This is a genomic window from Pseudoalteromonas sp. (assembly GCF_036960685.1).
GTDB lineage: Bacteria > Pseudomonadota > Gammaproteobacteria > Enterobacterales > Alteromonadaceae > Pseudoalteromonas.
Window position 1 is genome coordinate 1 of record NZ_JBALXK010000005.1, and the last position, 57,671, is coordinate 57,671.

Genomic DNA, 57,671 nt, shown 5'->3' on the forward strand with positions numbered 1-57,671 from the left:
ATCAATCGCAATTACTAATAGTTGCGCAGTTTCTGCACCTGCTGCTTCGAGTAGCTCTTTACGGGCGGCATCACCATAATGCACTGTGTTACCAAAGCGGCGCAGTAAATCAATTTGACTCGGACTGTGATCAAGCACACTGATATCATAACCTTGGGTACTTAATAAGCGCCCTATAATTTGCCCAAAGCGACCGTAGCCTGCGATGATCACATGTTTTGCAGGGCTGATTTGCTCAGGTTTATCAAAATCTGGTTTGGTTGTTGTGTTGCTACGTTTTTGTAGGATGTCGTAAAACATTAATAGTAATGGCGCGATCAACATGGAAATAGCCACCACCAAAGTGGTTAAACTGCTTTGTTCAGGGGTTAAAATTTGCAATGTATTAGTCATGCTTAGTAATACAAATGCAAACTCACCACCTTGTGCAAGTGCTAAGGTAAACAGTAGCTGGTGACTGTGATGGATTTTAAAAATACGTGCCAGAGCATATAGCACGGCTGCTTTTACTAAAATCAGCGCAACAACAAGTAGCGCGACGATAGCAAATTGGTTAAATAACAAGGCAAAATCAATCGATGCGCCCACTGCCACAAAAAACAAGCCAAGCAACAATCCTTTAAATGGCTCTATATCGGCTTCAAGTTCATGACGAAATTCACTTTCTGCCAGTACCACGCCAGCTAAAAAAGTCCCTAGTGCAGGTGATAGGCCAACGCTTTGCATGATCAGCGCAATCGCAACCACTAAAAATAACGCAAACACAGTGAATATTTCGCGCATGCGCGTTTCAGCAATGTATCTAAATAACGGCGCAGAAATGTATTTACCAGCAAGTATGATGGCTGCGATCACCGTCACTGATGCGGTCACTTGAGCCCACACAGGCCAATCTGCTGTGACTGAGTGATTCATACTGGTGACGTTTAATTGAGGCTCAAATGCAAGTAATGGCAGTAAAGCTAAAATAGGAATAACCGCAATATCTTGAAATAACAATACCGAGAATGCGTTTTGTCCTGCTTCATTCTTCAGCCAACCTTTTTCTTCAAGGCTTTGCAATACAATGGCGGTTGAAGACAGTGCCAGCATTAAGCCAATTGCTAAGGCGCTTTGCCAGTGCATAGCCAGTAGCCAATAACAAACAGCAAAGATCACCGTTGCGGTAAGGGTTACTTGTAGGCCGCCAAGTCCTAAAATCGAGTGACGTAACTTCCATAAGCGAGCCGGTTGTAATTCTAAACCCACTAAAAACAGCATCATCACTACACCAAATTCCGCAAAGTGCATTACTGAGGTTTGATCGCCCACTAAACCAAGTATAAATGGGCCGATTAGTATTCCTGCTAATAAATAGCCAAGTACAGAGCCTAAGCCAAGGCGCTTTGCTATAGGTACTGCAACAATTGCTGCGGCTAAATAAATTAATGCGATCTCTAACATGCTGGTCCTTTGCTAATATTGGCTAACTTATTATGCCTTAAAATACAGTTTACTATAGCGGAATAAATTCTTTGTCGTCACCAGGAATTCTTGGGAAGCGTTGTGCTTGCCAGTCTTGTTTTGCTTGTTCTAAGCGCTCTTTGGTGTAGGCAACAAAGTTCCAATGTAAGTAAGGAACTTTAGTGAACTTGTCACCGCCGAGCAAAATAAACCGTGCGTCTGTGGCAAAGTGAATATCTGTATCTTGGCTATCAAATAAAATAAAGTCACCCGCTTGGTAAGCGTGTTGGCCCACGGTAACGCTGCCGTAAATAATATATAATGCGGTTTCTTGTTGTGGGTTAGGCGATTTTATTCGGCTATTGGCGCTGCCAACTACATCAATATAAAACATCGGTGAATAGGTTTTAACTGGGGAGCTTAATCCGTAAGCTTCACCAACGATTAAGCGCATCATGATACCTTCATGAATTATATGAGGTAGTTGCTGTTTTTTTACATGACTAAATGAAGGCTCAATCTCGGCCATACCCTCAGGTAGCGCAACCCAACATTGTAAGCCATCTATATGGTGTGGATTCGCCCTTACTTCAAAGCTTTCACGCTCTGAATGGACAATCCCTTTTCCAGCCGTCATCCAATTCACATCACCTGGGTGAATTTCTAAATTATTACCCAGTGAGTCACGATGTAAGATACTGCCGCTAAACAAATAGGTGAGTGTCGATAAACCTATGTGCGGATGAGGGCGAACATTGATCCCTTGACCAATCGGAAAATCATTTGGCCCCATATGATCAAAAAATATAAATGGGCCAACCATCTTTTTATCAAAGTGTGGCAGTACGCGCTTTACAGCTAAGCCGCCAATATCATGGGTGGTCGGTTTGAGAACTTTAGCCATTATTTTATCCCTTATGTTGAGCAAAAATGTGAGCCCAGCGTTTTTACTGTGCTCTTAAGGTGCTATAGGTTATTGCTTACGGTTTAACAATAGGTGATCAATGCTGAACTTGCCTGCCCCAAGGCTTGCTAGCGCTAAAAAACCACCGGCCATAGCTATATTTTTATAAAACATTAAAAACTGCATTTGATCATCAAGTTGAAAGTGAAATAACAAGGCACTAACAATACTAAAAGCAGCAAAGGCAATAGCGGTTAGCTGCGTTAATAACCCTAGTACTATTAATAAACCACCAATTAGCTCAAACGCGATAACCAGTGGCAGTAAAAATTCAGGTAGGCCTGCGGATGCCATGTACTGGGCAGTGGCATCAAAATACTGTATTTTACTAAAACTCGTTAAGATAAATAAGGCTGCCAAGCCCACACGCGCTAATAAGCTGCTAACATTAGTGAGTGCTGGGTTATTTGAAATAAGCGTTAAAATATTCATACTATAAATTCCTATTGTTGATTAACTATGCAGTGTTGCTGCGATGAGTTAAGTTTAAGTTCATTTTAAAAGGATGAATATTAGTTATTTTATTGTATATCATTCCATTTAATAGAATGTACTTTGTAAGGGACTAAAATGAACAATAAGTTGTTTTATAAAATCATACAGATCACGGTATTTACTCTGGCTGTAATGGCGCAACCGGTTAAAGCTGAGCAACATCAAGTGGTGTTTGATCCGCAGTCGAGTACTCAGCGCGTGGAGTTTGAGCAGCAGATCACAGGGAATGAATTTAACGATTACTTAGTGAGCGGTAATGCAGGGGATATTCTCAATGTAACTCTTACACCTTCAAACTTAAGCAATAATTTTAATATTTTACCCGCAGGTAGTAACGAAGCCGTGTTTATTGGCTCAATTGAAGGACATTATGTAAAGCATCAACTTGCCAAAGATGGTGATTACATTGTGCGAGTGTATTTAATGCGTAATGCGGCTCGGCGCAATGAAACAAGTAGCTACAAGCTGACCATTATGAAACATGTGGATGACAATTTACCCGTAAAAACCATGCACCCAAGCTGGGATAGTGATGGTGATGGGGTAAACGATTGTGAGAATGATGGCAGTTGTGACCACACTATAGATTACAGCAAAGCGCGGCCACAAAAGAATCAGTAATTAGTCTAGCTTTACCGGGCCATTGATATTGTCGATGCTCAAATCACCTGAGCCATCGTCAATAATGGTTAAGCCTTTTGCGTGATTAACCCGAATACTGCCAGAGCCATCCTCAATAGTGACTAGGCCATTTACATGTTCAACATAAATATCACCTGATTCATCTTCAATGTTGATGTAACTGCCTAACTGTTCAGCAGAGATACTGCCCGAGTTATCGTCAATATCTACGCTGCCAGTGATATTGGTAAGGGTTATATCACCGGAGTCATCTTCAATAGTCATATTGCCAGCAACGTTACGTGCAGTAATACTGCCAGAGTCATCACTGATCTCGACATTGCCAGTAATATTTTGCAGGTCTATATCGCCTGAATCGTCATCAATCGTGACGTGATGACCTTGATCAATACGAATGCTGCCTGAGTCATCATCGATATTAATATTACCTTGCACACCAGCAATATTGATATCACCGGAATCATCATCAATATCTAAATTAAATGAACTTGGCACAGTAATAATTAAATCAATACTAGGTGAATTGCCTTGGTACACCACCATACCTGATGGGTTATAGTTTTTGGCGACTAATATTGCTTTATCGCCTTTTTGTTCAAGAGTTAGCGTATAAGGGTCATCATTTTTTGCTGAATAAATCGTTGCATCTACAGTGATTTCAGTCGCAGTGTTTGAGCCAATGACTTTAAGCGAGCCGGCTTCAGCCTCAATATCGAGTTGTTGTAATTGTGCGGCTGATATTGAGCGTTGCTGCTGTTGCTGCATATTGGCTGATGAGGTTGAGACATGCACAATACAGCCACTGAGTAGTAGTAAGCTGGTGGCAATAGGCAGTGATTTAGTTAGTAAAGACAGAGATTTATTTGTCATTTTAGCGCACTCGTTTTTAGTTAGACATTCCATATACGCTAGTAATAGCAAAAACGAAGCCAAAATTTAAGTGTTTGTTTTATATTTAGTTTTATTGTGTTGATAAAATTTACTGACTATAAAGTAGTGTATCGCGCTAACGAGTAGTGAAAATGAAAGTGGTTAGCAAGCGCTAACCACTCGGTTATAAGTTAATTACTCTGGCGCTACATCTAAGGTAGTAAATAACGAATAACGTACGCTATCGATACCTTTTTCAGATGAATCTTCGCTCACGCTTGCTTCAATCAGGTATAAACCTGGGTGTTGCCATGTATTAGTGAAAAAGCCGTCTTTATCTGTGGTAACTTTTACTTCATTACGTTCGTTGCGATAACGAGTGTCACCTTTTAAAATAGCAAGTTCTACGTTTGCTGCAGGTTTGCCATCTTTTAATAATTGAAAACGCGCCTCTTCACCAACAAATAAATCATTAGGGTGAGTTGGGCCACTGATCTCTAAGCCTTGACCAAGAAGTGCAGGCTTAGACGTACCATTACGACTTACGAATGTATCAACTGTAGAGAATGATTTTGTGGTTTTAATATCAGTTGCGCCAACAGGGATATCTTTGCTGTCTTTAGGGCCAAATACGCGGCCACGTTCGCCTTTGGCATCTTTATAAAAAGTCATGATGCGTGGCTCGCGCTTCATTGCTATGTGGTAAGTACCTTCACTTGCTAATTTTACTGCCGCTGAATTTTTACGTTGTAAAAAGTAGGCACGGATTTGGTCGCTAACTGGTTTGCCGTCTGGGCCGATTGCCATGATCAGGTTATCATCATACTCAGCGCCTTTTTCTTTTGGGCGATAAGCTTTATCTGGGGCAAAAATTTCGTTAGAAATACTGGCGTCGATCATCACATAATGTGCTTTATCACCAGATAACGAAGTATGTGATGGTACTAACCATTGTGCATGTGCGTTTGCGTAACTTGATGCAAGTGCAGAGAAGGTAAGCGCGCCAACTAATGCGCCTTTAAGTAAATTGATTTTCATAATCTTTCCTTATTTAAATAATGTATAAGCATTTTTACTTGCTAGTTATTTAATGCTGTTATTTAGCCTTGATAGTGACGAAGCTTTGTGAAAACTCTTTTGTACCTTCGATGGTAATTTTACCGTCTTTGCTTAAATCAAGTTCTACGCGGGTATAATCACGGCCACCTTCTTCACGTACGACTTCTAAATTCAGTAGGTATTTACCCGCTGTAACGGCGTTACCTTCTAAGTCTTTACCGTCCCAGTTAATTGTATAATTGCCTGGGCGCTTGGTGGCACCTGTTACACCATCAAAATTAGCATCGCTTTTACCAGCTTTACGCCACCATTGGCGCAAATCTTTAAACCATTCAGCTTTTTCAACCCACAATGCAACGGTGGTGACGTGTTTACGCTCAGGGGTTTCTAGCCACACAGCGACATACGGGCGGTGATAAGGCTGTACGTCTAAATCAGGTAGAGTAAGTTCAATTTCAAGCTCTGCAGCATGTGCGTGAGTTTGAAATAAAGCCACTGTAAATAAAACAACAGCACTAATTAAAATGTTCATTTTTAGCATTAAGATACTCCTTTAAGTTGCGGTACCCAGCATAAATAAATGACTGCCGGTGTCGCGACCCCAAGCACTGTTAGCCATATTCCTACTAAGCGTTTTTTTCTATTTTGAAATAAAATAATCATTCCAGTGATTGCAAACAAAATCATTAAAACTGCTGAAATATCAATCACCCAGCTCCATGCTTCACCAGTATGGCGACCTTTATGTAGATCACCAATTAGGCTGAGCAGCCCGCCGGTTTGGTATTCGAGGTTTAATTCACCGCTGATAAAATCAAGCTCAGCAAAAGCAAAGCCGGCAGGCAGTGGGTAGTCGAGCATAACTAGCGCGTCTTCTTTCTCCCAATCAATACTTTTGACTTTGTTTAAGCCGTATTCATTTGCTAGGTAGGCTTCTATTTGCGGGTATAAAGAGGGGAGCGTATCTAGGTTTTCTGTAGCTTGCGCTATTAGCTTTGTAGGTAACAACGCAGTTATCTGGCCATCATTTTTATCGCCCTCAAGCCAATCTACATGGTTAAGAACAATGCCACTAACACAAAATAGGATCAGTAAAAACAGCAAGGCTGTTGATAGGTAAATATGTAACGCACGGCTGGTGCTATATAAAGTTCGTTTATTTATTAACGGCATAAATAATTGGTTGTTTACAATAATTACTACATGGTAATCATTTGCATTAGCTATAACAACTTTATTTACGAACTTTACACTTCTATATGCTTTGAAGGGCGAGAAAGTAAATAAACCATTACCGCTATTTCTATACTCGCAACCATTACTAAAATCCACCAAGGCGGTGAAGACAGTGATAACAAAATAAAGCCAAATAACATTCCCGTACCTGCAAACCATTTGGCTTTTACTGGCACTACTTTATGTTCCTGCCAATGGCGCAAAGTTGCGCCATAGCGAGGGTGATTAAGTAACCAAGCCGTGAGCTTTGGCGACGAGCGAGTAAAGCACGCTAATGCCAAAATGAAAAAAATAGTGGTGGGCATTACCGGTAACACAATGCCAATAATACCCAGTCCAACCAAGGCTAATCCTAACAGTTGGTACCCAACATTTTTATACGTGACTAAAGTTACCTTTAAATTCATGAATAGACTTGTGCCTGATAAAGTTGAAAACGGCTAAATGCTTGGCGAGCACCATCGATCAATGCTTGCTCTTGAGCTTGTGTAAGTTCAATGGTGTCAATCAATTGTACTAAATGACGCCATGCACTGCCACGTCCAGCACCTGGGCCTGCTAAATAGCGCGCAGCAAACTCACCAGTATAGTGTAGACGAGCTTGCACTTGTTTTCCTAACATAGCGGCTCCTACTTTTGAGCCTTCAACAACATATAGCCAGCCCAGTGCGGTGGCTAAGTCAGTATTATTGTCAATCAGTGGAGTAAGAGAGCTACTTGGCAGCGGTTGCTCTAAATCAGCAAAATCTTGCTCTAATAAACCTAGGCGACGACGTGACACTAAGTCATCAATATGTTTGCTCAATTCACTGTGTTCATACAATGCAGCAACGTCTTTTAGGAAATAATATTGCAGTGATAAAAATTGTACATAGTTATCTACGTTAGCAAATGGGTCTTTTGCCATAATGCTTTTGTCGATATTGTCGTGTAAATCGGCAGTGCCTTGACGAAGTTTTAATGCCCGAGACGGGGCGCTTACTGCTGCTGTCATGTTTTTTCCTTAACGGTATTTGACGGTATTAAAGGTGTTTATTCGTTACATAGAAGTGCAATTAGGCGGCGAATCTGCCGCCTACATTCGTTATAATTTGATCTCAAGACCAAGCGTAATGGTGCGCCCAGGCTCTGGCATGGCGACCACTGAGCCAGACGACACTATGTAGCGATCGGTTAGGTTAGTGATCGTGCTATAGCCACTGATGCTGTCGTTAAATTGATAGTCGATATAAAAATCAAGCTGGTAACTGGCTGGGATCCAAGTAATCGCTTTGGTGCCTGTGCCACTCAAAAAGCCAGCAGGGTGATATTTTTCAGAATGGCCTTTATAAATTAAACCGGTATCTAATGTGTCGTTGAGAAATGTAGTGCCTAGTGCGACAACTAGATTACGTTTTGGCGGAATTCGCAGCGGCGTAAGGCTGCCAGAAAAGCCTTGGTTATTGCACTGCTCAACGCCTTCAATATCAGCAAACTCACTAGAGCACATTTCAATATTGGTATAATTGGTATAAGAAACAGAGCTATAAAATAAATCACCCTGATAATCTAATGCCAGCTCAACCCCCGGTAGTTTAAAACTATCGTAGTTTGTAAAAGTGTATTTTGAAATTTCCCAAGGTTGTGCATTTGGATCTTTATTTGGCAGGCTAGCCGTTGCCAGCATGTCGTCAATTTGGGTGTTAAAGTAAGTTGCTGATAGTGTTAATTTATCGCCACTAATTAATAGGTTATCAAAGTTACTGGTGATACCAGTCTCAAATGAGTGAGTTTTTTCTGGTGACACAGGATAATACGGTGAATATGAAAAAACTTCGTTTGATACGGTTGATTCATATAAATTTGGCATTCTGTAAGCGCGGCTAAATTTGGCTTTTAGGGTGGTGTTGCTGAGCACTTGGTAATAAAGCTGTGCCGTTATATCAGTTTTGGCAGCAAAGTCTTGGGTTAAGCCGGTTTGGTTATCTGTGTTTTTTGAATCATGGTGGTTAAGATTCAGTGATAGCTCGACTGGGTCTAGATCAAGATGTGTATTGACGAATATACTACGCACTGTTTGTTTACCATCGCGAGAAGTCGTTAGATCTCCGTAAAAGTTCTCTACCGATCCTGGCTTTGGCTTTAAAACTTCGTCTTGCCAAGACGCACCGTACATTAAGGTTGTTGGAACAGCCGCTACGCTGAAAGACGAGGTATTGTATACACCTAGACCTTGGCGCTGGTTGCTGAATTCGTGGAAATATTGCAGGGCATTAGGGCCAAAATTACTACCTAATGCATTGTATTGCTCTAATTTTGCATTGGTTGCCCAGGCATTAATTTTTAAATCAACTAATGTGTTATTGGTTGGTAAATAACGATATAGGGCACTGGCACTGTTTACCAGTGCAGAGCCTGGTTGCCATTGTGGCATGGTTTCAATTCCAGCGGGAACATAACCATACTCGCCATCTGGCTGCATCCAGAAGTCACCTTCTCTTTGTTTGTGCCAATATGAGGCTAGCATTTCCCCAGCTTGTTGCTGATGGTGGCGAGTGTTTAGTTCTATTTCATTTTCATCATCAAAGTTATAGCGCACTTTTGCGAGATAAGACTCACTTTCGAAGCTAGTATTAACTACTTCGCCACCTTGATTTACTGGTGGTAAACCTACTCCGCCCCATTCATATTCTTCAACAAAGTTTTCATAACCATTGCTGCCCGCAAAATAGTTACCAATTTTTTTCTTGCTAAAAGCAATCACTGTTTTGAGGTTGTCGGTTTGGTATGCACCAGCGAGCATGATGCCGCCATTATCGAAATCACTACTGCTATTATGGTTTCGCACTTGATAATACTGTTGTTGGTTTGCATCATCGCTGACAGTTGGCATATGATTATTGTTATAAGTTTTTAGTTTTATTAATGCCCCTGCATTTTCACCTGCTTTGAGAATGTCATTAGTGTTTAAAGTGGTGATGTTTACCGTACCACCGATAGCGCCAGCATTGAATAAGCTGCCCTTTACTGATGAACCCTTTTCGACTGCGACTGTGCTTATTAGATCTGAGTCGATATAAGTACGATCTGATGTACCCATGTAACCACGGTTGGTATGGGTTGATTGTAAGCTTCCATCAATAAATACCGGCACACGACCTTCGCCTTGCACTCCTCGGATGCCGATATCAAGGGCTCCGGCTTCATTGCGTAGGTTATTAGCTTCAATACTGGTATGGGTTGAAAAAATATCAGAATTAGAACTGCCTTTACTGCGCTCTAATTGTTCGCGGTTGAGGTTTATTTGATCGCCTTTGACCACAATGACTTCGATATCTTGTTGCTTGTCACGGTTTGTAGAGCGAGGTTCTGACTTCGCTGCTGGGCTCACTGCTGCAACTTTACTCTTAGCTGCTTTGAGGATAATTGTATTGCCCACGATTTCAGCTGTTATCGCTGTGCCTTGCAAAGTTTGCATTAATGCATCATGGACTGTCTTTTGTCCATACAAAGCAGGTGCTTGTAAGTTCTCAAGTAAGCTGGCATCAGCAATTAAACTCATATTCGCTTGTTCTGCTAGTTGGTTAAGTGCTTGACTAAGTGGTTGCTGAGCAATATTAAAAGTGACTATAGTGGCTGGTGTTTGAGCCGCTAAAGGCTGACTGAGTACCAAGCCTAAAGCGAGAGTAACAGTGGTTAGCTTTGAGCTGTGTCGCGAAGAGATGAGCATTGCAATTGTTCCATATAAAGCAAATTGGTTTATATGAAAACGAATGAAAATGAGAATCCCTCAATAAATTTTTAAGTTTTTTTGCCCTTTATTAACTTTTACTTATAACTATATGATTATTATTGTTTTTAATTTTTATGGGTAACACATGAGGTAACAAATCTAAAAAGTTATCGAGTTCTGACGCAGAAAAAGTACCCGACAGCATAAGGTTGCTAACACTTTGATCGGTAAATTCAAAATCAGCATCATGATATCGATTAAACTCAGCACATACTTCGTTGAGAGGGACATTATTAAATACTAAACGGCCATTACGCCAGGCATCCACCAGTTGCGGGTTCATACTTTGCACATCGACCCCTTGATCATTGAGCACCGCTTGTTGGCCTTGTACAAGTTCAATAAGGTGTTGTGCATGACGAGTACTTTGTACTTTCACGCGGCCATGCTCCACACTGATCCGGGTACTATTACTTTTGCTATCAACGCTAAAACGAGTACCCAGCACGGTAATATTGGCTCTGTGAGTATTGACTATAAAGGGTCGCTGCGGGTTTTTGGCAACATCAAATAAAGCACGGCCTTGCTTTAAATGACTAACTCTTTGCTTAGCATCAAATTGCAATATCAGTTGTGTTTGTGCATCTAAACTGAGCTTGCTGCCATCAGGTAGGACAAAATCAAGTTGCTCTGCACGGGCTGATTGATATTGGGCATTAAAGTTTGCGTTGCTGGTGCTTGGCCAAAATTGATAACTGGTGAGGCTGATCATCAATATCGCAACACAGGCGGCGATAGCCCAGACTTTACGAAAATGAAAGTGATTGCTGGGACTGCTAATTGCTGCTGTTTGTGCGTCGTCAAATTGTGCCAGCAGTTGATCAACTTGCTGACTTTGTTGATAAACAGCGTGGTGTTCAGGGCTTTCGTTTAACCAGTGGAGAAATGCTTGCTGTTGTTGTTCATTCAAGCCAGTTCGTTGTAGCTCTAGCCATTGGTTTGCTTGCTGTTGAATTTGCTCTGCTGTTTGATGACGGGTCATTGTTATTATTCTCGCAGTTATTTTTTTAATGCATCACGACATGCAAGCATGGCCGTCGCTAAATGTTTTTCAACCATACTCACTGAAATACCCATTTGTTCAGCTACTTGCTGGTAGCTTAGGTTTTTAAATTTATACAGCACAAAGGCTTGTTTGGTTTTCAGGGGTAGTTGATCAATGCAAGTATAAAGTAAATCGAGCTGTTGTTGACTAGCTAATTTTGCTTCAGGCTCATAATCGCACGGCGCAACAAGTTCGCTTTCAACGGGGTCTGCGAATTTTTGGTTGCGACGATAATGGTCAATCACAATGTTTTTTGCCGTGGTAAAAAATAGCGCCCGCTGATGATTTTCATCAAAGCTTGCTCGGCTAATATGCCCACTGAGTAAGCGAGTATAAGCTTCTTGAACTATGTTCTCTGCTTTATTACGACAGCCCACAGAGCGAGAAATAAAGCTTAAAACCTCAGCGTAATATCGTTCCAATGCGCACCCATATGTTTCTAAAAAGGAGTCGGATGCTAACAGTTTATTTTAGTAATGACAATTATTATCGTTTACAGGGTGAGTTATTAGCACTTTGTCTTTGCTGTCTTGTGTAAGGTAGGTCAAAATATCACCCAGCCGCGAGGCTGGGTGATAGAGTCTTTAATAGTAATATCCAACGTTGATGTTGAAGCGACGCTCTGTTTCATTGCTATCGCCTGCAACAGAGCCACCAACAAAGGCTTGGTTACGCGCATGTACTAAATCAAAGTAAGTAAACAAACCGCCTGCAGCAACCGATACACCAGTCACATTCATCCAAGTATCTGCTGTGTCATCAGATTTGTTATAAATAGTGCTGTAATCATTGTAAAACTGTAGGTTACTTACTGGACCCCATTCAACCGGTAAGCTATATGCAACGTTAAAGCTACTGGTTGTTGCATCGGCTGCAACGGAGTCATAAAACGCGTATGCGCCAACTGCGATACGGTTGGTGTCATCAATGTTGTAGTCATATTCGCCGTGTTGTAGCTGAATATTCCAGTTATTGATATTACTGTTTACATGCAATGCCCATGCGTTGTAACTGCCAGCGTGGTCTTGACCGTCATGTAAGCCACCCGCTAGGCCAGATAAACCCACTTCAGTGGTCATGCCTTCGCCGTGTTCAAAGTAATAAGCGTAGCGACCTGTAAAGGTATTATACTCACCAAGTTCTCTGGTTGGCTCAGCATAAATACCTTCGTCTGCGGTGCGACTACCAACAATATCGTATGAATAACGGTGGCTGCGATCTTCTACATAACCATCAACGCCACCGAGTTCATCATTTTTGAAAAAGCCTAAGTCAAGCTGCCAATTATCAGCGACTTTGCGCTTAAACATTACACCTAAGTCATGATCGTCTTCTAGGCCGATGTAATAGTTAGTGCTAAAAAAGTAGTTATGTGAGTTATAAGGGTCATTACCAAACGGGACTTTTGTGATACCAACTTGCACTTGCCAGTCTTCAGCAAATTGATAGCCAGCCCATGCCGATTTTATCGCGGTCATGTAATCAAAAATACGGATTTCGCCACCAATTAATACACCGCCAATGTCGCCTGAAACATTTAAACGGAAGATATCAAAGTCAAAGTCACCACCGCGGTTTTTATTGCCGTCATCATAGGAGGTATGGCTGTAGTTGGTACGAATTGCGCCACCAAACTTTACCCCTGATAGGGCTGTTTCTGTATTATCTTGCGCTTGCTTTGCAATGGTTTTATTTTGCTCTTCAAGCTGTTGGTTAACTTTTGCTTGTTTGGCTTTTTCGGCTGCAAGTTGCTGTTGCAACTGCTGCATTTGTTGTTGGAGTTGGTTAAGTTGAGCTTGCATAACATCAATGTCTGATGCATATGAGGCGCTGGTAGTTGCGCCTAGCATAGTCGCGAAAGCTAACTTTGATAGTTTAAGCATGATAAATCGCTATTCTAAGTATGAGTATCTATAGGATAGACTAATTGTACCTTTAACCCAAGTTAACCAGACCTGTGTTATAGGGTAATAATTTGTTTAATATAATATTTATGGCAGGCTACTCTGCGACTTTTCCTTCAGCAGCCCGAGTGAGTAGGCCAACTTCGAGCAAGGGAGCGGCGTCGATACTTTGTGCGTCCATCATAGTCGCAATACGCTGCATTGATGATAGTAGTTGGCTTTGCTCCCACTCTTCCAGCGCTGTGAACTGCTCAATAAAGTGCTCCTGCAGTGGTTGCGGGGCATGTTGCAATATCTCTTTGCCGCTATCTGTGAGGTACAAACTCACCCGGCGTTTATCTAGTTGGCTACGCACACGGGTAACTAAGTTACGGTTTTCTAGCCGATCTAAAATATTGGTGACGGTTGCAGGGCTTAAGTTTACATTTTGTGCGATACGACTTGCGGTAATGCCGTCAGTTTGGGCAACTTCGGTCATAATTAGTAGCTGTGGGCCGGTGAGGCCGGAAGTTTTATTTAATTGCTTTGAATGCAGGTCGATCGCGCGGATCACTTTACGTAGAGAAACTAATAACTCGTCATATTTTTTCATTTTTATCTCATTAGCTGCAGACTACAGTCAAAGCGTGATCACAATCTATAAATATTACACATCTAATAAGTAGAGTTCAAACAGATGAATGTAATTAGCTACGTATTATTGCCTTTACAGTGTTGTTTGGTTGTTTTTTATTTATTTGAGTTGAAATTAATCTTTCTTAAATCATTACTATTTAATTAAAAGTTGTTGCCATTTATTTTACTTACAGGTGGTGACATAGTGAAAAATTATAAATTTGCTATAAAAACTCACTAAATAATATTTACTAACAGGCGAGGTATTGGGTAAGGTGGGCTAGGCTTTTCATTATTATGGGACTTATTATGAAGTTATCTCCATCTGTAAGCATCGAACAAACAGACACAGGCTTAGAATATATTAATGTTGCAAGCGAGTTTTGCAGCGCTAAAATTTTCCTGCAGGGCGCGCAACTCACTGAATTTACGCCTATCGGTAAAAAACCTTTAATTTGGGTATCAAGCGAGGAAGATTACCAAGAAGGTAAAAGCGTGCGTGGCGGTATACCAATTTGTTGGCCTTGGTTTGGAGTTAATGCAAATCCAGATTGGCCTATTCATGGTGTTGCGCGCACTAGCTTGTGGCGTGCTGATGAAGTGTCAGAGCAAGATGATCAGGTAAAAGTTAGTTTAACTTTGCCGATGGCTCAAGTGGATGAAACTTATTGGCCGCATAAATCAAAACTAAAAGTAGAGTTTGTGCTCACAACTAAACTGGAAGTGCGTTTAACAACAACAAATTTAAGTAATCAAACTATAACGTTTACGCAAGCACTACATACCTATTTTCCAACCCCTGCAATTGCAGAAACTCAAGTTGATGGCCTACAAGGGTCAAAATATATTGAATTTGGTGAAGGACCCTTTGATCAAAATGAGTTAGTTGGCTTTGCTCGTGAAACGGATATGGTTTATACCCAAGCCGCAGATACGCAGCGTATAATTACACCAGATGGCATTATTGAGGTGGGTCGTGAAAACTCAAGCTCGTGTGTGCTTTGGAATCCATGGATTGATAAGTCAAAACGCTTATCTAATTTTGCAGATGACGAATATCATACAATGCTGTGCTTGGAAGCGGCGAATGTGATGGATGACAGTGCCGTTGTAGCGCCAGGTGAAAGCCACACCTTAACAACCACCATTCGTTGGGTTTAATAAATCGGTTATAGCGGCATTACAAATCTAAGCCAACGTATCAATACCTTGGCTTTTAAGGAATCAAAGTGTTCGAAAACCAGCAACTAGACGTTTTACCCCAACACCAACAAATCATTTTTAAACCGCTTGCTGCAAAGGCTTTACTGCACGCACAGCTTAATTGGCTGTTATTTTATATTCCATTGATGGCGGTGCTCGCGGCAATTTGCTTTTTTAATAAAGGCTTTGCAGATTTTGCGCAAACACCTTTATTGATTGCTCTACCAATTATTTTAGTTATCTCCTTACTCTATAATATTGTCAGCATTCGACTCAAAGGGGTTGCGATGCGAGAGCATGATATTGCTTATCGTAAAGGGGTCATTTGGCAACAAGTCACAATCTTACCGTTTTCACGGGTACAGCATACTGAAATACATCGGGGTCCTTTAGAGCGAAAAATGGGCTTAGCAAGTTTGCGTTTGTATAGTGCCGGTGGCATGAGTGCCGATCTTAATATTGGTGGCTTAAGCCATGATGATTGTAAAGATATTCGTCAGTTTATTCAAAAATACACTGAACGAGCACAAGCCGTAAATAATGCAAGCACTCAAACCGATGGGCAGCAATTAGATAGCGATGAGCCGTTAAATGGATAAGCTAAACTGGCAACGAGTCTCGCCGTGGGCGTTAGTTTATTTTATTGTGCATTTTGCTTTTCGCTTTGTGAAAGACGGCGTATTTAACCTGCTACCGATTATGATTGTGTTTGTCACTCAGGTTGAAAATAAGTTGTTCTGGGGGCAAATAGCGGTGGCTGTCGCGGCTGTTGCGCTATTAATTTATTCGTTTGCTTATTACCTGAACTTTCGTTTTTGCATTACTGATGAACATGACATTTTGCTCAATAAAGGGGTGTTTAAAAAGGAGCGTTTAACGCTTAACTTTTTAAGAGTGCAGAACGTTAATATTGCTGAACCATTTTATTTTAAACCGTTAAGCTTAGTTAATTGTATTTTTGATGCGGCGGGCAGCACCAGCCAAGAAGCAGTATTACCAGGCGTAACAACACAGTATGCAGAGCAGCTTCGCGAACAGGTATTAGCCTATAAAGCAACTCAGCAACAACAAGTTCATACAAACCAACAGATTGATGATTTAGCAACGACTGAGCCGCAACAGTGTTTAACGCTGAGTAATAAAGAGGTGGCAAAGTTTGGCTTGATGTCGAATATGGCTATTTTGGCATTGGCCGCGCTTGTGCCTTTTATGAACGTGATGTTTGATTTTCTAGAAAAAGCAGTGGTCAATCGTTTAGAGTCTTTCTATCAGCAAGAAGTCGGCATGTTGGTTGATGCGGCGGCACTCGCTATTTTCTCAATATTTGTGCTCGTTGTGTTGATTGCGGTTTTTTTATCGGTATTGATGTCGTTAATTCGTTTTTATAATTATCAGCTTTATTTTCAGGCTGGAAAATTTAAACGCATTGCAGGGCTGTTAGAGCGCCATCAGTTGTCAGTGAGTTTAGATAAAGTGCAATCGATAACCATTAAACAAAATTTAATTGCACGTTTATTAAAGCGTTACACAGTGCAGTGTTTTCAGGCCTCAAGTGGCGGCTTTGTTGGTGCGAAAAGCAAGCAAAGTTTAGTTATGCCCGTATTGGATACTGAGCAGGTTAATCAAGTGTGCCAATGGCTATATCCTTGGCTTGACCTGAAAACTCTGAACTTTAAAGGGGTTGAAAAAGCATTGCTAATTAAAAATTGGCTTTTTTATGCCTTGTTACCAAGCTTAGTTTTTGCAGTACTGTGCGTGGTTGGCAATAAGTTAACCCCCCTGTATGCGCTACTGAGTTTACTGTTATTAAGTGGCTTAGTGTATTTATCGTATAGTCGCTATGGTTTTTACTTTTACCAGCATGAAGGCCGTTTTTACGGTGTTTTTCGCAGTGGCATGGTTAGCGTGCAATATCGTGTATTTGAACTCTATAAAGCTCAAAGCACTCGCAGTATTAGTACTTACTTTATGCGTAAAGGTGGCTTGAAGAGCTTGTCTATACAACTTGCTTCGGGCACGGTTTATCTTCCTTATCTTAAAGCAGAGCAAGCCGATGAGGTTATCGACTTTACTTTGTACCAAGCTGAATTCGATCAACGCAGCTGGATGTAATTCTTCTCATTAATAACCTAAAGCTGGCATTGTTTTGCTGATGCCAGCTTGAGCACTCACGTTTTCTTACATTTTTGCACTCTCTTTTTCAGCTAAGTTATGGCAATAATAGTGATATGAGTATTAATAATAAAATCAGGGATCATGATGAAAAAGACCTTACTCGCTACAGCGCTGTTATTATCCGCACATGCAAAAGCCACGGTTCAGTGGCAAACCATACATACTGAGCATTTTAATGTGCATTACAGCCAAGAAAACGCTGATTGGGCGCGATCTGCTGCCAATGAACTAGAAATAGTACGCAGTAGAGTGCTTGAACAACAAAATAGTGCTTTAGATGAAACGGTGGATGTGGTGGTGTTTGACCCACTTAATGCAGCCAATGGTTTTGCTTTACCTGTCTCTAATAAGCCGCTAATGGCGCTTTTTACTACGCCCCCACAGTCAGATACGGTGGTATCTAATAATAGCGGTTGGCAGCAACTACTTGTCCTGCATGAATATATTCATCTAGTGCATTTGGCGCAGCCAACTCGCAGCAAATGGCGTCAAGAGCTCAGAAGTATTTGGGATTTATACGATATAACACACAGCGAGATGCCTCGTTGGGCGGCTGAAGGCTACGCGACACTACTCGAATCAAAAATGACTGGTCGCGGGCGATTATTTGATAATTACAGCGAAGCAATTCTAACTGAGTTTGCTCAACAAGGGGCATTACCCAGCTATGGCCAATTAAACAGCAGCGATGGTGGTTATTTGGCCGGGTCTATGGCGTATTTAATGGGTGCTCGGTTTTTAGCTTGGTTAGAAAAAAACTATTCAGAGCAAACCCTTGATGCAGTTTGGACGCGCATGCAAGGGGTTAAGCAACGCGATTTTGATGAAGCTTTTGCTGGCGTGTTTGGTGATCCTGCAAGTAAGCTCTACAGACGCTTTATTGCTGAGTACACCTATCAAGCTATGAGCAAAGAGCAAGGTGAGCAGTCACTGACTAGTGAGCTTTGGTTGGCGTTAAATTTATATGCGAGTAACCCTGTTTTATCACCAAATAACGAACAACTAGCCGTGGTAGAACGGGATAAAGACGGCAAAACGCAGCTATCTTTGTATAGCACTGAAGATAACCTCAATGCAGCTGAAGAGTTTCAAAAAACACAGCAAGAGCTACTAGCCGATGATCCTAAAGATATTGCTGATAAGCCACCAGAAGTATTTAAACGTAAGCAAAAAACGTTACTAAACCAGATTAACAATGCGGGTATCCAAAACCCACAATGGCTCAATGATGATGTGCTGTATTTTTCAGCTTATAGTAGAGTTGACCACATCGATACTCAGCGCATGTCTGACATATTTAGCTGGCATACGAAAACCGGTGAAGTTACCCAACTTACAGAATCAGCTGGACTAAGACGCTTTACGATCACTGATAACGGGCAAACACTATATGCTGAGCAAGTGAAAGGGGGCTACTCTGAATTGGTACGCGTTGACTTGCAAACAGGGCAAAGCCAGCCATTATTTGAGAAAAACTTAGCTACAGTTTATGACTACCCAATTATTAGCCCTGATCAGCAGCAACTTGCGTTTCTTAAAACTGAATTTAATCAGAACTGGCAGTTGTATATACAAGATCTAAATGGCCAAAAATCAATAGCCGTCCCAATGCCTAAGGGATACCAGTATTTGTCACAGCCAAGTTGGAGTGTGGATGGCAAGCAGCTTTATTTTGTTGCCGGCCTTACGGGGGCAACTGACATCTATCGTTATGATTTAACGACGCAACGTCTTTATAAGCTAACTCAAGGTCAGCAAGCGGTAGCGAACCCTTTGCCATTCAAAACAGGCGAATTACTGTATTTTTCAATCAGTAGTGATGGCCCTGATATTATGAAATTGCAAATGAATGACAATGAAGAAGTGACAGAGTTTGCGACTACGAGCATTGCGCCATTATTGCTAGTTAATCAGTACACTTTACCGCAAGCAAAAGTGTATCAACAGCCTATAGGGGAGCAAACGAGCTATGATATATGGCAACAAAAAGCCACGTTTGCACTAGGTGAACAGTATTACTCAGCTTCAGCTGCTTTGCTGAGCGCGAGCATCAAAGGCAGTGATTTACTTAAACAGCTTGATTGGCAGTTAGGTTACAGCATTGATTTACATGACACCGCGTTAAAAGGCATTTATGCCCAAGCGCACTATAGCGCACTGGCCGTTAAATTTGACAGTCAGTTGTTCTCTTATGATTTAGATGCGAGTAAGCAATATCAGCGTAGCTTGTTAAATGAACAGTCAGTACAAGGTGGCTACCTTGCTGCAAGTTTACCACTACGCTTTGGGGAGTTTAGAATTCAACCAGAGCTGGCCTATAACTACTCAGATATCGATAATATAATTAGTAATCAGGGGGATAGCTCACAGTGGCTAAGAGTTGGCTTAAAGCAGTTGTGGAATTACGACAGACAAGACTATGCAATAGGTCAAGCTGTTGATCTGCGCTGGTATAATGGCGATAGTAATGAACAAAACTGGCAAGGATATGACGTTGCTGCCCAATTATTTGGTAAAGCGTGGGCGATACCTATGTATGCAAATTATAGTCAGCAATATCGAGATGATATCGACTTGATATTAGGTGGTTTTAGCTCTTCGTTATTATCAAAGAATGTTCGTAGTGATTATGTATTTGCTCCTGAGTTACCGTTTTATAGTGCCGTTGGCAAGCGTTACCAAGGTTACGGTGGCGGTATTAGCTGGGAAGAAGGTATGCCATGGTTTTATTACCAACAGCACCAAATTGACCAACACGTTTATGGGCAAAGCTATGGTATTAAGTGGCAAGGAGCATTTAGCTTTGGTTTAGGCCCGGCGGGATTAAATGATTTGAAGCTTGATTTTGGCTTAGTCAGAGTCGAGGGCGATAGCTTTGATGATGAACTAAGAGGTTGGCTCGGATTTTATTATTCGCTGTAAGCTCTACCGCCTTGAGTGCTTTCGTTCAAGGCGGTTATTTACTTTCAATAGAAGCCAGTTTTGCAGCATAAATATTACGTTGCTGCTGGTCTCTTTCAAGCTTCATCGCTTGGTTTAGGAGTTTCTGAGCATCATTTAAATTACCTTGTTGATAACGAATTTTAGCAAGTGCGACATAAGGTTCGGCTAAATAAGGAGCTTTTTCCATAGCTTCGTTGATATGTCTTTTTGCATTCATTAAACGACCTTTGAGTGCTTCGCTTTCACCTAAAGCTATTAGTTCATAAGGATCTTTTTCCTGTGCCGTTAATAATGAGCTGAGCTGCTCGACTAGCATTTCGTTACCAACATCTTCAGCAAGTACTTTGTAATTACTTAATAAGTTTAAACTTTGCAGTTGTTGATCAAGTGCTGTTTGATAAATCCGTTGACTGGTTATTTGATCATTGACACGGCGATGCAATATTGCTGCGAGATTAAACAGTTCAGCATCGTTGGGAGTATATTGGTTAGCTTTTATTAATAAGCTATATACTTGATTATAATCATTTTCGAGTAAAGCATCTGCGGCTAAATTACTATAATATTTAGCCATTAGATCATCATAAGTGGCACTACCTACATAAAAACTGCCTCGTGAAGGAAAGTAGTCAATCAGTACACCTGGTTTGATCGAAGTAATTTGACCTGCTTCTTCAATAAACGGGCGGTATAACTTAGTGCGAAAATGATTAGCAATAAATACCAGGTTACCTTCTTTAGCGTAAACAGGCTCGCTAGTCATTTCTTGAAAGCCAGTTTCAAGGTCAATTAAGTTCGCATAAGCTTGAGTTAGTATGGCTAGGCTAATGCAATTACCATGAGCTAGCTCAATAGTTTGCTGCGCTGTGAGGGTATCGCCGTGGTAACTAAAATTTCTCAAGCTGCGTTCAATGTAGTTATAAACAATAATATCGTCGGTTACATCATGTTGTCGCTGAGCATTTACATAAGCTAAAAAAGCATCGGTTTCGCTGTGAGACAGTTTAAAAACTGCTTGTTCAGTTGGAACCGGTTGCAGCTCAAAAAGTGGATGATTGAGCAAACTCGTGAGCGAGACTGTTTTAGGTTCTGACGGCTCTGTACTTTTGCAAGCCGTTAATAAAAGTATTAATAATAAAGAAAAATAAAGTTTCATAGTCACCTCATTGTTGTAATTAAAGTACGTTGGGGTGATTATTTAATCAAGCATTTAATTCGGTATTTGTATGTCTTTGTTGGCCGTTTTAAATCAGAGTCAAATATTCCACTTCCTTCGGTTTAATTTTGAGCGATGATTTCGCAGTCAATTCACTACAATGTATGGCAACTGTAAGCTTAACTTGCCGCTGTGAAGGTGAGTTAATTTTATGCTATTGGTTGCTTGTTTGAGTTAGATCTTTACAATGCCGCGCCTTACATAAAGCATATAAAAACAGTGGTTTACATTGGGTTTTTGTTTTGCTTATAAGTTGCTAACTTATTAATGATTTACTAACGAGCGAGGTTTACTTTGGCGCATTACCTGCCTATTTTATCGTCATTTATTTTGGTGTTTAGTTTTTTACCGCTACTCAATAAAATTAGAAAAAACCGCAGTGTATCGGGTTTGTCATTACTGATGATGAGCTTTGGTGTGGCGCAAAGTGTCTACTTTATTACCTTTAATTTGTACTTTGAGCGCTTTTATATGGTGTTGCCCTTTGTGGTAACCGGGTGTTTAAGTGGCTTAATTTTATATTATTTTGCTCGATATAATGCGAAAAAAAGAGAGCGAATTCAGTTAGCTGCCATGTTAGGTTTTTCGTTGCTACCTTTTTTACTATTGCTGAACCCTCAATTAGAAACCGCACAGGTCCTCACTTGGTTTACTTTTGTGGGTCTGATCATGAGTTCTGTGCGTGTGATGCCACAAACCTATAAAACAATACGCAGTGGTGACATTAGTAACCTGAGTGCCCGGTATTTTAGCTTGCAGTTTATTGCCGGTGTGTGTGGATTATTAGCAGAGCTTGCTATGGCTGTACCTAGTACATCGCACATTCTAACGTTTGTGATGATCTTACTGACTAATGCAGCGCAACTTGGTTGCATACAGTATTATAAAATACGCCCAGCGATGGTTTAATTTACCCGAATAAAAAACAATCAATTTAAAAGTTATTGGTTTTATGGCAAATTACTCTATCAGAATAAAAGGGATAGAGTATGAACTGGAATCAACTCGGCTATTTATGCCGATTATTTTTGCCATCAAGTAATCTTACATCAGCGCAGAAAACCCAATTAAGTAGTGCTAGGCATTTACGTATTTATAAGTGTGGGCAGCCCGACAGCTCACTTGCTACACAATTATCGGCACAGCTTATAGACAGCAATTCAGAGTATGAGCAGCAAAGGCTGGCGTTATGCTACGAGCAATTACCCAGTGTAATTTGCTCTGGTGGCTTTACATACAAAGGTAAATTAAGTTACTTAGCGGCTGTTTTTGCCATTTTTATTGTGATTAATGTTATTTATCAGCTGTACGTCATGCCGACCTTTTCAGCTGTATTTAGTGACTATCACGTGCAGCTGAATAGCTCGTTTAGTTACATAACGCAGTTTTGGTACGTATTTGTATTGTTACTAGGGTGCCTTTTTACAATAACTTGGCTTAGTGGCATACGGTTAAATCAAATAAGCAATGTGCTAAAAGCTGATAGTTCACCCAGTCTGTTTGATTTTATTATTCCTCAAAAAATTAAACAGCAGTACCTTACCCTCATTGCCATACTTGAGTTTCCAATTAAAGGTTCGAAAGAAAATTCAGGTATTTCCGAACTTGATCACTTACAACATTGCCAGCTACACGGTTTAGATATAAGTAAAGAGTTTGCCTTTTTAGCAAAGCAAAAAGCTTTAGAATTAAAGCAAGATGCCAAAGCACACCTTAATAAACTAATTAGTATTTTTACTATCGCGATGGTTATTGTTATTGCACTATTTTTAAAAGACGCTTACCAACCAATTTTTGCACTTGGAGAAATATTATGAGACACAAAGGATTTACCCTCATAGAGCTGATGGTTGTTATCGCTATGATAGGCATTTTAGCCTCTGTAGCACTGCCGCAATATAGTAAATATATACAACGTAGTGAGCTTGTAGAGCCACTAGCCATGGCTGCAACGATACGTGAAGATGTCACCGCTTTTTATGTAGAGCAAGGGCGCTTTCCTAAAGATAATGAACAAGCAAGTGTGCCGCAGCAGCAGTTTTTAATTGCTAACCGTGTAACGGGAATCGAAGTTGAAAATGGTGCAATTCATATTAGTTTAGGCAATAAAGCATCGGCCCCATTACAAAACACCATACTGACTTTTCGGCCCGCGGTGGTTATTGATAGCCCAACTAGTCCCATTACTTGGTTGTGCGGGTATGATCAGCCAGTAAAAGGTATGCAAGCGGTGGGTGATAATAAAACCAACGTACCAAAAGATCTTTTACCGTCATCATGTATAAATCGATCTTTTTAAAGTTTGCAGTGTTACCAATTGAAAATTAAGGAAAGTCATGCAATTAGCCATCCATCAAATAGACGCCTTCACTAATGAGTTATTTAAAGGTAACTATGCAGCGGTAATCGACTTAGACACTTGGCTTGATGATGAGCTGATGCTAAAAATTGGCGCAGAAAATAACGTCTCCGAAACCGCGTTTACTTGTCGTCAAGCTGATGGTAGTTTTGCTATCCGTTGGTTTTCGCCGTTAATGGAAATCGATTTTTGTGGGCATGCTACGCTGGCAGCTGCTTTTGTATTGTGTGAACAGCATAATTTATCACATATTCGCTTTCAGGCCGCTGCGGTTGGAGAGTTAGTTATAAATAAGAATTGTGATGGCAGTTTTGCTATGACTTTTCCAAAGCAAGCCCCTGAGACTTGCCAAGAAGTACCCAGTGAACTATTGTCCGGCTTGTCTATACAACCAGTTAAGGTGTTGAAAAACAGGCAAGCATACTTTGCTATTTACAATAATGAGCAAGATGTTCTAAACCTTAAAACAGACTCCGCAATACTTAAAACCTTGTTTCCACTCGATGTTGTAGCAACTGCGCCAAGCGCAGAATATGATTTTATCTCGCGTTATTTTTGGCCTGCCAATGGCGGTGATGAAGACTTTGTCACGGGGTCAATTCACACAGGCTTATCCCCTTATTGGGCAGATCAGCTAGGTAAGCAATCTTTAACAGCTTATCAAGCTTCAAGCCGCGGCGGGCATATACACTGTGAGGTTGCAGAATACACGGTAACCTTAACAGGTCATGCTGTGCGGTATATGAAAGGCACTATTTATTTGTAAGTTTTGCTTTATTACAAACCACTTTGCGCAAGTTTAATAGTGACTTTCGTTATTGAAAATAAGCGTAGCCGTACTTTGGTTCCTCATTGTGTAAAGTCATTGCACAGCAAAGGTGGCATATTAACTTTAAATGTTTGTCTAAACTCTGCATTAAAGCTGTAAAAAATATGTAGGCTTTGTAACAGTTGCTTACAAATGTCACGTTAATGTTTCATCCCGCTCTGTTATTATGGCCCTAGTAGAAATTTAAGGGGATGATTTATGCGAACAAGTATTTTGAAATGGACACTGCCTTTTGTCGTGCTGGGCCTAGGGATCGCAGGCTTTGTTGGGATAAATGCAATTGCTCAAGAACCAGAAAAAAAAGACATCGTAGATACGCGACCGGTAGTTAAAGTTGAGCCTGTCGCAGCAAATGATCATCAAGTTGTGATCAATAGTTACGGTGAGGTTAGGCCATTAGAGAGCACGTATTTATCAGCACAAGTGTCGGGTGAAGTGGTTAGTTGGCATCCAAACTTTGTAGCGGGTGGTATTGTTGCTCGCGGCGAAACATTATTCAGTATTGAAAAAGATAACTATCAAGCCGCTTTATTACAAGCTGAAGCTGAACTTGCACAAGCTCAAGCGCAACTCATCGAAGAGCAAGCGCAAGCGCAAGTTGCAGCAGATGAAGTAAAACGCTTCCCAGGCAAAGAGCGCACAGCCTTGTTTTTACGCGAACCGCAAGTCCTGAGTGCACAAGCATCGGTTAAATCAGCACAAGCACGATTAAAGCGTGCGCAACGTGATTTAGATAATTGCGAAGTCACTGCACCTTATGATGCGTTAGTTGTGAGCCGTGAAATTGGTGTTGGCCAATATATTAATATGGGTACTCAAGTTGCGGAACTAAATAATATAGAAACCGCAGAAGTGGTCATTCCTATTGCTGGTTTTGACAGTGTGTTTTTACCTGAGCGGGTAAAGGGTATTACTGCCACCGTGATAAAAACCGGTTTGCACGGTTTTACCCGTGAGGCGGTAATTGACCGTGACTTAGGAGTGGTTGATAACGCCACACGTATGAGTAGCTTGGTCGTGCGTATTGATGATCCTTACGGTTTGGTTAATAAACAGCATGCGATTAAGTACGGCAGTTATGTACAAGTAAGCTTTGCTGGCACAATGCTGCAAAATATTTACCGTTTACCGCAAGAGCTAGTCAATAACCAAATGGTATGGATAGTAAATGACGAGCAGCAGCTTGAACCACGTAAAGTAAAAGTGATCCGTGAAGAAGGCGAGTACTTTTACATTAGTGACGGTTTAGAGGCGGATGATCAACTCGTGCTTACTTTACCTGAGTATCCACAAAAGGGTATGGCAGTGAAAATTGCCGGTGTTCAGGATGTAAAAAAGTTGATGCACTTGATAGTGCCACCACTGAAAAACTATAAAAGGTAGACTGCGTTATGACTAACACTGAACTGCCAAAGAGTGAAAAACAAACCGGCTTAATCGCTTATTTTGCCAATAACTCGGTCGCGGCAAATTTAATGATGGTGTTCATTATTGTAATGGGGATCATTAGTTTTTTTACCATTCAACGACAGATGTTTCCGAACATTGAAATTAACTATATTACGATCAATGCCAATTACCCTGGGGCATCACCACAAGAAATGGAAGAAAGTATCTTAATTAAGATAGAGGAATCTTTAAAAGATATTACTGAAATTAAAAAAGGCACCTATCGCGCATTTCGTAATGGTGGCAGCGCTCAGTTAGAAATTAATACTGATGCTGAACTTACCGATGTGCTGGATAAAATTAAATTGCGGGTTGATGGCATTGCGACCTTTCCGGCAGGCATGGAACCGGTCACCATAAGCCAAATTGAGTTTCGCCAAGATGTAATAGGCATGACATTAGTTGCTGACTTACCACTTAATGAGCTCAAACCCATTGCTAATCGTATTGAAGATGAGTTGTTACAGCTTTCAAATGTATCCTTAGTGGTCAATGATGTACCTCTTGATGAAATTGCCATTGAGATCGAACCCGATACACTGCGCCGTTATAACCTAACTTTGACCGACGTGGCTGCTGCTGTGCGTAAATACTCAGCTAACTTCTCAGCCGGGCAATTAAAAACCGATGCCGGCGTTATATCGGTTCGGGTTGAAAATCAACTGTATTCAGGTGAGGAATTTCGCCAAATACCGGTAAAAATAGGTGCTAATGGCGCTAAAGTTTTACTGCAAGATATTGCAGTGATAAAAGATCAGTTCACTGAAGGTGAGCGTTACTTTAAGTTTAATGGTGAAAATGCCGTTTATTTATCAGTCAAAGCAACGGAAGAGCAAAGCATTATTCCGGTTGCAGATTCAGTAAAAGCGTTTATCGATCAAAAAAATAAAGAGCTCCCACCGGGTGTGCGTCTTGAGCCATTAATGGATATGACTTATTACCTGAATGCGCGTTTAGATATGATGGTAAATAACCTGATCCAAGGTGCTATTTTAGTCGCGATTATGTTGTCATTATTCTTACGCTTTAAGTTAGCGCTATGGGTAATGGTTGGTTTGCCGTTGTGTTTTTTAGGTGCCATGATGATGATGCCGTTATTTGGTGTCACCATCAATATCTTGTCATTATTTGCCTTTATCATGGTGCTAGGGATTGTGGTGGATGATGCTATTGTCATCGGGGAAAGCGCCTACACTGAAATAGAGAAAAAAGGCGGTGGTGTAGTGAATGTTGTTAACGGCGCTAAAAAAGTCGCAACTCCTGCTACCTTTGGTGTATTAACAACTGTGGCGGTATTTGCACCATTTACCTTATCTTCTGGTCCTGAGAGTGCATTTTTTTACGGTATCGCAGTTGTCGTGATGTTGTGTTTAGTATTCAGCCTAATCGAATCAAAACTTATTCTTCCAGCACATATTGCCCATACTAATTTCCCGCCAATTAAACCGGATAGCTGGCGAGCTCGCTTTAACAAGCGCTTTTTTGGTTTTGTAAATGGCCCATATCGACGCTTTGTTGTACGGTGTGTTGAATGGCGTTGGGCGGTATTCTTCTCTTTTGTTGCGCTGCTAATTATTACCTTTGCGTTAATTTCATCAAATCAAGTACGTACAGGGTTTATGCCTAAAATCCCACATGATTACCCGCAAATTAATTTAGAGATGAATGACAATGTCTCTGATATGCAAACAATAGAGGCAATCCGTGAAATTGAAGCCATGGTTGTCGCTGTGGATAAGGATACTGAGCGCGAGTATGGCCAAAAGTTGGTTCGAGATGTGCTCGTGTTTAACCAAGGTCGTACAGAAGCTCAACTACTGGCGCCGTTAGTTGAAGAAGATTTACGCCCTTATAATGCGTTTGAGCTTTCTCGTCGTTGGCGTGAGAAGATGCCAGTTATTGCCGGTGTTAAATCATTAACAATTATAGATGATGTAAATAGTCAAGGCGGCGGTGATGGTGAGTTTGGCTACTTGCTCTATGGCTCGGACATCGACACGTTAAATGATGCTGGACGCCGTTTTATTCAATTACTGCAGCAGCAAGAAGGCTTATTTGATATTAGCTCTACCATTGATCCGGCGAGCAAAGAAGTGCAAATGAGCTTAAAACCAGTCGCTTATGACTTAGGTTTAGACTTAGCCTCAATTGCTAATCAAGTTGGCGCCAGTTTTTACGGTGGTGAAGCGCAGCGCGTAATTCGTCGCGGTGAGGAAGTACGCGTAATGGTGCGTTACCCGAAACTAACCCGTGAAGCGTTTTCATCGCTCAAGCATGCAGTTGTTACCACACCGCAAGGTAAAGAAGTCTTACTAGGTGATGTGGTTGAACTGACTGAAAAACCGGGTATTAGCTATATTCGCCGCGAAGGTGGTTACCGTACGGTTTATGTTTATGGCAATATTGACGAAGAACTCATTGAACCAAACGAAGTAATAAACCAAGTAAAAGACAAACTGTTACCGCAGCTTAAAGAAGAGTTTCCAAGTGTGAAGTCTGAACTTGGTGGTGCAATTGAAGAGCAACAAGCACAAGCCAACCAGCAAAAAATGTTCTTTGTCGGTGGCATGATCCTAGTTTATATCTTATTAGCCGTACCACTAAAGAGTTACGCACAACCGCTGATCGTGATGTCGGTTATTCCATTTAGTTTAACGGGCGCAATTTGGGGGCATTATTGGTTTGGTTTAGATCTAACCTTAATGTCTGGCTTTGGCATCATTGCCGCTGCGGGTGTAGTTATAAATGACTCGCTGGTGATGACCGACTTTGTTAACCAAGCGCGCCGAGAAGGTATAGCGATTAAAGACGCAGTAATAGAAGCCGGATGTGCGCGTTTTAGGCCAATACTACTGACCTCGATCACGACCTTTGCCGGGGTATTACCGATCATGTTTGAAACCAGTTTACAAGCTAGATTCGTAATTCCGATGGCTGTCGCACTTGGCTTTGCGGTCATGTTTGCAACGCTGATCACTTTAATTTTGGTACCCTGTTTGTACATTATTATGAGCGATGTTGGCAAAGTGTTTAAAGCAATTTTTGCTAAACTGGTTCGCCTATTTAAACGCAGACAAGCACCGCAGTTTGATCGATAGTTATAAAGTTATGTAATTTTAAAAGCCAATACTTTATGTATTGGCTTTTTGTTTTTATAGACCTAAGTATTGGTTTTTATTGGCGGTTACATTCTTTAGTTTGATCTTTGAGCTATGTCACATTATACTCACGCTGTTTTGGCAAACTAATCGAAAGGTTAGGACGCAAAGTTTCCGGTCTAAGGTTTTAGCGTGCTAAAACTAGGATAGCGGGGCCGTCGCACAAAGTAACTTAGCTTCACTGTGTGTCATTAGCCCTACAAAGTAGTAAAAAAGTATTTCTTTTATCCAATAAATGCTGGATAGTACCTATTAGATGTTCTTAAGGTGTTGCTTTGTTTATGCATACGTCATTGGCCTGTGGAAATTGGATGCCAATAGGTTGTCTAAATCATCATACCCAATTATTTGTGGGTGATATGGTGACGGTGACTTTTTATGATACGCAAGGAGAGCTAGTCGATTTATCATTTAAATATGAAATTATCACTGAAGAACAAGGTGAGCCACATAATTGGCCGCGCTATGTTGCTGAGTATATTAATACTCACATACCGTTAGTTGAAGCAGGTAGAATGACAGAGCAAGGTTTAGTTGTTGCTTATCGTTCTAATCAGATTTACGCGCTTGAAGGCTGTGGTATTAACCGAGCTGAATTAACGTTTCAATGCATAGCGAAATGTGATGATTTTCAATCTGTTAAACCTGCATATGATTATGTCTACCCTGAAAAGTGTAGTGTTTATAATGCAGGAGTAAAAGTATTACAGCCAAAAACTGGCTTAATATATAAATGCAAACCGTGGCCTTTTAGCCAATTTTGCAACGTAAAGGAAGAAAACAACCCACTTTACGAGCCTGGTGTAGGCGAAAGTTGGCACCTGGCTTGGCAGCAAGTTTCCCCTTAATGCTAGTTAGCATTTTTCGGCCCACTCATTGAGTGGGCTTTTTTATGTACTTTTAAAAATTATGGTAAACTCCAGCCATTGTAATTTTTTATTGGTTTTTCTGTGGCTCTATCAAACTTATCGTTGTCTTCACTTTTAACTGCTCCTGTTGCACGTAAACAGCCGCACACTTTAACAACACACCAAAAAACACGTATTGATGATTATTATTGGATGCGTGATGACGAACGCACAGAGCCAACTATACTGTCACATTTAGCCGCCGAAAATGACTATTGTGAGCAGCAATTAGCGCCAATAAAACCACTGCAAACAGCATTATTTGACGAATTAAAAAATCGCATAGTTAAAGATGACAATACTTTCCCTGTCAAAGATGGCCAATACTGGTATCACTCTGAGGTACGAGGTGATGATGAGTATTCACGTCACTACCGTAGTCGTGAAATGTCCGCGACAGATAAGCAGCTTTTGTTAGATGTAAATAGGCTGGCTACAGGCTATGAATTTTATGAATTAGGCGAAGTGGCCATTAGCCCAAATGAGCAATTACTCGCTTACTCAGAAGATACCGATGGGCGTCGTATCTATACCGTAAAGTTTAAGGTTATTGATAGTGACGGTTTACTTGACGATGTGTTAGAAAACACCGAAGGCCAAATTGTTTGGGCAAACGACAACAAAACTGTGTTTTATGTTAAGAAAGATCTGAAAACCTTGCTCGGTTATCAAGTTTACCGCCATGTTGTAGGTACTAGCCAAGCGCAAGATGTGCTGGTTTATGAAGAGCAAGATCGTAGCTTTTTTATGGGCTTAGGAAAAAGTCGTGATGAAAGCCTCATTATTATTGATTTAGCCACCACAGAAACCAATGATACTTGGGTATTAGATGCCAATCAGCCACTCGGTGAATTTATCCAATTAATGCCACGTGAGGAAGGTCATGAGTTTGATGTTGATAAACTCGGCGACACGTTTTATATCGTAACCAATTGGCAAGCTAAAAACTTTCGTTTAATGACTGCAACCGAAGCAACTATTGCAGATAAAAATAAGTGGCTTGAGCATACGCCTCACCGTGAGGAAGTATTGTTTGAAGGGATTGAGTTATTTAACGACTTCTTAGTTTTAACTGAGCGAGAGCAAGGGCAAACCCGTTTTGTGGTGGTTAATCAGCAACAGCAACGTATGACTTTAGCATTCGATGATCCTTGTTTTTATGCATCTGTAGCCATGAATCCTGAACCAAACTCGCAATCGGCACGTATTTATTATTCAAGCTTGACCACACCGGGTTCGCTTTATGAGGTTAACTTAAGCTCAGGTGAAAAAACACTGCTTAAACAACAACAAGTGCTTGGCGACTTTGATGCTGACAATTACGGCTCGGAGCGATTGATGATCACCGCCCAAGATGGCGTGAAAATACCTGTGTCACTGGTATATCGCAAAGAGCTATTCAAAAAAGACGGCACAAACCCGTTATTTCAATACGGTTATGGGGCTTATGGTATTACCATCGATCCGAGCTTTTCGAGTACGTCTTTAAGCTTGCTCGATCGCGGTTTTGTGTACGCTATTGCGCATGTTCGTGGCAGTGAAATGCTGGGGCGCCAGTGGTATGAACAAGGTAAGAAGCAGTACAAGCAAAATAGCTTTAACGATTTCATTGATGTGACCAAAGCCCTCGTTGCACAAGGCTATGGCGCGCAAGATAAAGTGTTTGCCTCTGGTGGCAGTGCGGGTGGTTTGTTGATGGGCGCTGTTGTCAATCAAGCTCCTGAGCTTTATTTAGGGGTGGGCTGCCATGTGCCATTTTTAGATGTGCTAACGACTATGCTAGATGAGTCAATTCCGCTCACCACCAATGAATATGATGAGTGGGGTAATCCAAATGATGTTGGCTATTATGATGTGATTGCAAAGTATTCACCGTATGACAATATTAGCGCGCAGGCGTATCCAAATATATTAGTGACTACGGGGCTGCATGACTCGCAAGTGCAATATTGGGAGCCGATGAAATGGGTGGCTAAAATGCGTGAGTATAAAACTGACGATAATATTTTAGTGTTTAAAACCGATATGGATGCAGGTCACGGCGGCGCATCAGGGCGTTTTAAAAGCTTAGAGGAAAAAGCCCTTGAAATGGCCTTTTTTATTAGCTTAGCTAAATAAAGCAGTTTTTATCTGTAATTGAGCTTAGAGGTATCGATATGTTTGAAGTACATGGTCGCTGGCAGTACTCAATTGAGCCGCCAATCATTTATATTAAAGTTATAGGCTGCTTTAATCGAGAAGGCGTTATTGCTTTTGCTAAAGATGTACAGGCAGACTTATCAATATTGCCACCGAACTCAATTGAATATGCGGTGATTAATTTAGCTGAATTCGAATTAACCACCGCAGATAGTTTAGCGGTTGCAACTGAGTGTTTTCATGGCGTTAAAGCGCGTGGTTATAAACGCGTTACCTATATCAAGCCAAACTTTGTCGCGCAAAGCATGCTTGAAAGCATCTGGCGTGGTAGCGATATGGATGTGCAATTTTGTGTAAATGCCCAGAGCTACCTTGAGCAAAATCCTGAGCATCAACACGTAAAAAATTGGCTGTAAGCAATAATTAACCAAGCCCCGAAGTAGGGCTTGGTGCAAATTGCTTAACCTGATGTAATGATTACTTAGTTTAGATAAGCTTTTAGCATCCAAACTAGCTTTTCTTGCTCAGTGATATAATCGCTCATTAATGATGCTGTACCTTCATCTTGTGCATCACTTGCTTGCTCAAGAATATCGCGCTGCATTTTAATTAATATGCTATAACCTGCCAGTAAATTTTCTACGGCCGCTTCACCATCACTAATGTTTTTAGCTTCTTTAATTTTACTGATCTCTAAATAGTCAGAGAAAGCATGCAACGGTGCGCCATCAAGGGTTAAAATACGCTCTGCTACCTCATCTACTTTTAGTAACAGTAGGTTATAAATCTCTTCAAATTTTACGTGTAGCTCAAAAAAGTTACGCCCTTTGATGTTCCAGTGAAAACCACGGGCATTCATATATTGAATTTGATAACTACTTAACAGGGTATTTAGTGACTTTACGATGTCTTCACTTTTCGCGCTGTTAAGGCCGATTGCGTTTACCTGTGACATATTACTCTCCTTAAATAAACTGATAAGCTATCTTCGAATGACTGATAGCAAGTATCAGACATAATTAATGAACTGTAAAATGGTTAAAATCGATGACATTGATAGTTTTAGCCTATCAAAAATAAACCATTCGAATAAAACTCGTTACTTTAATAGAGATGGGCTTAAATCTTTAAAAAACCACTCCAAAAATCAAAATAACTGTCTTTTGCTTAAAAATAGAACAAACCTATGATCTAGAACAAGCTTTGTGATTACATTTTTTTACCGCACTTGAGGATTTGATTTAGGTCAAAATATGAGTTTTTAGTCGGCGCATAATCAACTCAGATAAATTACATGGAGAGAGAACATGCAGGCTAAAACTAACAAAGAAAATAAATTTGAGTTGATCGTTATAGGTATTGCACTGTTAGCATTTGTTGTCGGGCTGGTTGGTCACTTAGCTGGGGCAAGCTTTGCCAACTTTGCTACATTTGGTTATATCGCAGCGCCAACACCACTGATATTAGCAATCATCGCATTTGTTGCTTATAAAGTGGCTGCGAGTGCAGAAGATTAAACCAGCAACTCAACAATATAATTCATCACTTGGCGTGAGTAGATCATACTGGTGTGGCTTAGATGAAACACCTTGTGTTCTGCCATGCCATTAAGCTTGGTTTCGTCAAGTAGTACAGTACCATCGGATTGGCTGCCTTTAGCAATTAGCGGCATCAGGCCAATGGGTAAATCACCAGCAATACTATAAAGTTTAGCGTTAAACGGCCAATCGCCATTTTCGGTGAGTAAAAATTCTACACTGTTTTTTAAAAATACATCAAAGCCTTTTTGTTGCATCCTGCGCGCGATATGACTGCCCTTGTGTGGAGTCCCTAAGGTAATGACTTTTTCAACATTTTGGCTTTGTATCGAATTAGCAGCCAAGTAGGCTCGCGCCACCAGCCCACCCATTGAATGACACACAAGGGCCGTGCATTTATCATCAATAAAGGCATCAATCTGTGCAAAAATAGCGGCGCGATCGGGAGACAATGTATTGTAAGAAAGGTTGAGTATGTTCAACCCAGACTTTTCCAGCTGCGAGCATAAAGGGCGCATCACAAAGCCAGACATATACAAACCATGCAACACCACAACTTGTTTAACAGCCATACACCCTCTTTTACTAAATACAATTTACATTAATTGTACTGGTTTTATTTCAATGTTCACTGAATCAGAGCTCACCCATACATCACCATCTTGAATAGTAATCGTCAGTGATATATTGCGATCAACCAATGCGGCCAGTGCTTGAGTTGCAGCAAAGTCTAAACTAAAAATGCTTAAATTTTTAAATTCATACAATTTAGGTTGATGTTTTTGCCACCAAATAGCTTGGTTGTTCTCACCATAAGTGTATAGCACCACTTTTTTAGATTTATTACAGGCTTTTTTAATGCGCTTCTCGTCTGGTAAGCCAAGTTCAACCCACAGCTCAATCTCTTCACTGTAGTTTTTATGCCACAGCTCAGGCTCATCATCAGCCGATAAACCTTTAGTGAATTCTAAACCATCACACGCATTGAGTGCATAGGCAAGCAAGCGGATCATCAAGCGCTGCTCGGTTTCAGAAGGGTGTTGTGCCAAGGTTAAATTAAAGTCTTGGTATACGTGGCGGTCCATATCGCTTAGCGATAACTGCGCTTTAATAATCGTCGATTTAAGGGCCATAACAGTTTATTTGAAAAAATTTGCGCCAGTATAGCGCAATTAACAGCTTAGCCAGTTAAAATAGCGTGAAATTATCTGTAGGAGTTTAAAAATGGCTATCCAGTGGTTCCCTGGGCATATGAATAAAGCCCGTAATGAAATTAAAGAAATAATGCCACAAATGGATGTGATCATTGAAGTGCTTGATGCGCGCATTCCTTACAGTAGTGAAAACCCGATGGTGACTACTTTGCGTGAAGGTAAGCCGGTCATCAAAATTTTGAATAAGGCCGATTTAGCCGATCCTAAAATGACCCAAGCGTGGAAGGATTACTTTGAGCAAGAAAATGGTGTAAAAGCCATTGCGTTTGGTAATGATAAAGCGGCTGAGGTTCATCGTATTAATGAGCTGTGTAAAAAGCTGGTGCCACACAAAGTGGGTGCTGATAAGCAAATTAAAGCCATGATCATGGGTATTCCAAACGTCGGTAAATCGACGTTAATTAATGTGTTAGCTGGCCGTATAGTGGCTAAAACCGGGAACGAACCGGCGGTAACTAAAGCGCAGCAACGTATCAAGCTTGAAGACGGCATTATGCTTTATGACACGCCAGGTATGTTGTGGCCAAAAGTTGAAAACGAAAACTCAGGCTACCGTTTAGGTGCTACAGGTGCGATACGTGATACGGCACTGGAATATGAAGAAGTGGCAAGTTATACCGCTGAATATTTATTGCGTGCCTATCCTGAGCTTTTAAAAGCGCGTTATAAAATTGATGAATTACCAGAAAATGATTGGGAATTTGTTGAAATGGCGGGTAAAAAGCGTGGTTGTATTCGTGGTGGCAACCAAATTGATACCTATAAAATGTCAGAAATTCTAATAAATGAATTACGCGATGGCATAATTGGTCGTATCACTATGGAAACTCCAGCTATGCGTGAAGAAGAAGAAGTGATGGTTGCTGAACTTCGTGCGGCGGCGGAAGCCAAAAAAGCGGCGAAAGAAGAAGAGAAAAAACAACGTAGAGCGCGTGCCCGTAAAAATCGCCGTTAATATTTACTTCAGTAATTAAATTACAGACATAAAAAAAGCCCGTAAGGGCTTTTTTAGTTTCATATCTACCGTCACCGATATGAGCAATGTAGCAAGTAAAATAGTAGGGCGGTTACCCGTTATCAACATCAAGGGGCGTTGCGATTAATAACAGGTAACCATAGCTTTAACGTGGGCTACACGTGTTTCAGGGTCGAGAAACAAATTCAGTTTATTCCGTACAAGCCGTTGTGCATTACCGTCTTGTTGATATTGATTATCAGTTAGATCTAAAGGTGTGTCAACACCTATTTGAAAATAATTATCATTACAGCGCAGGGTTTTTTATTTATATATAAAATACATATTGTTAGCTAAAAATAATTCTAAGCAGGTTTTTTTAGCTGGAATTTTAGGCATAAAAAAAGCCCGTAAGGGCTTTTTAGTGTCATATCTACCGTCACCGATATGAGCAATGTAGCAAGTAAAATGTAGGGCGGTTACCTGTTATCAACATCAAGGGGCGTTGCGGTTAGTAACAGGAAACCTTAGCGGTTTACGTGCGCCACACGTGTTTCAGGGTCGAGAAACAAACTGTTTATTCTGTACAAGTGGTGATGCTTTACCGTCTTGTTGATATTGATTATCAGTTAGATTTGTTAAACTGTCAACACTCAATTGAAAATAATTCTCATTTATTTGTGGCTTTGTAAAAAGCTCAATAAAAGCAATGCATTGGCATTTGAACTAGTGTTGGGCTTTATAATCATGGTGTTTTCTGGTTATTCACTCTGCGATTTATTTGTGCCATTAACTCTTTATCTTTGCTTCCTTCGCTATCGACGATAAGTAAAAAGTGATCGCCTTGCTTATCAATCACTTTGATAACCGTATTTTCAAGTTGTGTTTTACCATAAGTTACTTCAACGCTAGCTATATCTTTAAAGTGTTTTAAGTTTGATTCAAGTTGGTCTTGTTCATTTTTCCAATAACTAAAAATATAGTTGTCGCTTATACCATTGCCGTCGTTACGAAAATCTACCCATGCATCGCTGTAAAAAAATAGCACATCTTCATCAATAGGCACTAATTGATGACGCTTCAAAAATTGCATTTGAAATGACCATAATTTATCGCCTTTAACGATCGCGGTACTCGGTAACAAGTAAACCTCTTCGAGCAAGCTTAAAAATAAAATGGGAGCCCAAATTATGGCGATAACAATATTTCTTACTCGCCATTTAGAATTGTATGCAAGTGCGTCAGATGATTGGTTCAGGTGTTGAATGTAGTTAACTAATGGCAGCCAAATAAAAGGAATAATACACAGGGCAAAAGTTGAGTAATCGTCAAACCGTGTTGTTACTGTAAGTACTAAAAGGAGTAGCCATGCCACAATTGCTAGCGCATTAGGCATTATTTTGTTCTTTTTATGGTGCTCTTGACTGTGTGCAAGGAGCTCCAAAAATAAAGGATAGAAAAAGAACAGCGAAAAAATCCCGCGAGCAATCGGCATGATATGACTATTTTGCTGTATTTTAATTGCTTTCCAGTTGCGATAACTCCAGTAGTTAATAAATAACCCTAAGGTAAAAATACTATAAAGAATAAACTTAGCATTCGTAACCGGGTAAAACTGCGCATCACTAAATGTCGGGCGTTTTGCTGATTCAATACGCCATGCGACAATAAAAAAGAGCATCGCAAGTAGATAAACAAGTAACACTAAAATGATCCAATCATCTTCTAGCGCAAAGCCGTCTGTGGTATCCGCACTTACATATTTAACAATGCCAAACTGTGAATTGTCGATTAATTTTGCCCGTTCGCTCAGGTACAGTTTAATCTGATCCGCTGGAATATGATCTTGTTTGGCGCTAAATGAAAAATCGAGTGTTAAAGTGCTGTCTACAAAGTGGATATTTTTTTTGAAATTAAAGAACGCATTATCAATTTCATTTTGCTCATCATCAAAGTGCCAATTTGGCTCTTCAAATTTGACCTTAATGGTTGTTTTAATATTGTTAGGGTACTTAAAATACAGCGGCGCAGTGCGATTAATTTGATCGGGTTCGTAAACGCTATTTTGTATATCTGAGGCATAAAAGTCAGCTCTTAACCCTTCATCGTCGGGTTGCCAAAAGTCATTAATAAGGTAAAACTCATCGCTTGTGAATTCACCGTTATTTTTATTTTCAGTCACCGTCATCGGCTTATCGATGGTAATACCTTGAAAATAGCCTTGATAATATTCGTGGTAATCTTTGGCTATTTGATCGAGCCCATTACGGGCTAATGAACTGCGTCTATTTATAGCTTCAAACTGGCTATAAATGTAGCGAGTTTGAAATGTTGCAGGTTGCTCAGGTTTAAGCGCAATGCTGTAGTTATCTTGAGTTTTAATGGCAATAGAATCGACTGCGGGAGTCATTGCGGTAAGGCTTTGTTGAAAAGGTTTAACAATGAGCGCATAACCATAACTGGGTTGTGCTAAATGCGCGAGAGTTCCAGTTTGATAGTTTATGGTTGGGTCTAACCAATAACGTTGCCCTGCATGCTCAAGTGTGACGATCACATGATCAAACAGCTGTGCAGAGGCGGGAAGTTCAATCAATCGCTTACCTTCATCTGTGTTTACTAATGCAGGGTAAGCTGAAATACCCATTGCTTTAAGTAATGAAATTAGCAGTACAGTTTTGTCTTTGCAATCACCATAACGAAGCGCCAACGTTTCCGATGCTGAGGTGGGCTGATGGGAGTTGGTGCCCATTTCAAGACCTAAGTAGCGCACTTCGTCTTGGCTAAACTTTAATGCAGCAGCAATGCGATCGGAAACTTTTGGATTGCTTAGTGCAATTTCATCGGCAATCTGGGTGACGGATGGTGTTACTTCTATTGCTGATTGGTATAACGGCGCCGCCCAGTTTGCTACTTCCTGCCATGATTTTAACTCAGAGAAAAACACTTGTTTATAAGGGCTATACCACTGGGGTACTTGGCTTGAGGATGCAACAGTGGGTTGGTTTTGCAAACTAATTTGATAGTCATGCCCAAGCTCCAGAGGGATGTCGGTTATTTCAACTTCGCCATTGACGGTATTGATGTATAAAGGCGTATCCTTTTGCCATAACACGCGCATAAATTGTTGTGCAACGGGTACCGACCAATTCAAAGTGCGCGATGCAGCAAAATGTTGATAAATAGGATTACGGCCAGTAATAGTGTAGCTGTAGTCGAGTTGATCGTTAATGCGCATATCATCAACAATAATATTTAAACTTAAACTGCCGTTGTAAATGCGATTAGCTAACTCGGTTTCACGCTGTAATACTTTAAACTGCGCACTGGCTAACTTATCTATGTATTGCCCGTCACGAATAACGCCTAAGCCGTTTAGTGTAAGGGTTTGATAGCTAGGATCGAAATCTAAATTTAACTGGCTTATGTAGTCGATACCGGTTTGATTTACCGCTTGCATAACGGTGCGAGTGTAGCGCTGTGAAGGTTGCTGGGCTGAAACCTTTATTTGAGTATCGAGTAGTAGATAATATGTGCCATCTAAAATTTTGTTTGTTGGAATTTCAGTTGCAATCAATTGCTGCTGTTTTACCCAGTCATCTGCTGGCTGTATTTGATATTCTTGGCTGCTACTTAAAAAACTGATCGTGAGTAAAAAAGCACAAAACGTGCGAGTTGCTAATTGAGTCCATTTCATTATTGTTCTTCTTGTTGGTAAAGTCTGGATATCCTTCTTGTTATTAGATTACCAAGCAAAGAGCTATAAGCCAATTAGGTATAAGGTTTATTGCTAAATTAAAAACTAGTAAATAATACGTAAATCTGCGATGTTAAAGAAAAAACAGGAGAAAATCATGGAAGAAACGAAAGTGACACCAGCGCTTGAAAGTGGACTCGCAGATGACATGGTTGGCATTAAAGGCTGGCTTATATTGGTTGCCATCGGTGTGGTTATAGCACCATTTCGATTAATTGCATTTATGCTAAGTACTTACCCGGAGTTATTTACAACCGGTACGTGGCAATCACTAACCTCGCAGTTTGGGGATTATTATCACCCCTACTGGGAGCCATTATTGCTCAGTGAAATGCTATTTAATACTCTGATCACCCTCGCATCTTTATATTTAATTGTGTTGTTTTTCAAGAAAAAGGCCCAGTTTCCGAAATGGTATATTGGCATTGCCGTATCGAGTTTAATTTTTATTATGGCAGATGCCTTTGCAATTAGATTAATACTGCCTGATGCGCCTCTTTTTGATGGTGATACAAAAACTGAGATTATCAGAGGGGTAATTGCGGTGATTATTTGGGTGCCTTATATGCTAATTTCTGAGCGTGTTAAAGCCACGTTTGTGCGTTAGTTTACTTTATATTGGCAAACTAATTATGACTTGCGTGCCTTGACCGTGTGGGTTGGCTAATAACTGTAGCTGACCACCTTGGTTATGAATGAGTTCGCGGCTGATCACTAAACCTATACCTGCACCTTGCGCCTTGGTTGAATAAAAAGGCACAAATAAGTTATCAGGGTTTGCAATACCGCTGCCGTTATCAAGTAGTTCAATAATTACTTTGTTATCTTTTTGCTGCCAATTGAGTATAGGAGGTGAGTTGCCGCCAGCTTCAAAGGCATTTTTTATGAGGTTGATTAGTGCTTGCTCTAGCTGACCTAAATCGACGCTGAGTTGTTTAAGATTGGTTTTTTGAATAATGAGCTGCGGAAATAACGCGTATAATCTTAGATTAATTTGTTCAGTTGTCACAATTTGCTTATTAGCGGCGGGTAGCTGTGAAAAAGCACTGTAGCTGGCGACAAAATCGAGTAAGTGTTGGGCGCGTTTTTCAATCACTTGTAGCATATCTTGAGCAAGGTCAGGTTGAGAAGTTATGTGGCCCTGTTGTTTCATGGTTTGCAGAGACTGACTCATTGAATAAATTGGAGTGAGGGAGTTTCTGACTTCGTGATTTAAAACGCGTATTAGGCGTTGCCATACCTGTTTTTCATTGCTTCGTAATTGCTGCTCAATTGAGAATAAAGTCAGTAATTCGTAACTTCGCCCGGCGCGCCAAAAAGTTTGTGATGAAATATGAAAACGCTGCTCAAAGTATGATTCATCATTTTGTTGCCAGCTACCTTGGTTGTATGAAAGGCCAAGATCCTCTGCAGTCAACCCATCAACATGAGCGTTTTTTAAACTGTTCAAAAATGCTTGGTTAGTAAAATAGATTAGTTTGTGTGGGTCTAAAATAACAATGGGCAAATCAAGCATGCCAACAAACTCAAAAACAAACTCTTCGGTTTGTATGTAATGACGTTTATTTTTGGCAATCTTACTGCTCAGTTTATTAAAATCACTTTTAAGCCCGGCAATACGGCCACTTTGGTATTTTGCAAGATGCCAGCTGTTATTCTCGTCGTTAGCGAGAGCATCAAGCTGTAAACCAAAACGCTCTAACACATCTGTAATGAGCCGATAGCACTTTATTAAAGCAAAAGTGCTAACTGCAAATATTGGCAGTATTAAACTAGCACTGGCAAACCAATCTAAATCCCAGCTTATTGCGAGTAAGATACATATTGCCAGCAATATAAAGGTCACTAAATAAAGATAACGCTTTAGGTATTGTTCTAATGACTTGGCTTTTGGCATTAACTGTCTGCTTCTTTTAAATCGAGCTGATGTTTATCAATACGTCTGTAAATTGCTGATTTGCTTAGTCCTAAAAATTCACCTGCGGCGATTACATTACCATTAAACTGTGTGAGGGCTTTTTGGATCATTTGTTTTTCAAGCTCTTCCAACGGTAGCAGCGGTAACGATTGCTTATCTGTTGCGCTGTTGCTGGCTTCACTGCTGGGTTGTTCAAGAATCAAATCACTGGCTTTGATATGGTCGTTATCGCTCATGATCACGGCACGTTCAATACAATGGCTCAGCTCGCGCACATTACCCGGCCAGCTATATTGTGTCAGTGCCTGTATCGCTTGCTCTGTCAGCGACATAGTCCGTTGGTATTTTTGACCGTGGCTGACTAGTAAGTGATTAGCCAATTCGATGATGTCTTCTAGTCGTTCTCGCAGTGGTGGAATGTGTAATTCAATGGTGTTGAGACGAAACAGTAAGTCGCGGCGAAATTCTCCCTCTTCAATTGCTTTAGCAAGTTCGGCATTGGTTGCAGCAATGATCCGCACATCGGCAATTTGGGTTTGACTAGAGCCTAATACTTCAAACTCTTGGCTTTCTAACACGCGCAGCATTTTACTTTGTAACTCTAGCGGCAGGGTGGCTATTTCATCTAAAAATAAGGTACCGCCATTAGCTATTTCAAAACGGCCAAGACGGTCTTCTTTGGCATCGGTAAAGGCGCCTTTTTTGTGACCGAATAATTCACTCTCAAATAAAGATGGCGCAATAGCGCCGATATTTACGCTTACATAACGTTGCTCACAACGGTTAGAATGCTGATGAATATATTGCGCTAATAAGCTTTTGCCGGTGCCATTTTCGCCGGTAATTAAAATGCTGGCATCGGTTTTTGCTGCGCGTTTAGCGCGTACAAGTAGTTGCTGCATAGTGGGGGAGTTGGCAATATAATCGGCATTTTGAGTGGTGTTTAAGGCTTTTAAACAGGCATTGTCGTGGTTGCTTTTGCTTAGTTTAAGCTGCTGCTGTACGACCGCTGTTAAGCGCAGGTTATTCCATGGTTTTTCAACAAAATCAAGCGCACCTAATTGCATCGCTTTTACGGCAACATCCACACTGGCCCATGCGGTCATTACCACCACGGGTATTGTTGAGCTAAGCGATTGCAGTTGCTTTAGAAATCGCAGCCCTTCTTCACCGGAAGTGGTATCGAGCCTAAAGTTCATATCAAGTAATATCAGGCTAATAGTCGTGCTGTTGATAAGCTCTAAGGCTTGCTCTGGGCCTTGTGCTTCAATGCATTGATAGCCAATTTGATTTAACGCCACGATGGCCGCCATGCGTACATCGGCTTGGTCGTCGATAACTAAAATTGTGTCCATTTTGTTCTTCTTGTTTCAAGCAAAAGCAAATTGCTTTGCTTTTGCTTGGTGGGTAAACAATATTCGCTTAGTCGTTACGAAGCGCGGCCATAGGTTTGGCTTTAATTAACAGCAATAGTGGTCTAAAGCAGGCAAACATGGCAATAATCAAGGTAATTGTCCATGCTATTAACTGTAGTCGCACGTCCATAATTAACCACGATATTAGCTGTTCTTGTAGCATAAAGTAACCAGCTAACACGGTTGCAATTGCCAGAATAAAGCCACTGAGTACAGGAATAACGGCTTCTTTACTCATGAGTTTAAATAAGCGTACTTTTTTAGCGCCCAGAGCCATGCGAATACCAAACTCATAACGGCGCAAGCCTAAGTTGTAGCTCAACACCCCAAATATGCCTATTGCTGCTAATAATAGAGTAAATAATGCCAAGGTACTACACAGTGCAACAGTTAGGTGGCTCATATACAATAAATCATCGTACTCTTGTTGTAAGTCTCTAAATTGCCATAAGGTTAGGTGACTATTGGCTTTTCTTAATAAACTTAAAACGTGCTTGCTGGTAAGCTCAACACCTTGCTCTGTTTTAATAACAAACATATAGCTGCGAGGTTGTGCAGGCCACCAAATGTGCCGCCCAAATGATTCGTCGTAGTATTTAGGGTGGTTAAAATCCTCCGTTATGCCGACAATTTCAAACATTTTATCTTCAAGGCCTCTGTAGCTTTTACCGATAATATTAGTGTATTCCTGATCGGGTAATAGCCATTTAGCGACACTGACAGAGACCAATAACTCGTTAGTTTCACCACGTATAGCTTGTTCACTAAAAGTACGACCTGCGAGTATTTTTGTGCCGACTAAAGCAAAGTAATCAGGCCCGACCCACTGGCTTGGGAAGAAGATGGAGCTTTTACCTTCAACATCGATCAAGCTAGTGGCATTTTGCCTTGGTGTCACAGGGCTATGGCCAAGTGCAACATCTTTAATGCCTTCGCTATTTTGTAATACTTTTTGATAATGCTTAACTTGTTCATAGCGCTCAGCTATTGTTGCATCATTATTAGTTTGAAATAACTGTGCAAAGTACAGGTTTTCAGTGTCGCTACCCAGTGGGCGATTAATGGTATCGAGCGCTTTGCTAACAATCATAATTGAAAAGCTAACTAATAAGGCTGCCACAAACATTTGTGTGCCAATCAATATACGCACAGTACGCCCAGACACTTGCGACACGCCGCCTTTGCCACTGTTTTGCATTTGGCTATTTAAGGTTTTGTAGTTAACTAAACGCGCGGTGATCAGTGAAAATATATATGCTAAAGCAATACACATAACTACCGCAATCAGCACCAAATTAGAATCAACAGCCAAGCTGTTCACGAGTGGCAAGCGTCCTTCTGCAAGTACTTTGAATAACCGAATACCCCAAACAGATAAAAACAGTGCAATACCGACCGATATGCTCATTAAAATGAGTGATTGCAGTAAAATGCTGCTAAATAAAGTTTTACGTTTTGCACCCAGTACAGCTTGTAATGCTAAGGTTTTATGTTGTGCTAACGCGCGCGAGAAGAACAAGGTGCTGACGTTTAGTACTGCGATGATCAATAGCCCCACCGCGCCTGCAAGCATCATTAAACTAAGTTGATCATTATTACCAAGTTCAACTTCGCGATAGGGTGTAACAACAGGCTTTACATCAGTTATACCGCCATTATTAAGCCACTGGGATTTAATCGTATCAATTTGGGCTTTTAAATCGGTTTTTACTTGCTCGTTAGTGACGCCAGGTTTTAATACTGCAATTAGTTTTAGGTTTCTAAACGTGTTGTTCCACGGGCTTTGCCAGTTATCATTATGGAAAAACCGACGATCAGAACTGGTTGGATACCAAACTTCAACAGAGCCTGCTTTAATCATATATGGGGGGCTGAAATTAGCCGCTACAACACCTATTATTATATGCCCATTACCTTCATCTTCGCTGGCTGTTTTTAAGGATTTACCAATTATATCAGGGTCATTATTAAAGTGTTCTTTCCAGAACTTCTCTGAAATGACTACGCTATTATCAGCTTCCTCTAAAGTTCCACCCTTTTTAAAGCCATGTCCGAGTACAAAGGGAGTGTGTAGGAGTTCAAAATATTCACCGCCTACATACAGCACATCCTCTTTAGGTTGTCCGTCTAAGTTTGAAAAAACATGTTCAGCGGCATTTATCATAAAGGTGCGCTCAAAGCTTTGATTGTTTTTAAGCCAGTGCACCATCGATTGATAACTTTGAAAGCCAACCGCATCGTAATCGTCATAGGTTAGGCTTTGCTCAACCACCACCATGCGGGTTTCGTCAAATACATCAAGAGGCTTTAAGAAGTAGCTATTGACTAAACTCAGTACCACAAAAAGAGTGGCGAGTGTAAGTGCTAAAGTGGCTACTACGGCTGTAACAAACCCCGGTGCGTTCATCAGTGATGCCCACGCTAAGCGTAATTGGCTGCGTGTTTTAGTTAAACGACTCATGCTAAATTACCTCGGCAGTATCAGCGGGTACAGCGCTGGTTTTTTCAGTTTGTGCATCTTGGCGTGCTTGCGAATACGAGATGATTTCGCCATCGAGTAGTTTTAGCTGAGTTTTTGCGCGTCCTGCGTAACGTAAATCATGGGTTACCATACAAATGGTGGTGCCTTTTTGGTTCAGCGCATCAAGTAAGTCCATTACTGCATCGCCGTTTTTAGAGTCGAGGTTACCGGTTGGTTCATCCACTAATAAAATACTGGGTTTACCGGCAAGGGCGCGGGCAATGGCAATACGTTGTTGTTGACCACCAGAGAGTTGATTTGGTTTATGTTGCGCGCGGTGCCCCATTTCAACTTCATCAAGCGCGAGTTTTACCGCACTTTGAATATCGGCTTGGCTCATAGCTGGTTCTCGATAAGTAAGCGGAAGCGCCACGTTATCAAACACCGAGAGTTCATCTATTAAATTAAAAGACTGAAAAATAAAGCCAATGTGTAAATTGCGCAGCTCTGCTTGTTGGTCCATATCAAGGGTTTTAGTATCGACGCTTTTAATTAAATATTGCCCTTCGGTAGGGCTGTCGAGTAAGCCAAGTAAAGACAGTAGCGTTGATTTACCACACCCTGATGGACCACTAATGCAGATGTAATCGCCTTGCGTTATAGCAAGGTCAATATTCTTTAAAGCGTAGGTTTCAACACTTTGGCTGCGGTAAACCTTGGCGATATTTTTTAATGAGATAAGTGTATTTGCGTTCATAAACTTTCCTGTTCTATTTTTATAGTTGCCAAATGCTGCCATTTAGAGAGATCTGAAATGATCAGCTGTTCACCCACTTTTGCGCCGCTTAAAAGTTGAATTTTGTTATCACTGAGTGTACCAAATTCAATTTTAGTTGGGTGGGCTAAATGAGTGGTCGGGTTGAGCTTAAAAAGCATGGCATTGCTATTTGCTTGTGCTTTTATGGGTAAATTAATGGTCAGAGCGTTCGGTATGATGTGACTTATTACATAGCCTTCAATACTTAAGTCGGGGCGAGCGTTAGCTGGCAGCGTACCTGTTAAATCAAGCTCAATCATTACACGGCCGTCACTGACGATAGGGTCAATACGGGTGACTTTAGCCAACACTTCGCTACTTTCACCTGCGCTAAATGTATTTACTTTAGCGGGCATATTTAACGCTATTTTTTCAGCATCGCTTTGTTTAATGCTTAGCTCTGCTTTGAGCGAGGTATCGGAGCCCACTACCGCAAGACGAGTGCCTGAGGGGAGGTTTTGGCCGAGCTCAACATTAAGCGCTTGCAGCATGCCATCAATGCCGGCGGTGACTTGTAAGTCATCAAAGGCTTGCTGTTGTACTTGATAGTTCAATTCAAATTGGCTTAGTAGCTCTTGTTGAATTTTACTGCGCTCATGGTGCATATCGGCTAATTGGACTAAGCGTTGCTTTTCAATATCAACACGTTGCTCTAGCTGTTTTACTGTGAGTAAGCTGCGTTTGTAATCTAAACTCGAGACAATGCCTTGCTCGATTAATTTACTTTCGGCCTGGGCACGCAGTTGGGCACTTTCAAGATCGCTTTTTAGAATAGTCAGGCTTGCTTGGCGCTCTAATAACTGACTTTTTTGATTGATTATTTGTTCGTTAGCGCTGGCTTTTTGCCTTGCTAATTCTAATCGTGCGACTGATAAACGTTGCGCTTGCAGTGGATTTACGAGACTTAAAATAACAGTGTCTTTATTAACTCGAGTGCCAGGGTAAACATGAATTGCTTCAACCATGGCGCTATCGGTATTGGTTAAGTAGCGCTGATACTTTGATTTTAAGCGGCCAAAGCCGCGAATTTTGACTACAAAATCAGCTTGGTTAACGGTAGCAATTTGCAGTTGACTGGCGGGTAAGTTCGTCGGTGCTTGCCATAAGAGCGTGACCCAAATAATCAATATAGTGCTTAAAATTAATACGCCGATGATCAGCTTTTTACGATGGCTTGATTTATTGTTGCGTTTTAAGGTGCTGTCTAAGTCCATGTGTTGAGTTTCGTTATTTTATTGATTAACCAATATTAAAGCGAGGAGTATGCCAAAACTTAAGGTTTTGATATTAAGGTTGTTTTTATATAAGTGAACGGTGGCGTTTCCCGTAAATGGGAGAGTTAAGCAGAATCGGGAAAATAAAAGCGATTAAAAACCAATACTAAAAGCTCCTTAGCTTGGATGGAGGGTATGGCTGTTTTAGTTATTTACTTGGAAAAACAGCCTTAGCAGGCTACTTTTTAAATAGACGAGTTCGGCACTGAAATAAAAATCATTGGTCGCTAATTAGACAGCTAAGACCATAGTGCAAACGATTACTCTTGTTTAAAAAAAACCTAATGAGCTAGAAATGGGGAAGTTATATGATAGAAAGGCAATATATCGATGCACAAAATCGTTTTGCTTTTTATACGCTGCACCACATAGCTCATATTCAAAAACTACTCATTAACAACCTCAGAGCTAAGCTTAACTTCAAAGTTCTACGCCGAGCTATATTTAGCAACAGGCAGGCCTGTACGGTTATTAGAACCAAACCTACAAGTTTCTTATTCAGAAGAGCAGCCGCTAATTAAATGACAACACTACATAGACCGATGTGGAGAGCCCCATGAAAACAAGTAATTATCAACAAGCAATAGCATTAATTTCTGCGCTCATAAGTACTACAGTATGGGCCGATAATGATACTGAAAAATTACAACAGCAATTGGATGAGCTGCAAAAAGAAGTTGATTCAATGAAGAGCAGTAAAGCGTTTAATCTTGAATTTGGAGGACGTTTACAGCTTGATTATAATCATTTTGATGGAGCTTATAATGCTGGGCCTAATCGTTCTGGTGAAGATGCCAGTGACTTTTTTGTGCGTCGCGCTCGTTTATATGTTGAAAGTGAGCACAGTGATTGGGATAGTAAATTGCTGCTAGACTTTGCTGATGACAGTGGGAAAATTGTTTTGGCACGCTTGCGTTACAATGGATTTGGGAATGGCTTAAAGGTGCAGGTAGGTAAGTTACGTGAGGATATTTCTTTAAATGCAATAACGAGCTCTAAACATGTTAATACAGTCGAACGTAGCTCTTTAGCAGATAACGTATCGCCTTATTTCCAATGGGGTACGTCGGTATACCAATATTTTAAAGATACAGGTTTGCGTTATGCGGTCGGTGTTTATAAAAATGAAGCGTTTGGTGCTAATGGTAACAACAATGACGATGGGTCACTTGCATTATCACTGACTGGCCGTTTAACGTGGCAGAAAGATCTCGATAATGGAATTTTACACTTGGGTGGCTGGTACTCAAAACGAGATATGGGCGGGCGCGTATTAACTGGGGCGTTAGCGCGTGGTGAAGTACGTAGTACTAATACTCGGTTACTTAATTATGCCGCAGGTGGTGAGTTAGTCCGTTTAAATAGCTTTCAACAGGCCGGTCTTGAAGCTGCATATCAAAATAAAGGGTTCAATGTTGAAGTTGAATATGCCACGCGCGAACTAGATGCACTTAATAGCAGCTCAGCTTTGGATGGTGAGCGCTTTGATGGCTACTCTGTTTTAGCAAGTTATTTTTTAGGGGGATCGCAAAGAAGCTACTCAAAAAGTAATGCTGTATTTTCTCAACCTAAAGGCGTTAAGAATGACTGGGAACTTGTTGCTCGTATAAGCGATACTGATGCTACAAGCGATTTTCAAGGTACTGAAGTTTTAACGTATACCGCGGGTGCTAACTATTACTATTCGGTAAATGTTAAGTTTATGGCCAATGTTATTTACTCTGAAGTCGAAGGCCCCGGTGCTAGTGAGTTAGTTGGTGAAGAAGACGATGGTCTTGGAATAGCCGCACGTATACAGTATTTATTTTAGGCACGTAAAGTTTTTGCTTCTTTGGCAAGTGCTGTGCGTGCGCAGCACTTACCACTTACTACACCAATTTGAAGGGAACAGCTACCTGCATAGAAAGGGTCAGCTGAGATACTTATTTATTCGTAATAACAATTACCCAGCCTCAGAATGCAGTTCAATTAAGCTTAGCTAGCTTTCTTACATCATTGTTGTAAAGAAAATCTCCTCTGTAATCGAAAAACGCTATTTATATCAATCTTTTGTTTTGTTCATTTTGGCCATGATTTTTATGGATAAAAAGAGCGAAACGAACATCAATGAAACTTAACTTCTAAACATTTCGTTAATCAAGCGTTAACACTATGCTCGATGATAGATAGCAGATTGCAGTAGCTCATCTAACGACAACAAAATCATACACAGGTGTGGAGAAAATAATGAAAGCAAGTAACACACAATTGGCTTTGGCCATTGCAGCAGCTCTAGCAACTACCTCAGCATTAGCTGCCACTGATACTGAAAAATTACAACAGCAATTGGATGAGCTACAAAAAGAAGTTGACTCAATGAAAGGCAATAAAGCCTTTAATCTTGAATTTGGTGGCCGTTTACAGGTGGACTATAACCACTTTGACGGCGCTTACAACGCGGGCCCTAACCGCTCAGGTGAAGATGCCAGTGACTTTTTTGTACGTCGTGCTCGTTTATACGTTGAAAGTGAGCATGGTGATTGGGATAACAAATTACTATTAGATTTTGCTGATAACAGCGGTGAAATTGTGATGGCGCGCCTACGTTACAGCGGTTTTGGTAATGGCTTAAAAGTGCAAGTAGGTAAGTTACGTGAAGATATCTCGTTAAACGCATTAACCAGCTCTAAGCACATTACCACCATTGAACGTAGTTCATTGGCCGATAACGTATCGCCTTATTTCCAATGGGGTACGTCGGTATACCAATATTTTAAAGACACCGGTTTACGTTATGCGGTCGGTGTTTATAAAAATGAAGCGTTTGGCGCTAACGGTAATAATAATGATGATGGCTCACTAGCTCTATCGCTTACCGGTCGCTTAACGTGGCAAAAAGATCTTGATAACGGTGTGCTGCACTTAGGTAGCTGGTACTCAAAGCGTGATATGGGCGGACGAGTATTAACTGGCGCACTTGCTCGTGGTGAAGTGCGTAGCACTAATACACGTTTACTTAACTATGCAGCTGGTGGTGAGCTCGTTCGTTTAAACAGTTTTGAGCAGATGGGTCTTGAAGCTGCATACCAAAATAAAGGTTTTAGTGTTGAAGCTGAATATGCAACACGTGAACTAGATACTCTCGACAGCACTTCGGTACTCGATGGCGAACGTTTTGATGCCTACTCATTAACGACAAGTTACTTCCTAGATGGTTCGCAAAGAAGTTACTCAAAAGGCAGTGCCGTATTCTCTCAACCTAAAGGCATTAAAAATGCGTGGGAATTAATTGCGCGTTTAAGTGCTGCTGATGCAACCAGTGATTTCCAAGGTACCGAAGTGACAACTTATACCGCTGGTGCAAACTACTACTACTCGTCAAACATTAAATTTATGGCCAATGTTATTTACTCAGAAGTTGATGGCCCAGGTGCCAATGATCTTGTGGGTGATGAAGACGATGGTCTTGGCTTAGCTGCGCGTATTCAGTACTTATTTTAGGATTAAATCGCTATGAATTTACTTAAAAAATCATTTAAATCATTTAAAACTACGGTACTAGCGGCATCGCTAGTATTAAGCAGCCCATTTGCAATGGCCGACATTCACTTTTTAGTACCTGGTGGCCCAGGTGGCGGCTGGGATACTACGGCACGTGGTGTTGGTGAGGGCTTAGTGAAGTCGGGCATTGAAGATAATGCGTCATTTCAAAATATGTCAGGTGGCGGCGGTGGCCGTGCAATAGCTTATTTAATCGAGTCAGGCACTAAGAAAGGTGACATTTTAATGGTTAACTCAACACCTATCGTGTTGCGTGCATTAACCGGTAAAATTCCCTACAGCTACCGTGATCTAACACCTGTTGCTAGCATGATCGCCGATTATGGCGCATTTGTGGTACGTAACGATTCGCCGTTTAAAACCTGGCAAGATGTAGTTGCCGCAATGAAAGAAGATCCTAGCTCTGTAAAAGTCGCTGGTGGCTCAGCACGTGGCAGCATGGATCACTTAGTGGCAGCACAAGCCGTTAAAGCTGCGGGGATTGATGGGCGTCGTCTTCGCTATATTCCTTATGATGCCGGCGGTAAAGCAAAAGCTGGCTTACTATCAGGCGAAGTTAATTTACTTTCAACCGGTTTAAGCGAAGCGCTAGAAGTTGCCAACGGTGGTCAAGCACGGATTTTAGCCGTGACCTCAGGTGATGCATTACCAGATTACCCAGAAATTCCAACGCTAAAATCATTAGGTTATGACATGGAGTTTATTAACTGGCGTGGTTTTTTTGCAGCACCTAACTTACCAGCCGACAAGCTCGCAGAATACACTGAAAAATTACGTAAACTACAAACGACTCCAGAGTGGGAAGTCGTGCGTGCACGTAATGGTTGGTTAAATTTATTTCAAGAAAAAGATCAATTTATAAAGTCACTTGAGCAGCAAGAAGCCCAGCTTAAAGTTGTTATGGAAGAACTCGGCTTTATTCGTACGTTACGTTAATCGAGGCTCTGATGTTGAATCGCGAATTACTAGGGCCAAGTTTATTCTTGGCGCTATTTACCCTATACGCCATTGTTGCATGGCAAATTCCATTACTCCCATTTGAAGAGTATGAAACAGTCACCTCTGCTACTTTACCTAAGGTCTATGCCGCATTTGGTATCATTGTTTGTTTACTTTCAATAGGGGCTACTTTACTTAAACCAACCGAACAAACAGATAGCGATGATGTACTTGAAAAATCAAATGTAATAAGAACATTTGGGCTGCTGATATTAATGGTGATATATAGCGCAGCGCTTGAGCCAATTGGCTTTTTAATCTCAACCAGTGTGTTTTTATTAGTTGGCTTTTTTGTTATGGGTGAGCGCCGCAAAGCAATTTTATTATTGGCCTCTATTCCTGTTGCTGTGGTGTTTTGGTTTTTAATGACCCAAGTACTCGGTATTTATTTGGTTCCTGGCAACCTGTGGAGTTAAGTTATGTTTGATGGAATTATGCTGGGTTTGTCGACCGTACTCGACTGGAATAATTTGCTCTATGTAATTGTGGGTTGTTTTGTTGGTACGTTTATCGGCATGCTACCGGGCCTTGGCCCTATTACCGCAATCGCGTTAATGATCCCAATTACTTATAGTATCGGTGCCGATTCAGGCATGATCTTAATGGCTGGGGTTTATTATGGGGCTATTTTTGGCGGTTCAACATCATCTATATTGATCAATGCCCCTGGGGTTGCTGGCACGGTAGCCTCTTCCTTTGACGGCTACCCGTTGGCAAAACAAGGTCATGCTGGTAAAGCATTGGCGATTGCTGCTTACTCCTCCTTTATAGGCGGAACGGTTGGCGCTATTTTATTGATGGTTGCAGCGCCTTTATTGGCAAAAGTGTCACTGAGTTTTCAATCTCCTGACTATGTAGTGTTGATGTTTTTAGGCCTAACAGCGATCGCGGCGTTTTCTAATAAAGGGCAATTTTTAAAAGCCATGATGATGACAGTGTTCGGTTTAATGCTAGCCACTGTTGGTATTGATCCATCATCAGGCACAGAGCGTTTTACCTTTGGCCAAGCAGATTTACTTGATGGTATTAGCTTCTTATTAGTGGCAATGGCAACCTTTGCATTAGCTGAGGCGCTAATCAATGTTGTGCGTCCGGAGAAAAAAGAAGTCAAAAGCATTAATGATTCAGATACACCGCAAATTGGCTCAACAAAATTGACCAAAGCAGAAATAAAAGAGATGGCACCAACAGTAGGCCGTTCATCTATTCTTGGTTTTATCATTGGCGTATTACCTGGTGCCGGTGCAACTATTGCCAGCTTTATGGCGTATGCAACTGAGCGCAACTTAGCGCCTAAAGCGTTAAAAGATAAATTTGGTAAAGGATCATTACGTGGTTTAGCAGCGCCAGAGTCAGCTAATAACGCTGCCTGTACCGGCTCATTTGTACCACTGTTAACTTTGGGTATTCCAGGTTCAGGCACTACTGCCATTATGTTGGGTGCGCTAATTGCCTATGGCATTCAGCCAGGTCCAATGTTAATGCAAGAAAACCCGAGTGTATTTTGGTCTGTTATTGTAAGTATGTATTTTGGTAACATCGTATTACTTATTTTAAATCTACCCTTGATACCGTATTTTGCAAAAGTATTAGCGATGCCAAAATCTGTGTTAACCATTATGATTTTGTTCTTCAGCTTAATTGGCGTGTATTTAGTTTCTTTTAATACCTTTGATTTATTTATGATGGTTGGTTTTGCACTGGTCGCTTTGGTATTGCGATTGTTGGCTTTCCCAATGGCGCCTTTACTACTAGGCTTTATTTTAGGTGACATGATTGAACGTAATTTCCGTCGCTCAATGATGATTTCTGATGGTTCATTAAGCTTCCTGTGGGAACGACCTCTGACACTGAGTATTTTCGTTATCTCATTATTAGTGTTGTTATTTCCATTAAAAGACTTTATAACTCAGCGCCGCGCTGATAAAGCCGCACTTAAAGCGAAGCAAGAGCATGCGTAATTGAGCTTAATGCTGAGGTAACTAATGATTGACACCAAGAAGCAAAATCCGTTGCAAAACATAGTTAAAAAACCCAAGCGTTTAGAAACGCGGTTAATAATTTGGGTAACGGGGCTATGTGTATTACAAGCAGTGTTATTTGGCGGCTTGGTGTATCAAATTACCGCGCAAAGTTTGCATAACCACATTGGTGATAAAGCACTCGCAGTGGCAACCAGTATTGCATCAAGCGATGAGGTTGTTAAAGCATTAAAAAACCCCAGTGACTTGGTAGCAATTAACCAAGAAATAGAAAATCTGCGCCAGCTTACTGACGCAGATTTTATTGTTATTGGCGATAAAAATGCGCATCGAATTGCCCACCCAGATCGTAATAAATTGGGTAAACGAATGGTTGGTGGTGATAGCCAAGCAGCGCTTCGTGGTGAGCGTTATATCTCCGTAGCACAAGGTAGTTTAGGCGAATCTATTCGCGGTAAAGTGCCGGTTTATGATGAACAACAAAATATTATAGGTTTAGTCTCGGTTGGCTTTTTAGTGCAATCGGTTGAGCCCTTGATCAGAGCGCGTATTGTAGAAATTATGATCTGGGGTCTGCTGTTAGTTACTTTGAGTATTATAGCGGCTATTTTTATTGGTCAGCGAGTAAGGAATGCTATTTTTGGCTTGCAGCCAGATGAAATTGCGCGGTTGTTTTCAGAGCAGGACGCTATTTTAAACACTATGCGCAGTGGCGTTATTGCCCTTGACCCAGACGGGCGAGTGCGTAAGCTAACTCAGCGTGCCTGTGAAATTTTAGATAAACCAGCCGCTTGTATTAATCAGTCACTCACACTTAAAGATTTACTACCAGAGCATGCTGAGTTTTTATTGCGTAACCAGCGCCGTAAAATGGTTGGTTTTGAATTGTTTGCAGCAGATAAACGCTTAGTACTTTCGCGCTTTTCATTGCAAGTACAAGGGCAGGCCGATGGTATTTTACTTACCCTTCGCCCAGCCGATGAGCTTGAATATATGAGCCAGCAGCTGGCCAAAGTGCAAGCATTTGCAGAGCTGTTAAGAGTGCAAACACATGACTATTCAAATAAGCTAAACTTAATTGGCGCGCTTATTCAAATGGGTAAAAATGAGCAGGCAATCGAATTGATCGGCCAAGAAAGCCAAGGTTCGCAAGCACAAATACATCACTTGTTAGAGCGTATCCAAGATCCTGTTTTAGCCGGTTTATTAGTAGGTAAATACCATAAAGCGCGCGAATTAAACGTGGTGCTTGAACTAAACCCAGATAGCTTACTGGGCGCCATTGCGCGTACCGACATGTTAGAGCGAGTGGTATCAATACTGGGTAACTTAATTGATAACGCGATAGATGCAGCGATCAGAGCCAGTAAAGAGCGAGAGCCTTATGTGCGAGTAACGGTGGATGAAACCAGTCAAACTTTATTGTTTGATGTGGAAGACAGTGGTTTTGGTTTAGGGAGTGATCACGAAGTGATTTTTACTCCACAATATAGCTCTAAAAGCGGTGCAGAACACGGTATTGGTTTATATTTAGTGAAAACCAATCTGGACTCCTGTGGCGGCAGTTTGGAGATAGGTGAGTCAGATTTAAAAGGGGCGCGATTAAGCGTCTATATCCCAAAATAACACCCTGCAATTAGGGCAATAAGCAGTAATGAAGCAACAATAATAAAACTATAAATACGCTACCATTACAAGGCTAACATGAGTAATAGAAAATGACATATTCAGTAGTTATTATCGAAGATGAGCTCGAAGTTGCACAACTTCTTGCTCAATACCTGCTTTTACCTAATGGCGTTGCGGGGAACCAAACTGCGCGGCAAAGCTTGCGACAAGGTCAGTACCAAGTAGTTGGTATTGCTGCAAATCTCAGCACTGCTACCGGGTTGTTACAGGCGATAGAGCCTGATTTGATCTTGCTTGATATTCACCTACCTGATGGTAACGGTCTGGATTTATTGACTGATTTACGTCGCCGCTCGATTAAGAGTGAAGTGATGCTTTTGACTGCTGCCAAAGAAGTCGAAACTCTCGAAAAAGCCATGCAGTTAGGCGCTTGCGACTTTTTAGTAAAGCCGTTAATGCTAAATCGTCTTGACCAGGCATTAGCTCGTTTTGAGTCTCGTCAGCAGTGTTTATCGGATGCCAATGAAGTGACACAATCTATGGTTGATACGTTATTTGGCTCAAGTGAACAAACAAAAGCCCCCGTCAGATTACCTAAAGGCGTTGATCAACTCACCTTGAGGAAAATCATTGATGCCTTTAAAGAGCATAAAAAAACACCATTCACAGCCCAACAAATGGGCGATTTAGTTGGGGTAAGCCGCTCGACTGCACGGCGCTACCTTGAGTATTTACTAGAGGCTGAGCAGGTCAGTGCCGACCAAAGCTATGGCAGCATAGGTCGGCCAGAACGTTGTTATAAAATGAGCTAGTTATTTGGAAGAGCGCTTAGGTCTATTACCGGCGGTTTGCTTATTGGACGTTCAAACTCACTATGTAGCTTTGTTGGACCAGTAAAGAAGCCGGTGTTACGTAAGTAAAACCCGCTATCTTCAGTGCCCCCTTGATAATCCATTCTCGCCTGCTTAGTTGCTGTTGCATCATAGCTGAATATGGCTTTATTAAGTGCATGCCATTGCCCTTGAGTGTCTCTGAGCCACTGATTACTGTATAACGCCTTGCGTTCATATTGACCTGCATCAGGGATAAAGTTCTCTAAAAAACTATGCGGCCTTGCTACATAGGTACTGGTGGTTGGGCGTCTAAATGAGGCAATGAACAACCACTTTGCGGCGATAGGATCATAAAAATAAGCACTGTAATCGGTATGATTAGCGACTTGATCAGCGGGATTTACCTTAAGCAAAAAGCGATAGCGTTGCTCTGCTTGCCATGGGAAGACTAAGTAGCTTTGACCACCAGAGCCTTCATTACCAAATTTACCGGTGTAAACATCTTTGCCTTTAGCAAGTTGTTGAATACGCATTTCCACAGGAATAGCAGCAGGATCATCGGTTTGAAACGGACTCCAAACTGAAAATAAAATACGGCGTTCAGTGACTGAATTAACTTGCATACCAAAGTAGCCTTCAGCGAATCCATTGGCCATAAAATATGAACCCTGATGATCATATTCTTTTGGCACCCTGAGTTCTGAGTAAAACCACTGATAGTTTTTTGAAGTGTCGCTGATAGGATAGTTTAAATGTACAGACGGTCCGCGTCGGCCCCAATAAATGTCGTCTTTTACGTATAAAGGAGCCGCAGACTGTTTATCGATAGTTACAACTATTCCTTGGATATTAGCAAAAGTAGTGGCAGTTTTAGTTATGCCGGTTAGCTTTAATTGTTGGTAGCCTGCTTTACTAGGC

At 41.0% G+C, this 57,671-nt stretch carries 49 protein-coding genes and 1 riboswitch (1 of these 50 running past the window's edge); of the genes, 24 read left to right on the forward strand and 25 right to left on the reverse strand.

Annotated features, from left to right (window positions below; translation table 11 throughout):
- The 3 genes from V7783_RS06200 to V7783_RS06210 form a co-directional block, all read right to left on the reverse strand.
- Positions 1–1,443, reverse strand: a 1,443-nt coding sequence (locus V7783_RS06200) for a monovalent cation:proton antiporter-2 (CPA2) family protein (RefSeq protein ID WP_335677979.1), incomplete at its 3' end; no start/stop codon positions are given.
- 52 nt (positions 1,444–1,495) lie between these two features.
- Entirely contained in the window at positions 1,496–2,347 is an 852-nt protein-coding gene (locus V7783_RS06205; protein ID WP_335677980.1) for a pirin family protein, read from the reverse strand.
- A 69-nt stretch (positions 2,348–2,416) separates the two neighbouring features.
- Positions 2,417–2,839 carry a DoxX family protein gene (locus V7783_RS06210; RefSeq protein WP_335677981.1) on the reverse strand — a complete coding sequence of 141 codons (423 nt, stop codon included), beginning with the start codon at positions 2,837–2,839 and terminating at the stop codon, positions 2,417–2,419.
- Positions 2,840–2,977: 138 nt separating this feature from the next.
- On the opposite strand from V7783_RS06210, the gene V7783_RS06215 reads away from it, so the two are divergent.
- Positions 2,978–3,523: a hypothetical protein gene (locus V7783_RS06215; RefSeq protein ID WP_335677982.1), complete on the forward strand. Its 546-nt coding sequence runs from the start codon at positions 2,978–2,980 to the stop codon at positions 3,521–3,523.
- On the opposite strand, the gene V7783_RS06220 is transcribed toward V7783_RS06215, so the two are convergent.
- From V7783_RS06220 to V7783_RS06270, 11 genes are all read right to left on the reverse strand, one after another.
- Entirely contained in the window at positions 3,524–4,414 is an 891-nt protein-coding gene (locus tag V7783_RS06220) for a hypothetical protein (RefSeq protein WP_335677983.1), read from the reverse strand. It lies immediately after the preceding gene.
- Between the two features lie 195 nt (positions 4,415–4,609).
- The gene (locus tag V7783_RS06225; protein WP_335677984.1) at positions 4,610–5,452 is read right to left on the reverse strand and encodes a DUF4198 domain-containing protein; all 843 of its coding nucleotides are present in this window, start codon (positions 5,450–5,452) and stop codon (positions 4,610–4,612) included.
- Positions 5,453–5,510: 58 nt separating this feature from the next.
- Positions 5,511–6,014 carry a DUF2271 domain-containing protein gene (locus V7783_RS06230; protein WP_335677985.1) on the reverse strand — a complete coding sequence of 168 codons (504 nt, stop codon included), beginning with the start codon at positions 6,012–6,014 and terminating at the stop codon, positions 5,511–5,513.
- Positions 6,014–6,646: a PepSY-associated TM helix domain-containing protein gene (locus V7783_RS06235; protein WP_335677986.1), complete on the reverse strand. Its 633-nt coding sequence runs from the start codon at positions 6,644–6,646 to the stop codon at positions 6,014–6,016. Before V7783_RS06235 ends, V7783_RS06230 begins: the two co-directional genes overlap by 1 nt.
- A gap of 74 nt (positions 6,647–6,720) precedes the next feature.
- On the reverse strand, positions 6,721–7,116 hold the full coding sequence (locus V7783_RS06240) for a YbaN family protein (RefSeq protein ID WP_335677987.1): 396 nt from the start codon (positions 7,114–7,116) through the stop codon (positions 6,721–6,723).
- Positions 7,113–7,703, reverse strand: coding sequence for a biliverdin-producing heme oxygenase (locus tag V7783_RS06245; RefSeq protein ID WP_335677988.1), 591 nt, complete (start codon positions 7,701–7,703; stop codon positions 7,113–7,115). Before V7783_RS06245 ends, V7783_RS06240 begins: the two co-directional genes overlap by 4 nt.
- A 90-nt stretch (positions 7,704–7,793) precedes the next feature.
- The gene (locus V7783_RS06250) at positions 7,794–10,418 is read right to left on the reverse strand and encodes a TonB-dependent receptor (protein ID WP_335677989.1); all 2,625 of its coding nucleotides are present in this window, start codon (positions 10,416–10,418) and stop codon (positions 7,794–7,796) included.
- A gap of 91 nt (positions 10,419–10,509) precedes the next feature.
- Complete coding sequence (locus V7783_RS06255; RefSeq protein ID WP_335677990.1) at positions 10,510–11,463, reverse strand: FecR family protein; 954 nt, start codon at positions 11,461–11,463, stop codon at positions 10,510–10,512.
- A gap of 17 nt (positions 11,464–11,480) precedes the next feature.
- Positions 11,481–11,948, reverse strand: coding sequence for an RNA polymerase sigma factor (locus V7783_RS06260; protein WP_335677991.1), 468 nt, complete (start codon positions 11,946–11,948; stop codon positions 11,481–11,483).
- A gap of 162 nt (positions 11,949–12,110) precedes the next feature.
- Positions 12,111–13,409 carry a porin gene (locus V7783_RS06265; protein ID WP_335677992.1) on the reverse strand — a complete coding sequence of 433 codons (1,299 nt, stop codon included), beginning with the start codon at positions 13,407–13,409 and terminating at the stop codon, positions 12,111–12,113.
- Positions 13,410–13,527: 118 nt separating this feature from the next.
- On the reverse strand, positions 13,528–14,022 hold the full coding sequence (locus V7783_RS06270; RefSeq protein WP_335677993.1) for a MarR family winged helix-turn-helix transcriptional regulator: 495 nt from the start codon (positions 14,020–14,022) through the stop codon (positions 13,528–13,530).
- A 332-nt stretch (positions 14,023–14,354) separates the two neighbouring features.
- Between V7783_RS06270 and V7783_RS06275 the strand changes: the two genes are divergently transcribed.
- The 4 genes from V7783_RS06275 to V7783_RS06290 all read left to right on the forward strand — a co-directional run bounded on the left by V7783_RS06275 (position 14,355) and on the right by V7783_RS06290 (position 20,345).
- Positions 14,355–15,206 (forward strand): D-hexose-6-phosphate mutarotase, encoded by an 852-nt coding sequence (locus V7783_RS06275; protein WP_335677994.1) that lies wholly within the window; start codon positions 14,355–14,357, stop codon positions 15,204–15,206.
- 68 nt (positions 15,207–15,274) lie between these two features.
- Positions 15,275–15,847: a PH domain-containing protein gene (locus tag V7783_RS06280; protein ID WP_335677995.1), complete on the forward strand. Its 573-nt coding sequence runs from the start codon at positions 15,275–15,277 to the stop codon at positions 15,845–15,847.
- Positions 15,840–17,360, forward strand: a complete 1,521-nt coding sequence (locus V7783_RS06285; protein ID WP_335677996.1) for a PH domain-containing protein — start codon at positions 15,840–15,842, stop codon at positions 17,358–17,360. Before V7783_RS06280 ends, V7783_RS06285 begins: the two co-directional genes overlap by 8 nt.
- Positions 17,361–17,507: 147 nt before the next feature.
- Positions 17,508–20,345 (forward strand): TolB family protein, encoded by a 2,838-nt coding sequence (locus V7783_RS06290; protein ID WP_335678106.1) that lies wholly within the window; start codon positions 17,508–17,510, stop codon positions 20,343–20,345.
- Between the two features lie 34 nt (positions 20,346–20,379).
- On the opposite strand, the gene V7783_RS06295 is transcribed toward V7783_RS06290, so the two are convergent.
- Entirely contained in the window at positions 20,380–21,522 is a 1,143-nt protein-coding gene (locus V7783_RS06295; protein ID WP_335677997.1) for a tetratricopeptide repeat protein, read from the reverse strand.
- 354 nt (positions 21,523–21,876) lie between these two features.
- On the opposite strand from V7783_RS06295, the gene V7783_RS06300 reads away from it, so the two are divergent.
- From V7783_RS06300 to V7783_RS06340, 9 genes are all read left to right on the forward strand, one after another.
- Positions 21,877–22,491, forward strand: a complete 615-nt coding sequence (locus V7783_RS06300; protein ID WP_335677998.1) for a hypothetical protein — start codon at positions 21,877–21,879, stop codon at positions 22,489–22,491.
- 80 nt (positions 22,492–22,571) lie between these two features.
- The gene (locus V7783_RS06305) at positions 22,572–23,399 is read left to right on the forward strand and encodes a hypothetical protein (RefSeq protein WP_335677999.1); all 828 of its coding nucleotides are present in this window, start codon (positions 22,572–22,574) and stop codon (positions 23,397–23,399) included.
- The gene (locus V7783_RS06310) at positions 23,396–23,881 is read left to right on the forward strand and encodes a pilin (RefSeq protein WP_335678000.1); all 486 of its coding nucleotides are present in this window, start codon (positions 23,396–23,398) and stop codon (positions 23,879–23,881) included. The genes V7783_RS06305 and V7783_RS06310 overlap by 4 nt, the downstream gene beginning before the upstream one ends.
- 37 nt (positions 23,882–23,918) lie before the next feature.
- The gene (locus V7783_RS06315; protein WP_335678001.1) at positions 23,919–24,707 is read left to right on the forward strand and encodes a PhzF family phenazine biosynthesis protein; all 789 of its coding nucleotides are present in this window, start codon (positions 23,919–23,921) and stop codon (positions 24,705–24,707) included.
- Positions 24,708–24,968: 261 nt separating this feature from the next.
- Positions 24,969–26,153, forward strand: coding sequence for an efflux RND transporter periplasmic adaptor subunit (locus V7783_RS06320; protein WP_442961345.1), 1,185 nt, complete (start codon positions 24,969–24,971; stop codon positions 26,151–26,153).
- A gap of 8 nt (positions 26,154–26,161) precedes the next feature.
- Entirely contained in the window at positions 26,162–29,317 is a 3,156-nt protein-coding gene (locus tag V7783_RS06325) for an efflux RND transporter permease subunit (RefSeq protein ID WP_335678002.1), read from the forward strand.
- A 130-nt stretch (positions 29,318–29,447) separates the two neighbouring features.
- Positions 29,448–29,540, forward strand: a riboswitch (cyclic di-GMP riboswitch).
- A 118-nt stretch (positions 29,541–29,658) separates the two neighbouring features.
- A complete protein-coding gene (locus tag V7783_RS06330; protein ID WP_335678003.1) occupies positions 29,659–30,225 on the forward strand; it encodes a chitin-binding protein in 567 nt (188 codons plus the stop codon).
- Between the two features lie 102 nt (positions 30,226–30,327).
- Entirely contained in the window at positions 30,328–32,403 is a 2,076-nt protein-coding gene (locus tag V7783_RS06335; protein ID WP_335678004.1) for a S9 family peptidase, read from the forward strand.
- A gap of 38 nt (positions 32,404–32,441) precedes the next feature.
- On the forward strand, positions 32,442–32,840 hold the full coding sequence (locus V7783_RS06340; protein ID WP_335678005.1) for a hypothetical protein: 399 nt from the start codon (positions 32,442–32,444) through the stop codon (positions 32,838–32,840).
- Positions 32,841–32,905: 65 nt separating this feature from the next.
- Here the strand turns inward: V7783_RS06340 and V7783_RS06345 are convergent, their stop codons facing one another.
- The gene (locus V7783_RS06345; RefSeq protein ID WP_335678006.1) at positions 32,906–33,379 is read right to left on the reverse strand and encodes a Dps family protein; all 474 of its coding nucleotides are present in this window, start codon (positions 33,377–33,379) and stop codon (positions 32,906–32,908) included.
- Between the two features lie 352 nt (positions 33,380–33,731).
- Here V7783_RS06345 and V7783_RS06350 point away from each other — a divergent pair, with 352 nt between their 5' ends.
- Complete coding sequence (locus V7783_RS06350) at positions 33,732–33,941, forward strand: hypothetical protein (protein WP_335678007.1); 210 nt, start codon at positions 33,732–33,734, stop codon at positions 33,939–33,941.
- Here the strand turns inward: V7783_RS06350 and V7783_RS06355 are convergent.
- Together V7783_RS06355 and V7783_RS06360 are read right to left on the reverse strand one after the other, a co-directional pair.
- Positions 33,938–34,534 carry a lipase family alpha/beta hydrolase gene (locus tag V7783_RS06355; RefSeq protein WP_335678008.1) on the reverse strand — a complete coding sequence of 199 codons (597 nt, stop codon included), beginning with the start codon at positions 34,532–34,534 and terminating at the stop codon, positions 33,938–33,940. The two genes, V7783_RS06350 and V7783_RS06355, sit on opposite strands and share 4 nt — an antisense overlap.
- Positions 34,535–34,558: 24 nt before the next feature.
- Complete coding sequence (locus tag V7783_RS06360) at positions 34,559–35,095, reverse strand: YaeQ family protein (RefSeq protein WP_335678009.1); 537 nt, start codon at positions 35,093–35,095, stop codon at positions 34,559–34,561.
- A gap of 91 nt (positions 35,096–35,186) precedes the next feature.
- On the opposite strand from V7783_RS06360, the gene ylqF reads away from it, so the two are divergent.
- Positions 35,187–36,131: a ribosome biogenesis GTPase YlqF gene (ylqF, locus tag V7783_RS06365; protein WP_335678010.1), complete on the forward strand. Its 945-nt coding sequence runs from the start codon at positions 35,187–35,189 to the stop codon at positions 36,129–36,131.
- Between the two features lie 745 nt (positions 36,132–36,876).
- Here the strand turns inward: ylqF and V7783_RS06370 are convergent.
- Positions 36,877–39,825, reverse strand: a complete 2,949-nt coding sequence (locus V7783_RS06370; RefSeq protein WP_335678011.1) for a DUF3857 domain-containing transglutaminase family protein — start codon at positions 39,823–39,825, stop codon at positions 36,877–36,879.
- A 157-nt stretch (positions 39,826–39,982) separates the two neighbouring features.
- Here V7783_RS06370 and V7783_RS06375 point away from each other — a divergent pair, with 157 nt between their 5' ends.
- Positions 39,983–40,492 carry a DUF2569 domain-containing protein gene (locus V7783_RS06375; protein WP_335678012.1) on the forward strand — a complete coding sequence of 170 codons (510 nt, stop codon included), beginning with the start codon at positions 39,983–39,985 and terminating at the stop codon, positions 40,490–40,492.
- Positions 40,493–40,498: 6 nt separating this feature from the next.
- Here V7783_RS06375 and V7783_RS06380 read toward each other — a convergent pair whose 3' ends face one another.
- The 5 genes from V7783_RS06380 to V7783_RS06400 all read right to left on the reverse strand — a co-directional run bounded on the left by V7783_RS06380 (position 40,499) and on the right by V7783_RS06400 (position 47,710).
- Positions 40,499–41,782 carry a sensor histidine kinase gene (locus tag V7783_RS06380; protein WP_335678013.1) on the reverse strand — a complete coding sequence of 428 codons (1,284 nt, stop codon included), beginning with the start codon at positions 41,780–41,782 and terminating at the stop codon, positions 40,499–40,501.
- Positions 41,782–43,158 (reverse strand): sigma-54-dependent transcriptional regulator, encoded by a 1,377-nt coding sequence (locus tag V7783_RS06385; RefSeq protein ID WP_335678014.1) that lies wholly within the window; start codon positions 43,156–43,158, stop codon positions 41,782–41,784. Before V7783_RS06385 ends, V7783_RS06380 begins: the two co-directional genes overlap by 1 nt.
- A gap of 67 nt (positions 43,159–43,225) precedes the next feature.
- Positions 43,226–45,679 (reverse strand): ABC transporter permease, encoded by a 2,454-nt coding sequence (locus V7783_RS06390; protein WP_335678015.1) that lies wholly within the window; start codon positions 45,677–45,679, stop codon positions 43,226–43,228.
- A 1-nt stretch (position 45,680) separates the two neighbouring features.
- Entirely contained in the window at positions 45,681–46,436 is a 756-nt protein-coding gene (locus V7783_RS06395; protein ID WP_335678016.1) for an ABC transporter ATP-binding protein, read from the reverse strand.
- A complete protein-coding gene (locus V7783_RS06400; RefSeq protein WP_335678017.1) occupies positions 46,433–47,710 on the reverse strand; it encodes an HlyD family secretion protein in 1,278 nt (425 codons plus the stop codon). The genes V7783_RS06395 and V7783_RS06400 overlap by 4 nt, the downstream gene beginning before the upstream one ends.
- A gap of 616 nt (positions 47,711–48,326) precedes the next feature.
- On the opposite strand from V7783_RS06400, the gene V7783_RS06405 reads away from it, so the two are divergent.
- The 7 genes from V7783_RS06405 (at position 48,327) to V7783_RS06435 (ending at position 56,732) form a co-directional block, all read left to right on the forward strand.
- Positions 48,327–49,580 carry an OprO/OprP family phosphate-selective porin gene (locus V7783_RS06405; protein ID WP_335678018.1) on the forward strand — a complete coding sequence of 418 codons (1,254 nt, stop codon included), beginning with the start codon at positions 48,327–48,329 and terminating at the stop codon, positions 49,578–49,580.
- Positions 49,581–49,996: 416 nt separating this feature from the next.
- A complete protein-coding gene (locus V7783_RS06410; protein WP_335678019.1) occupies positions 49,997–51,250 on the forward strand; it encodes an OprO/OprP family phosphate-selective porin in 1,254 nt (417 codons plus the stop codon).
- A gap of 12 nt (positions 51,251–51,262) precedes the next feature.
- Positions 51,263–52,246, forward strand: coding sequence for a Bug family tripartite tricarboxylate transporter substrate binding protein (locus V7783_RS06415; protein WP_442961346.1), 984 nt, complete (start codon positions 51,263–51,265; stop codon positions 52,244–52,246).
- 11 nt (positions 52,247–52,257) lie between these two features.
- Positions 52,258–52,725 carry a tripartite tricarboxylate transporter TctB family protein gene (locus tag V7783_RS06420; RefSeq protein ID WP_335678020.1) on the forward strand — a complete coding sequence of 156 codons (468 nt, stop codon included), beginning with the start codon at positions 52,258–52,260 and terminating at the stop codon, positions 52,723–52,725.
- A 3-nt stretch (positions 52,726–52,728) separates the two neighbouring features.
- Positions 52,729–54,270 carry a tripartite tricarboxylate transporter permease gene (locus tag V7783_RS06425; RefSeq protein WP_335678021.1) on the forward strand — a complete coding sequence of 514 codons (1,542 nt, stop codon included), beginning with the start codon at positions 52,729–52,731 and terminating at the stop codon, positions 54,268–54,270.
- Between the two features lie 24 nt (positions 54,271–54,294).
- The gene (locus tag V7783_RS06430; RefSeq protein ID WP_335678022.1) at positions 54,295–55,917 is read left to right on the forward strand and encodes a sensor histidine kinase; all 1,623 of its coding nucleotides are present in this window, start codon (positions 54,295–54,297) and stop codon (positions 55,915–55,917) included.
- A gap of 92 nt (positions 55,918–56,009) precedes the next feature.
- Positions 56,010–56,732 carry a response regulator gene (locus V7783_RS06435; protein ID WP_335678023.1) on the forward strand — a complete coding sequence of 241 codons (723 nt, stop codon included), beginning with the start codon at positions 56,010–56,012 and terminating at the stop codon, positions 56,730–56,732.
- On the opposite strand, the gene V7783_RS06440 is transcribed toward V7783_RS06435, so the two are convergent.
- Positions 56,729–57,671: the 3' portion of a DUF3472 domain-containing protein gene (locus V7783_RS06440; RefSeq protein WP_335678024.1), read on the reverse strand. The gene runs 350 nt beyond the window's last position; the window shows 943 of its 1,293 coding nt (coding positions 351–1,293); the start codon falls outside the window, past its right edge; the stop codon is at positions 56,729–56,731. The two genes, V7783_RS06435 and V7783_RS06440, sit on opposite strands and share 4 nt — an antisense overlap.

What these genes read in the sequence shown, in the direction of transcription:
- V7783_RS06395 (WP_335678016.1), bottom strand. Translation starts at nt 46,436, where the DNA reads ATGAACGCAAATACACTTATCTCATTAAAAAATATCGCCAAGGTTTAC.
- V7783_RS06425 (WP_335678021.1), top strand. Translation starts at nt 52,729, where the DNA reads ATGTTTGATGGAATTATGCTGGGTTTGTCGACCGTACTCGACTGGAAT.
- V7783_RS06420 (WP_335678020.1), top strand. Translation starts at nt 52,258, where the DNA reads ATGTTGAATCGCGAATTACTAGGGCCAAGTTTATTCTTGGCGCTATTT.
- V7783_RS06390 (WP_335678015.1), bottom strand. Translation starts at nt 45,679, where the DNA reads ATGAGTCGTTTAACTAAAACACGCAGCCAATTACGCTTAGCGTGGGCA.
- V7783_RS06350 (WP_335678007.1), top strand. Translation starts at nt 33,732, where the DNA reads ATGCAGGCTAAAACTAACAAAGAAAATAAATTTGAGTTGATCGTTATA.
- V7783_RS06370 (WP_335678011.1), bottom strand. Translation starts at nt 39,825, where the DNA reads ATGAAATGGACTCAATTAGCAACTCGCACGTTTTGTGCTTTTTTACTC.
- V7783_RS06215 (WP_335677982.1), top strand. Translation starts at nt 2,978, where the DNA reads ATGAACAATAAGTTGTTTTATAAAATCATACAGATCACGGTATTTACT.
- V7783_RS06230 (WP_335677985.1), bottom strand. Translation starts at nt 6,014, where the DNA reads ATGCTAAAAATGAACATTTTAATTAGTGCTGTTGTTTTATTTACAGTG.
- V7783_RS06240 (WP_335677987.1), bottom strand. Translation starts at nt 7,116, where the DNA reads ATGAATTTAAAGGTAACTTTAGTCACGTATAAAAATGTTGGGTACCAA.
- V7783_RS06330 (WP_335678003.1), top strand. Translation starts at nt 29,659, where the DNA reads ATGCATACGTCATTGGCCTGTGGAAATTGGATGCCAATAGGTTGTCTA.
- V7783_RS06320 (WP_442961345.1), top strand. Translation starts at nt 24,969, where the DNA reads ATGCGAACAAGTATTTTGAAATGGACACTGCCTTTTGTCGTGCTGGGC.
- ylqF (WP_335678010.1), top strand. Translation starts at nt 35,187, where the DNA reads ATGGCTATCCAGTGGTTCCCTGGGCATATGAATAAAGCCCGTAATGAA.
- V7783_RS06225 (WP_335677984.1), bottom strand. Translation starts at nt 5,452, where the DNA reads ATGAAAATCAATTTACTTAAAGGCGCATTAGTTGGCGCGCTTACCTTC.
- V7783_RS06360 (WP_335678009.1), bottom strand. Translation starts at nt 35,095, where the DNA reads ATGGCCCTTAAATCGACGATTATTAAAGCGCAGTTATCGCTAAGCGAT.
- V7783_RS06385 (WP_335678014.1), bottom strand. Translation starts at nt 43,158, where the DNA reads ATGGACACAATTTTAGTTATCGACGACCAAGCCGATGTACGCATGGCG.
- V7783_RS06265 (WP_335677992.1), bottom strand. Translation starts at nt 13,409, where the DNA reads ATGCTTAAACTATCAAAGTTAGCTTTCGCGACTATGCTAGGCGCAACT.
- V7783_RS06380 (WP_335678013.1), bottom strand. Translation starts at nt 41,782, where the DNA reads ATGCCAAAAGCCAAGTCATTAGAACAATACCTAAAGCGTTATCTTTAT.
- V7783_RS06340 (WP_335678005.1), top strand. Translation starts at nt 32,442, where the DNA reads ATGTTTGAAGTACATGGTCGCTGGCAGTACTCAATTGAGCCGCCAATC.
- V7783_RS06435 (WP_335678023.1), top strand. Translation starts at nt 56,010, where the DNA reads ATGACATATTCAGTAGTTATTATCGAAGATGAGCTCGAAGTTGCACAA.
- V7783_RS06400 (WP_335678017.1), bottom strand. Translation starts at nt 47,710, where the DNA reads ATGGACTTAGACAGCACCTTAAAACGCAACAATAAATCAAGCCATCGT.
- V7783_RS06315 (WP_335678001.1), top strand. Translation starts at nt 23,919, where the DNA reads ATGCAATTAGCCATCCATCAAATAGACGCCTTCACTAATGAGTTATTT.
- V7783_RS06410 (WP_335678019.1), top strand. Translation starts at nt 49,997, where the DNA reads ATGAAAGCAAGTAACACACAATTGGCTTTGGCCATTGCAGCAGCTCTA.
- V7783_RS06375 (WP_335678012.1), top strand. Translation starts at nt 39,983, where the DNA reads ATGGAAGAAACGAAAGTGACACCAGCGCTTGAAAGTGGACTCGCAGAT.
- V7783_RS06205 (WP_335677980.1), bottom strand. Translation starts at nt 2,347, where the DNA reads ATGGCTAAAGTTCTCAAACCGACCACCCATGATATTGGCGGCTTAGCT.
- V7783_RS06270 (WP_335677993.1), bottom strand. Translation starts at nt 14,022, where the DNA reads ATGAAAAAATATGACGAGTTATTAGTTTCTCTACGTAAAGTGATCCGC.
- V7783_RS06245 (WP_335677988.1), bottom strand. Translation starts at nt 7,703, where the DNA reads ATGACAGCAGCAGTAAGCGCCCCGTCTCGGGCATTAAAACTTCGTCAA.
- V7783_RS06405 (WP_335678018.1), top strand. Translation starts at nt 48,327, where the DNA reads ATGAAAACAAGTAATTATCAACAAGCAATAGCATTAATTTCTGCGCTC.
- V7783_RS06345 (WP_335678006.1), bottom strand. Translation starts at nt 33,379, where the DNA reads ATGTCACAGGTAAACGCAATCGGCCTTAACAGCGCGAAAAGTGAAGAC.
- V7783_RS06290 (WP_335678106.1), top strand. Translation starts at nt 17,508, where the DNA reads ATGAAAAAGACCTTACTCGCTACAGCGCTGTTATTATCCGCACATGCA.
- V7783_RS06305 (WP_335677999.1), top strand. Translation starts at nt 22,572, where the DNA reads ATGAACTGGAATCAACTCGGCTATTTATGCCGATTATTTTTGCCATCA.
- V7783_RS06250 (WP_335677989.1), bottom strand. Translation starts at nt 10,418, where the DNA reads ATGCTCATCTCTTCGCGACACAGCTCAAAGCTAACCACTGTTACTCTC.
- V7783_RS06275 (WP_335677994.1), top strand. Translation starts at nt 14,355, where the DNA reads ATGAAGTTATCTCCATCTGTAAGCATCGAACAAACAGACACAGGCTTA.
- V7783_RS06285 (WP_335677996.1), top strand. Translation starts at nt 15,840, where the DNA reads ATGGATAAGCTAAACTGGCAACGAGTCTCGCCGTGGGCGTTAGTTTAT.
- V7783_RS06220 (WP_335677983.1), bottom strand. Translation starts at nt 4,414, where the DNA reads ATGACAAATAAATCTCTGTCTTTACTAACTAAATCACTGCCTATTGCC.
- V7783_RS06355 (WP_335678008.1), bottom strand. Translation starts at nt 34,534, where the DNA reads ATGGCTGTTAAACAAGTTGTGGTGTTGCATGGTTTGTATATGTCTGGC.
- V7783_RS06210 (WP_335677981.1), bottom strand. Translation starts at nt 2,839, where the DNA reads ATGAATATTTTAACGCTTATTTCAAATAACCCAGCACTCACTAATGTT.
- V7783_RS06430 (WP_335678022.1), top strand. Translation starts at nt 54,295, where the DNA reads ATGATTGACACCAAGAAGCAAAATCCGTTGCAAAACATAGTTAAAAAA.
- V7783_RS06325 (WP_335678002.1), top strand. Translation starts at nt 26,162, where the DNA reads ATGACTAACACTGAACTGCCAAAGAGTGAAAAACAAACCGGCTTAATC.
- V7783_RS06255 (WP_335677990.1), bottom strand. Translation starts at nt 11,463, where the DNA reads ATGACCCGTCATCAAACAGCAGAGCAAATTCAACAGCAAGCAAACCAA.
- V7783_RS06415 (WP_442961346.1), top strand. Translation starts at nt 51,263, where the DNA reads ATGAATTTACTTAAAAAATCATTTAAATCATTTAAAACTACGGTACTA.
- V7783_RS06295 (WP_335677997.1), bottom strand. Translation starts at nt 21,522, where the DNA reads ATGAAACTTTATTTTTCTTTATTATTAATACTTTTATTAACGGCTTGC.
- V7783_RS06310 (WP_335678000.1), top strand. Translation starts at nt 23,396, where the DNA reads ATGAGACACAAAGGATTTACCCTCATAGAGCTGATGGTTGTTATCGCT.
- V7783_RS06235 (WP_335677986.1), bottom strand. Translation starts at nt 6,646, where the DNA reads ATGCCGTTAATAAATAAACGAACTTTATATAGCACCAGCCGTGCGTTA.